This is a genomic window from Pseudocolwellia sp. G5-9 (genome assembly GCF_055808995.1).
Genome location: NZ_CM147893.1, coordinates 1,384,114 through 1,441,784 on the forward strand (window position 1 = coordinate 1,384,114; position 57,671 = coordinate 1,441,784).

Sequence of the window (57,671 nt, forward strand, 5' to 3'; positions counted from 1 at the left end):
TCAAAGCTACCTTTACGCTCTAACATGTCAGGTAAAGGATCATTAGGATAATAGGTATTAATCATAACTAAACCCGCGAGCGTATAAGAAGCATCTATTCCTGAATTAATTAAGGCTTGATTTGCATTAGCAAAATCAAGCTCAATCAAGTCTTCCAAGCTAGGTTTTATCTGTAATGCTAATGAGGAATAATAAACCAAAATCCGAATATCATTACTTTCAGTAAAACCTTTAGGAGCTTCACTCTGAAGTGTTTGTAAATAAGTTGTATTATAAGAAGAAGGAGAAACTAATGATTTTTGTAATTTGCTTGTAGATTGCTGCTGCTCTCTATCAATTACATCAGTACTACCTTTTGGGAAAGTGATCTCAAATTTTTCTAACTTTATGTCGTTATCAGCAAGTGTTTGTATTTTCCATGTACCTAGTTTAGCGATAATACTACCGCTTAAGCCATGCTTCGAGTAAATTAAACTAATTGTACTCTTATTTTCTGCCTCACCTAACCAAACCTGCTGATTTTTATGCGTTACATAAAAGTTTTTTCTCACAAATTGAACTAAACCAAGCTCAGGAATATCAATGCTAATGGTATCCTTTTTGATTAGTTTATCTCTACTATCAACTAAAGATATTTGATAACTCGATTCGCTTATTTTTTTAGATATAGAAAAAAGTAGGTCATTGTTTTTAGCAGATACTGCAGTTGATATTAGAATAATAATAAATATTAAAATTGTTTTCACTTACATTCCTTATAACAGTTAAATAACCTTTATTTGTTACTTAACTTATCCAGATAATTTGTATTTTATTTTTAAAGTGTATCAAAAACGCCCAACCAAACAAAACAATTCTATTCTTACCTTCTCAAATATTTATAGCTTGGCACATATACTTTTATATAAGTTACTCAGAAATTAAACTAAACATATTTAACATCGAAACCCCTTATATCATAATGATTTTATTATTTATTATAATTTTTTTAACATTATTCAAAGCAAAAATTAATTCATCTTCTGATTTTGCCGCCATTAAAGATATTCTTACCGCTTCAATTTTGTTTCCTTTCTGGACTGTAGCTTTATTACTTTGAATATTAGCATTTGAATGGCTTACTCTAAAATAATCAGCACTTGAAACCAGTACACCACGCTCTTCTAATGCTTGACTAAATTTATCACTCGTCCACGGTGAAGGTAACGTTAACCATAAATGGAAGCTATTTATTTGGGACGATAGCTGTTCTCCTTTTAAAATACGTTTAGCAATAATTTGACGTTTAATCGCTATGTCTCTTTGCTGTTTTTGAATGGCTAACGCTTGCCCTGAAAAAATAAGTTTAGACGCTAAAGCTAGCGTTAACGGAACCGGCATCCATATTGTATTTCTTATTGTCGCTTCTATACGTTGTTTAAACGTCTCAGGATAAACAATAAACCCGACTCGTAGACCCGGAAAAATAGATTTAGATAAACTACTTAAATAAAAACCATATTCAGGTGCGAAATTAGAGAGTGCAGGAAGTTCAGGACTCAAAAAGCCGTAAACGTCATCATCTATCATCCAAACTTTATGTTTAGTAACTATTCGAGCAATTTCTTTTCTTCGCTTAACAGACATAATAGAAGCTGTTGGATTTTGATGAGAAGCAACTACAATCAATAGTTTTATATCATGTTGCTGACAAGCTTGTTCTAACGATTCTGGCGTAATGCCCTCTTCATCTATTTCAAGCGGAATAAGTTTTCGTCCGAACTGATTAGCAAGTGAAATAATGCCCGGATAACATAAGCTTTCTACAGCAATACAATCACCATAATCAGTTAAAGTACTTATTAGCACCATTAAACCATGCTGCGCACCACTGCATAGCGATACTTGTTTTTTGTTTATTAGTACCCCTTGCGATAACAACCAATGTGTCGCCGCTTGATGATCCGTTAGGCTACCCCCTGCAACATTATAATCCATTAATTCTGATAATTTATTTTGCTCGCTCAAGCTTTTAAGTTGCTGCGTAATTTGTTGATTTGCAATATTAACTTGCGGTTTGATAATAGATAAATTGATAGATTGAAGATCATTCGCTTTGATCGCTTGTGGTAATACAGGACACGCAGAAACAAAACTCCCTTTACCTACTTTTGCATTAATAAAACCAGCACTTTCGGCTGCTTTATATACTTTAGTAACGGTAGCCACAGCAATACTTAACCTTGTTGCCAACTCTCTATGCGTAGGTAATTTATCACCCGCTTTCAATAAGCCTTGTTCAATAGCATATTGAAGTTGTTGATAAAGTGCCTGATGTAAGGTTAGTCGATTTTTCCTTTGATGAAAGCCATCAAGCCAATTCCATAATTGAGACATTATTTTTCCATAGCCAAAGCTAGTACAATTAACAACATTGTACTAGCTAACATTTTTTATACCATAAATTTTCACGCTATTTAAAAGAAAAACAACCAAATATATGGAAAGTGCATCGCTTATTATTTTTAATACTGGTTAAATAATTCTATTGTTTTTTTATGGAGAGTTTTTAAATGAAAGTAGCATTTATTGGTTTAGGCACTATGGGATATTCAATGGCGGGACATTTACAACATAATGGCCTGCAAGTAACCGTTTTTAATAGAACAGAAACAAAAGCTTTAGCATGGAAAAACGAATATAACGGCTCTATCGCGCCAACACCTAAAGAAGCAGTAAAAGAAGCTGAATTGGTTATGTGTTGTGTGGGAAATGATAACGATTTAAGAGAGGTTTGCTTTGGAGAAAATGGAATATTAGCAGGATTAAAAGAAGGTGCTATTTTAATTGATCACACAACAACCTCTGCTGAAGTGGCTAAAGAAATATCTCAAGTATGCCTTAAACAAAACAACACCTTTTTTGATGCCCCCGTATCTGGCGGTGAAATAGGTGCTCAAAATGGCGCGCTAACAATTATGGTTGGTGGCGATGAAGAAAAATTTAAAGACATTGAAAACACGATTAATATCTATGCTAAACAAGTGACTCGTTTAGGCGATGTAGGCGCAGGACAAACCTGTAAAATGGTTAATCAACTCTGTATAGCCGGCATTTTACAAGGGTTGTCAGAAGGTTTAACACTCGCTAAAAAGTCAGGATTAGATTTAGTTACCGTAAGAGATGTACTTAAACATGGTGCAGCTCAGTCTTGGCAGCTTGAACAACGAACGCATACCATGGCAGAAGATCAATTTGATTTCGGGTTTGCTATAGACTGGATGAGAAAAGATTTGAATATTTGCTTAGAGCAAGCTGAACAGCTAGGCATAAATTTACCTGTAGCTAAAATGGTAGATGCTTCGTATCAGCGATTACAAGAAAAGGGGTTTAATCGTTGCGACACCTCGGTTTTAATTAAAGATATAGAATAAAGGCTCACCTTTTATCAAAAAAGCCCTTTGAAAGTATATTTAAAGGGCTTTTGAACACATATATCAGCTATAACAAATTCAATAAAGAGTTATCTATAACCGAGTAATTTATTTTCTTTAATTTCTTCAACAATAGCTTCCGGTACATTCTTTTCCCAGCCTGCCTTACCTGAAGATATTTGCTTAAGTACTTCTCTAGAGTATATTTTTAATAATTTTTTATCACTGCATTCAATACCTGATATAAAATTATTTTCTAGTAAATGTTGATATAAAAAGCGTAAATGGTCAGGCACTTTAACTTGAGTAAAATCAATAAGCTCGTCGCCATTTTCTAATTCTGGATATACAAATATACGCGTATTATCTGGAAATAATTTACCAAAAGCTTCCAGTATTCCACCTTCTACCCCACGATAAAACTGCTCATCAAAAATTTGTCGCATGTTCATCATACCCACAACAATCCCTATTTGTAGCTGCGTATATTGACGAAAATAAGCACGTAAAGAAAAGTAACGAGTGTAATCAGAAATCATTACGCTATAACCCAGCGAGTTTAGTAACTGAACCCTTGTAATAATATCAGCTTCAGGCACTTTCGCATCATTACCATACAGATCATTCAGCGATATTTCAGCAATAGCAATTGTACTATCACCATCTAAACTATTAAGCGTATTAAAAGAGTTTTTACCTTGCTCAATCATATCCACATTTAGTTTAGTGGCTGGCTTGAATGAACCACGAATCGTTAATACGTTCTTTTTATACAACATATCTGCTGGAACAGTTACTGAACCATCAGGCTTAAACATAATGGCACGGGTTTTCCAACTACGTATTAAGTGTAAGTTTATCGCACGGTTATCAATATCTTCAAAATAGGGCCCTTCAAATTCAATGGCATCTATTTCAATACGATCTTTACCTATGTTGTCACTTAAAGAATCAATAATATCTTTTGGATTTTCAAAATAATAATAAGCGGCGTAAATAAGGTTTACACCTAAATTGCCTAACGCTTCTTGTTGCGCTTCAGCGCTATCATCATGCATGCGAACATGAATAGTAATATTTGAAGGCTCTGCGCCTGGATACATTTGCACTCTAACACCACACCAAGCATGGCATTCGTTTTTACGATTAAAACTTTTAGCGGCAACCGTTGCTGCATAAGAAAAATAACGTGAAGACTTAGAACGAATATCACCTACCCGGTCTACCACAAGAGCAAATTCTTGTGTCATCATAGCTTTTACACGTGCTTTACTTACATAACGTCTATCTTCTTGCACACCGTATATTGCATCAGAAAACTTCATGTCATAAGCAGACATAGTTTTAGCAATAGTTCCTGCTGCAGCTCCCGCTAAAAAAAACTGCCTCGCCACTTCTTGGCCTGCACCTATCTCTACGATAGTTCCATACTTTTTCTCATCAAGATTCAAGCGTAAAGCTTTGTTACTTGTAGTGCGCGAGCTAACTTTTTTATCCATGATTTCTCCAAACATCATTAATATGTTCATAACCACTTACTTAATTTTAAATAAAAATAAGTGGTATGTAAGAATACAAACTTTTCAATTACTAATTTATTAGTATAACGGGTTCTTATTATATTCTTATTTAAATATTATTTCCCTTAAATTCAGATAAATCACCTCAATATAGCGATATAAAAATAAGCATTTAACTTATCCTGAAAAATATCTTGAAAAACCTTTAAAAATTCATGTTGTTTTAAGCTTTATTGTATTAAATCAATGTTTTTAAATTTTCATCTTCTATAGTTAGTTTAAGAATATTAATTTAAATAATATATAGGCGTTTTAGATGACAAAACAACTTATTCTGGTTATTAACTGCGGTAGTTCTTCACTTAAATTTTCTTTAATCAATCCCAAATCAACTAAGACTATTTTAACCGGTCTGGCTGAGCAGTTGTTTTCAGATAAAGCCACTATCAAAATAAAGTATAAAGAAGACGTTATTGTTAAAAATATTGTAGCTCCTTATGACCATAGTTTAGCCATAGCAATACTCGTTGATGAATTAAAAGCTTTTGACTTTAATGATAACATTATCGCTATTGGTCACCGAGTGGTTCATGGTGGAGAAAACTATAGTACGCCCACATTAATTACTGATGAAGTAAAACAAATAATCGGCTCTTTATCTCGATTAGCTCCTTTGCATAATCCAGCCAATTTAATGGGTATTACGGTTTGCGAAAAAGCATTTGAATCACTTCCGCAAGTTGCCATTTTTGACACCGCTTTTCATCAAACACTTCCCTCTAAAGCTTTTATCTACGGCTTACCTTATGAGTTATATGAAGAACATAGTATTAGGCGTTATGGTTTTCATGGAACTAGCCATTATTTTGTATCCGCTGAAGCAGCAAAATTAATTAACAAGCCTATTGAACAATGTAACTTTATTTCAGCCCATTTAGGTAACGGTTGTAGTATTACCGCAATAAAAAATGGCAAAAGTGTAGACACAAGTTTAGGTTTTACACCCAACGAAGGTGTCATGATGGGAACACGTTGCGGCGATATTGACTCAAACATTATTTTTTATTTAGTGAATAAGCTGGGTTATTCAACTGATGAAATCAATAAGCTCCTCAATAATAAAAGTGGTTTATTAGGCGTTTCAGGTACCAGTAACGATTGTAGAGCATTAGAAGAAGCAATGACTGATGATCCAAACTGCAGAGCAACATTAGCATTAACGATATTCAGCTACAGAATAGCTAAAGTTATCGCATCTTATACTGCAAGCTTAACAGAACTAGACGGTATTATTTTTACCGGCGGTATCGGTGAAAATTCAATGTTGGTTAGAAAAATGGTGGTATCTCACCTACAAATTCTTAATTTTTATCTTGATGATGAAAAAAATGAACAAGCTCGTTTTGGTCAAAGCGGTAATATCGCCGCTAACAACTCACGTTCATGCTGGGTTATTCCTACAAACGAAGAGTTTGTTATTGCTGAGCAAACACAACAATTACTTTCTTTAAAGAATACTGGGGAATAAAAATGCATCATAAAATAATGTTAATTCCAGCGGGATTTGGTGTAGGTCTTACCAGTATAGCTGTTGGTTTAGTACATGCGTGTCAACAACGTGGAATTAAAGTGGGACACTTCAAACCCATTAGCCAACCCTCTCGCAGTGTATTAAAAAATAAAAAAGATCATATTAGTTGGTCAACCGACGATCACTCAATTCCTCTTAGTTATGTTGAAGAACAAATGGCTGACGGACAACGTGAATTTATTCTTGAAAAAATAGTAGAAAACTACGACAACTTTAGCCAACACTACGACGTTGTAATTATAGAAGGTTTAATTCCTACCACGCGCCAACCTTATGCAGGCAGAATTAACCGAGATGTAGCGCAAACACTTTCTGCCAATATTGTTTTAGTAACCACTCTGGGTAACGATACCGCTGAAGAATTTGAAGATCGTATCGAAGTAACAGCTGAAACTTTTGGGGGAATTAAAAATAGCAAGCTACTCGGTTGTATTATTAATAAAGTTAATTCGCCTAATGAAGATGAATTTGGTTTATTACCCAGAGAAAATGAAATTGAGTCTAATGATGCAACCGATTTATTTCCTGCATTATCTATCTTTAAAAACAAACAATTTAAACTATTGGGTTCTGTTCCATGGGAAATGGATTTAGTTGCTCCCAGAGTTTGTGATATTAGTACTTATTTAAATGCAACACTGATTAATAAAGGAGATTTTGAACACAGAAGAATTAGAAGTATCAGTTTTTGTGCGCGTACCGTTGATAACTTAGTCAGCCATTTACAACCCAGCCGACTAATTGTTACACCAGGCGATCGTACCGATATAATTATTGCAACTTGTTTATCTGCACTTAACGGTACAAAAGTAGGCGCATTATTATTAACCAACGGTTACGTACCTAATGAATATGTACTCGACTTATGTAAACAGGCGCTTGAAGCTGGCTTACCTGTACTTTCTGTAAAGTCTGACACATGGCAAACCTCCCGTTACCTTATGAACTTCACACCAGAAATTCCTAAAGATGACATACAACGGCATGAAAAAGTAAAACAACATATTACCGATCATTTATCTGGTAGCTGGTTAGACACCTTATCGCAATCTATTCAACAGAATAGCTTACTATCTCCACCGGCTTTTAGGCATAAATTAACCGAACTTGCTCGCAAAGCGAATAAACTTATTATCTTGCCAGAAGGAGAAGATATAAGAACCATAAAAGCTGCCGCAATATGCGTTAAGCGTAATATAGCTCGATGCCAATTATTGGGTAACAAAGAAAATATTTTACGTATTGCCGAACAACAAGGTATTGAATTACCTGAAGGCTTACTTATTACAGATCCTGAAAACATTGTAGATAATTATATCGCTCCCCTTGTAGAATTAAGAAAGCACAAAGGTGTAACCGAAGCGATTGCCAAACAAGAACTTACCGACAATGTAGTACTGGCGACCATGATGCTGAAATTAGGTCAAGTAGACGGTTTAGTCTCTGGCGCAGTAAATACCACAGCCAATACCATTAGACCTGCCCTACAATTAATTAAAACCGCTGATAATTGTAACTTAGTATCATCTATCTTTTTTATGTTATTACCCGAACAAGTCCTTATATACGGTGATTGCGCCATTAACCCAGATCCTAATGCTGAACAACTTGCTGATATTGCTATTCAATCGGCAGACTCTGCAACCAAGTTTGGTATAGAACCTAGAGTTGCTATGATCAGCTACAGCACGGGTTCTTCGGGCACAGGGGCTGATGTAGAAAAAGTCACGCTAGCGACTAAAATAGCGAAAGAAAAGCGCCCTGATCTGATCATAGACGGACCACTACAATACGACGCAGCCATAATGAAAAGTGTTGCAAAGAAAAAAGCGCCTAATAGCCCCGTAGCAGGTAAAGCCACTGTATTTATATTTCCAGATTTAAATACAGGCAATACCACCTATAAAGCGGTGCAACGATCCGCGGATCTTGTTAGCATCGGCCCAATGCTACAAGGTATGAGAAAACCCGTGAATGATTTATCAAGAGGAGCGTTAGTCGATGACATTGTATACACAATTGCGTTAACCGCCATACAAGCTAATACGTAATTTGTACAGTAATTGTGTATAAATATATCAAAAAACTAAGCGTTCAAAAACAACACAGCACCATATAAACACTATAAAACAGCAACTTAATACACATATAAAGGGTTGTTAACAATGATATCCACAGGTTTTGTGGATATCATTAAATTATTGGGTATAAAAATAGGATCCTTAATAATAAAACCTTCAAAAAATGTAATATAAATACTTGTATTTCTCTCCTCCCTACCTTTTACCATTGCTTTAATGTTAAAATAATTTCATTCAAAATTTAGTTGCTACTTTTACTTATACCTTTCATTAATAGGTTCAGTATTAGCTAATACCATATTTATACCCGTTATCATTCAAGATGCAGGTTTCAGTAGTAACGGGTATATATTCACCACATTAAGTTTCGAACAATAACAAGGGTTAAAGATGACAACCATCTACGGCATAAAAAACTGTGATACCGTAAAAAAATCACTTAAATGGTTAGAAAAAAATAATATTGAGTTTTCATTTCACGATTTTAGAGTCGATGGTTTAACACCTGAGCTACTCACTTCTTTTGTTGATAGAAGCAGCTGGGATGTATTATTAAATAAACGCAGTACAACATTTCGTAACTTACCGTCAGAAATTAAAGATAACTTAACTGACGACGTAATCTTCAATGCCGTAATTGAACAACCCACTTTATTAAAGCGCCCTATTCTTATCAAAAACGACATCACGTGTGTTGGCTTTAAAGACGATTTATATCAGGAAAACTTACTATGAGTAACAACACACCCGTTATTGAATTAACAAAAGACCTTATTTCACGTAAATCTGTAACCCCAGAAGATGCTGGCTGCCAAGACCTTATATCAAACCGCTTAGGCGCTATAGGGTTTAATAACGAATCTATGGTGTTTGAAGACACAACCAACTTATGGTCAAGAAAAGGTACGCAAGATCCTGTGTTTTGTTTTGCTGGTCATACCGATGTTGTTCCAGCGGGTAATTTAGACTTATGGAATACACCGCCATACGAGCCAACAATTATAGATGGTATGTTATATGGTCGTGGTGCTGCAGACATGAAAGGCAGTTTAGCCGCCATGATCATAGCAACTGAGCGTTTTGTAGCTGACTACCCAGATCATAAAGGTTCAATTACTTACCTTATTACCAGTGACGAAGAAGGCCCTTTTATAAACGGCACTACACGCGTTATTGATACGTTAGAAGCTCGTAATGAAAAAATCACTTATTGTATTGTAGGTGAACCTTCTAGTACTAATGAAGTAGGCGATATCATTAAAAATGGTCGTCGTGGTTCAATTTCTGGTGAGTTAACTATTCATGGAAAACAAGGTCATGTTGCTTATCCTGAACATGTTAAAAACCCTATTCACTCAGCCATGCCAGCATTAGCCGAACTAAGCCAATGTCATTGGGATGAAGGTAACGATTTTTTCCCTGCGACAAGCTTTCAAATATCCAACTTAAACTCAGGTACAGGTGCAACCAATGTAGTACCAGGGCATATTACGGCTTTATTTAACTTAAGATACAGCACTGAGTTAACAGACCAAATAATTGTAGACAAAGTACACGCAATACTTGATAAGTATAACTTTGAATACGACATTAATTGGACCTTTAACGGCAAACCTTTTATTACTGAACCTGGCCCATGGTTAGATGCAGTAACCAATGCAATAGAAACTACTATGGGTAAACCTACCCTGTTGTCTACTGCCGGTGGTACATCAGACGGACGATTTATTGCCCCAACAGGTGCTAAAGTTATTGAATTAGGCCCGTGTAACGCAACGATTCATCAAGTAAACGAAAGTGTTTCATGTAGTGATTTAAACAACTTAGTTGATATTTATTATCAATCTCTTGTTAATGTTTTAGGTAAATAAACATGTTATTGAATACCTCACAGCTTAGCGGACAAAGTGATAACCATATTACTTGGCTTACAGAGCATGTTGGTATTCATAAAGACATGCTCTTAGCGTGGCAATCACTTTGTGATGCTGCACTAATCGCTGGCTTTAATCTTAAAATAGCCAGTGGTTATCGTAGCTTCGACAGACAACTCTCCATTTGGAATAGAAAATTCAGCGGTGAGCTTGCCACTAAAAACAAGCTTAACGAAACAGTAGATTTAACACATTTATCTGATAATGAAAAAGTTGACGCTATATTAGTATACTCAGCATTACCGAGTACCAGCAGACATCATTGGGGCACAGACATAGATGTTTATGCCGATAACCTACTGTTAGAAAATCAAAAATTGCAGCTAGAACCTTGGGAATATGAGCAAGGTGGCCCCTTTGAAAATCTCAGTTTATGGCTAACACAACACGCACCAACATTCGGTTTTTTCTTCCCTTACGATGAAGACCGAGGCGGAGTGGCTGTTGAACCTTGGCATTTATCATACGCACCATTAGCGCAACCGTGTTTATGTAATATGACCATTGAAACATTAACTCAAGCTATTGAGCAATCAAACATATTAGGAAAGCAGGCTATTTTAAATAAATTACCTCATATTCTTAGCCAATATGTTCATAATATAAATAAAGGATCAGAAATATGATTGATATGGGCGAATGGCTTATTCCTATTGTCATTATAGGCGTCGTTTTATTTTACATTGGTAATTTAAGTACCTTGCAAAAAAATGCGAAAACGCCTTTACGAAAAAAAGGATTAAACGATCTTGAAGAAACGTTACCTCGCAGCCACAAAACTGATCATAAAATGCCTACGGTAAGTAATAAAGCAGACTCGCCCTATAAAAAGTTATAACTATTTTTCATTCCCCCCATAAAAAACTCTACTAAGGTAAAGGTTTTTTATGGGGATACAAATTAAGGTATTATATTGAACGTTTTCTTAACTCAGTTACTTGTTCAAATCCAATCCCCCAGTTATCAGTATTAATCTCATCTATAACAACAAAAGTCATTTCTGGTTTTTTATTAAGAACATCAACCATTAACTGAGTAGCTCCCTTAATAAGCGCTTTCTTTTGCTCACGAGTAACGTTTTCATCTGTAATTTTAATATTAAGATATGGCATGGTAATTCCTCTAGTGTTTATCTGAGATATCTGTAAACATTTTATTAACAATCAACCAGTTACCGTTTTCTTTTAATAAACCAAGAAAATCAATGTAATGATAATCGAATAATGGACATTCAACTTTCACCGATGCTTGATCATGTATTACATCAATTGAAAGTAACTTAAAAGCAAACTCTGCTTTTAAGTCTGCTGGAATAGGTCTTGTAGCTACATTAGCTAACCATTCTTTTTTAGAAAGACGTAAGCCCGGTGATTTTAACCAAGCATCGTTATGAAATATTGAGGTTAATTTATCTACATCACCATAATATAAGCCATCAAAATAACATTGTATTAATGCCATAATATTCATGAAATCATTTTCAGCATTCTGTGTTACTTTCATGAGCTTTCCTGTGATAAATAAGAGTTCGACTTTATTTTCTCTGCGTTAGTAGCATTTATAAAACTTGGTAGCGATTGAATAGCAGCCAACATTTTTTCTGTTTGTGCGCCATAAACAATATCGACAGGAAAAAAATCTCCCCACGTTGAGTACACTGTCAGCATAATATCTGCCGCTGAATAACTATCTCCTCCTAAAAAAGGCTGATTACTTAATTTATTCTCAACAACTTTCCATAAAAGATTAATCTGTTTAGCCGCTATATTTAAAGCATTTATCTTTTCCTCTTTGTTAATAATACTTTTACCAAGAAAGAATAATTTACTGTACGCTGGGTGCATAGTTGCATTGGCAAACATAATATCTTGTATAGCATTGGTACGTGTATTACCTATATTGGGTAACATAGAACTTTGATGTTTATCTAAAAGATACAAGATGATTGCAGCGCCTTCTGAAAGTACCTCCGTGTTATCAATTAACACAGGTACAGTTCCTACGGGATTTATTTCATTAAAATTATCTATTTTATTTACATCAATAAGGATCGGTTTTTGATCTAATTCCAGTAACACAATTTGCGTTGCTAGTGAACACGCACCTTGAGAATAATAAAGTGTATACATAGTATTTCCTTACAAAATATACGAGTTAAAAACTTATATTAACCTCATGTATATATTTCATATATAGCAACAATATAGATATACTGTTTCCATTTTAAAAACAATAAGGAGGCTGTGTTGGATAAACTTAGAGCAATAGAGTTATTTGTACGCCTTGCAAGTTTAGGTAGCTTTACACGTGTTGCAGAGCAAACTAATACTTCAAAATCAATGGTCAGCAAGGAAATCTCTCGTTTAGAAACTAGTTTAGGTGTACGTTTATTACACCGTTCGACAAGAAATGTGCAATTAACTCATGTGGGTGAAAACTACTTATTACGAGCGAAAAGTATTTTGGAAAAATTAGATGATGCCGATAATTTTGTACAAGATTTACATAAAAATTTACGAGGAAAACTTAAAATAAATATTCCAATGGCTTTAGGAATAACCGATTTATCTAGCTTATTTGCTGACTTTATGATTGAAAACCCTGAGATTGAACTTGATATCCATCTATCTGATGAAAATATAGATTTAGTTGAACAAGGTTTCGATTTAGCATTTAGAGCTTCCAGTAAACCTATAGATTCAATCTATGTTGGCAAACCCATAACACAATTTACGTATAGAATATGTGCTACATCAGAATACCTTCAAAAATCACCGGCAATAACATGCTCTCAAGATCTTAATCAGCATAATTGTTTTATTTATAGTTACTTTCAAGATAAAAATGTATGGCCTATCGAAGGTGGGGTTACTATCAAAGGAAACTTAAAAGTAAACAATACATTATTTATGATGGAAACAATTAAACGAGGTTTAGGTATTGGTTATATACCTGACTTTATATGCCGAGAGGCAATAAATAAAAAACAAGTGGTGGAGGTGCTACCTAACATAGCTAAACCTAAAATTACGCTTTATGCTTTATACCCCGCTAGGCAATTTGTGCCAGCAAAACTCGTACAGTGCATAGCGTATACTCAGCAATGGTTTGAAAATAACAAAAAAGCCCTACCGAAGTAGAGCTTTAATAAACATCAATCTAAAAGTTAATAATCAGTATTATTAACTAACAGCTGATTATTGAAATAAGTTTTCAAAAGATAAACCTGATTTCATCACAGGTAAAATAGCCTCTAGCGTTTTAGCAGGTAATGCGTTTTCTGCTTCATCTAAAATAGTTACCGCTGTTTCTTTTTCTATATCAGTAAATATAAATTTATATTTACCATTGGCTAAATCAAGCACAGGTTTATCATCACCCCAAATGCTGTCCCAAAAACCTTGTTCGGGTTTAGCAAAATCAACATAGTAAATATGCTTACTTTCATTCAAATCAGTTACTTCAAAACCATTATCACTAAAGAATGTAGGCACACTAGTCCATAGTGAATCTAATTCCATATCCACAATAAATGCAGGTTCGTTTTGCTTGTTTTTCCCTACAGTAACAATCGTTTCATTTGCTTTCGACTGTAATAGCTCATGCTTATAAATACGGTATTGGTAATCAACCTCACCAATCAAATCATTTAACATAGCCATTTCAGCACGATGTTCGTCGATAGGGTTAATTTCAGTAATGGTTCCGTTTTCATCTTTTTTAGAGTAATCGATTAAATCAACTTTAATAGCAACACTTCTACCATGAGGTTTAGTATCTAAAGTATATTTAAAACGCTTACTTTCGGTTTCTACTACTTCTTTTAAAAACCAAAAACCCTCTTCTTTTTCAGTTATATACCAATCTGACTCAAATATAAGATTGTCTGAACCAACCGGAGTTAACGCAACATTATCAGTAGCTAATTGAGATTTAACAGCGCTTCGAATAAAGTCTAATAAGTCTTTATCGTCAATCACTTGATCAAACCAAACTTGAGGTTCACCTTCGTTACCTTCAATTCTAGATGCTGCAGCAATAGGTATAACTAAAGCAGGTGCTCTAATATCCATTTTATCACCAACAGGTGCATTTGAATTAGCAACGTCAGGTACATAAAAATCGGGGTGTTGTTTAGGTTTAATTAACCCTTCAGGAATCGTTAAAGGTTTGACCTCATCTCTATTAGCGTAATCAAAATTTCCATGAGCTTGCTTGTTGCTCACATTACTACACGCCGTTGTTATAGATAAACTTAATAGCGAAATACAAAATAATTTACGATTCATTAAAACTCCTGCGGATACCATCTGAATCTCATGTGTAACAATTAATATTACAATGGATGTTAACCGAATAAAATATACGTTGTTTAGATAAGTTTACTTAAAATTATCTATTAAAAACTATCAACTTGGATAACAAATATAGGATTAAGTTCAAACAAAACTGAATATTTAACTACAACATTGGTTTGAACTAATGCGTCATGGTACTTGCCTCATTTTACAAACACAAGAAACCACGGTAATAAATTTTAAATATTATCTGTAAGTCGCTCTATTAGTGTACTAATGAATGTTATATGAGATACAATGCAACCTCTGAACAAAATGAATAAATCACATAATTTAAAAGGTTATTTCACACAATGTCTCAATATTTAGTGCTAAATGCTATGGGCTCAGATCGTACGGGCAGCGTTAGCGAAATAATAAAGCTCGCGAGCAAATGTGGCTGCAACATTATTGACAGCAGAATGGCTATTTTTGGTGAAGAATTCACCCTGATCATGCTATTAGAAGGAAGCGCAAAAGCCATTAACTTAATTGAATCTAAGTTTCCAATTATCTCTCATAAACTCGAGTTAATTACCATGATGAAGCGTACTTCTGGTTATAAACCGCTTGATTTCACTCATCATTATGAAGTGCAATACGCAGGTATAGATCAACCAGGTATACTTAAATCGGTTACCGCATTCTTTACTGCACGCAAAATAGATATATCCTCTTTAAAATCTGTTATTGACCCTAAAGACAGCACCACAAGCGCAACCATTTTAATTGCTCTAACAGAAGATACTAGTATTGATGTTCTAGAAGGCGATTTTATTGAATTATGTGCACAAATAGGCGTTCAAGGCTGCATTAAACCCGCTAATTCAAATCTCTTATAATTTAATCATTTACTTTTAACCGCACATATTAAGGTTCTCTCATGAAAACAATTACCGTAGGTGAAAAAGCTCCCCTTTTTACATTACTTGATGAAAACGAAAAAGAAGTATCCCTCGCCTCTTACATAGGTAAAAAACAAGTATTAGTTTATTTTTATCCAAAAGCGATGACACCTGGCTGTACCGTGCAAGCTCAAGGTTTACGCGATAGCAAAGAACAACTTGATGCTTTAAATACCGTGGTATTTGGTATTAGCCCTGACGAACCTAAACGTTTAGCTAAATTTTGTGTGCGTGATGAATTAAATTTCACATTGTTATCAGATCCTAAACATAAAGTAGCTGACGACTTTGGCGTTTGGGGCTTGAAAAAATTCATGGGAAAAGAATACGACGGCATTCATCGTTTAAGCTTTTTAATTGGCTTAGACGGCAACATCAGCCATGTATTTAATAAGTTTAAAACTAAAGATCACCATGAAGTTGTGCTTGAGGTTATTAAGGCTTAAGTCTTCCTATTTAAAACTTAAGTAAAATAAAAAAACCAACTCATTCGAGTTGGTTTTTTAATGTTCAATTGTTCGCTTCCCTATTAACAATAAATAGGTTTAATACGTTCTATCAAGGCTAAGTCGGTTTGATTAATAGCCCCCTTTTGTAACCACGAAATAAAGCTGGCTTGTAAATCAACAGTGTTGCCTGAAACCATTTGTTCTTGCATAAGTTTTACTTGAACTTGCATACGCTCAGCTTTGTATGTTTCTGGTGATTCTTGCCCTGCAAAAATCTCAAGCATTAAGGTGTCTTCAAGTCGATCAACCTGTTCAGACTTTTGCATAACATCTGTTAAACGTTTTTTCCAAGCCAGCGACATTTGATTAAAAGTTTCTGTTGCTTGAATCTCTTCAGCATTTGCGTCTTCTTGGGCCATGTTTTCAAGCACAGCAAAAATAGCATGCCATGTTTGTTTTTCTTTATTATCATTAATTTGATTAATTTTATCGTTAATTGCTGATATAAACGCTTCAATTTTATGTACAAACTTTTTATTAACCGGTTTAATACTGAGTGCTTGCGATAATATAGCTTGAGCATCTGATTGAGCCGTAGTTAATTCATTGATATTTTCATAGCTTTTAGTCGCAATTTGTAAATCGTTTAATTGCGTATTAAGTTGATCAAGCAGTGTTTGATGCTCGGCTTTATTAATTTCTTGTACTTCATCACGCTTTTTAAACAAGGCGTCGTTTACTGCTCTAAACTCTTTCCACAGTTTATTTTCATGCTTAACACCACTGTAACCAATGTTTTTCCACTGGTTTTGCAGATCTTTAACTGTATTTATTGCAGCAAAAATATCGTCGTTTTCTGACGCTTTAATGGCGTTTTCAATTAACGATTTTTTTAATACGGCATTATCATCATGATAAGCACGTAAACGCTTTTTAATAGGTTGTACTAGTTCATTATATTGCGCTTGAATTTCTTTATATTTACCGCGTTCAACCTCTCCAGCAGCTTGCCATTGTTGTTGAAACTTATTGAGTTGTACATCAACCTCTTTCCAGTCAACAGGTTCTTGTTCGCATGTTTGTACAAATTCTGTGATTTCGTTTAATACGGCTAATCGAGCTGACAAGTGCAACTCTCTTATTTTTTCTTGTTCTTTATAATATAAACGACACGGTGCAAATGCTTGTTCGCAGTACTCATTAAAGTCAGTATTTAATTGTCGTTCAATATCATCATCAGCATGACCTAAAGAATTCCATTTAGTTCTATATTCTTTTACTTTAGCTGCTTGGTCGTTTGGATTATCAAGTGGTGTTTTAACAAGCGCTTGTATTTCTTCTAAAAGTTCTTGTTTACGTGGTGTAGCAATATAATGCTCCCAATCACTTAACTCAGCCATTTTTTCGCTAACAGCATCAAAATCTTTTTGAATTCTACTTTTTTGCTTATCAGATAATTGCTCAAACGATTTTTCAATGCGTTTAAAAATACCAAATGCAATATTATATTTACCACCTGAAATAAAACGTTTTAACTCGTTGATTTTCTTTTGAACTTGACTAAATTGTTTTTTCTGTTCTGCGACAAAAGGCGCTAATCCGGCATTCCATGCTAAAGCGATTTCTTTTTGGGCATTAGTAATAGATTCAGGTAAAACGCCAGACGCTTGCTTCTCAACAATTTTCCATTGGCTTAACCAATCATTATAAATAGGCTGACGTTCATTAAACTCTTCATTACTGCTAGGTAAAGCTAGTTGAGATATTTTGGCGATAAGTTGAGTCGCATCCGTTACTGATTTCGCAATATTAGGAATTTGTTTCAATTTATCTTGTTGCTGTTTTAACTCGTTTGAAAAGTGCTTTTTGTCAGCGCTACTTAAAACAGATTCATTTAACTGTTGAGTAATACGAGTAAACGTTAGCTCAAATAACATTTCGTCAACTTCAGCATCTTCAAAAATAGACGTGGTTAATGATTGGTTGATTTGAGCGATTTCTTTCTCAAAAAACACTTTAGCGGCTTGTTGTTCTTCAGCCAGTTTATCAGCAATCAGCTTTTGTTGATAAGCTTCAGCTTTTGGCGCAAATATTTTATCTAGCTGTGTTTCAATAGTGGCGTGCTTAGTTATAAACACGTCTTTTTCTTGCTCAGTTAAACAATCAAATTCACTTGATAGACTTTGCCATTCAGCCAGTAATTCTTCTTTTTTACTTAACATAACACCGTAATCAGCTACGTCAGTTAATGCTAAAAATTTAGATAAATTTAATTGTGTTTTTTTACTAAGGGCTTTCGGTAATTCTAATAGACGATCAATTTCAGCTATTTTATTATTAATTTCTGCGGTAATTTCTTCGTTACAGGCTTTTTTAGCGAGTTTTTCAAATTGCGATTTATCAGTGACTTTTTCTAATAAATAACGTTGAATAGCAAGTTGTGGCTTTTGAGTAAAAACAGACGTTAACAGTTGTGGCTTGTTAATTTTTTCATATAAAGCGATAACTAGTTTTTCATTTGTTTCTGTGGTTAACCATGCTTCCAATCCTGCTAAACTTTTTACGGTTTGAATATACTTTAACTTTCTTTCGTCTGATAACGTTATTTGATGATTACCCGAAAGTATTTTAGTGACTTGCTTTTGTGCGTATTCTTTTACTTTTTTATTGCTGTTGTTATCACTTTCATTTAGCCAAAGGTCGAAATCGGCTAACTTAATTAATGCGGTGCGCCTAACTAGCTCGTTTTCATCTTGCTGAGCTAAATTGATGAGAATGTTTTTATCTTCAGGGTTGGCTATATTTAAATCACTTATAGCGGTTATACGTACGTTACTGTCTTTGTGTTGCCATTTTGCTTTAAAAAACTTCGAAAAAATCATATATCAGAAAACCTAGCAATATTATTTTGGTCGGAAAACGCTTCTTTAAGTTCACGTTTAGTTTTTGTTACTATTTCACCATTAGCACCGATTGTTAGCATTTCATCAGAGTTTAAGTGTTTAGCTTGATAGGCCATTACTATTTGTAGTGACGAATCTCGTTGGGCTTGATCTACTTTGGTACCTTCTGGCCACTTACCTGTTTCTGCGGCATGTTTTAATCGTAAATACATGCTTTCATCCATATTTTCAACAAGCTGTATAATATTCATAATTTTACTCTGCTAGATGTTATTAATCGTTAACGCTATTTGCTACGTTTTAAAAGAAGAAGTCTTACGCGAGTTACAAGATAAAGAATAAAGCCAAGTACTGTACTTGCTATAGACCCTATATATTCGATGGTACCTGGTTGCGCATCTTTTAAATAAAAGAATAAAAAACCACCACAAAATAACAACATTGCAATAAAAGAATGTGTCATTAATTTTTGTTGCTGTTTAATAGCATTGGTTTGTTTTAGAAGGGCTAATTTAGATTGATCGATACCGGCTATTTCAATACTACAATGAGTACAGGTTTTTGCTTTATCTGATATCTTTTTTTTACAACTAGGACAATTAATAACGGCCATAATAATCTCACACAATAAATACCCGTGTATTCTACAAAAAAAAACGCCCTAGTGGGCGTTTAATTTAAAGATTTTGAGTTATTTCCTCGATTATTTTTTTAATCTATCTTCCCAAAATTTAGCATTTTTGATTCCTAGCTTTATTGGATCAAATGTGTAATTTTCGACACCCGCCTTTTTTTGTTTTTCATAATCTTTTAATGCTTTAATTGCAGGCTTAGCAATAAAAAACATAACAATAATACCAATAATATTTAACCAAGCCATGAGCCCTACACCTACATCGCCCATCCCCCATGCAACATCAGCAGCTTTTATGGTTCCGTAAAAGGTTGCTGACATAATAAGTACTTTTAACATAAAAGTTAAACCTGGGATTTTTAAGGTGCGTTCAATGTAAACTACATTGTTTTCAGCAATAAAATAATAAGCCAGTAAGGTCGTAAACGCGAAGAAGAATAAGGCTAAGGCAATAAATGGCTTACCTATTCCTTTAAACATACTTTCTACTGCAATTTGAGTAAATGCCGGACTATTCGCGGCAATGTCGCCAGCAATGTTTTGCACGATAAAACTTGTTTCACCTTCAAGTTTTACATTGTACGACTGTGTAATAAGGATCATAAAGGCAGTGGCTGAACAAACAAAAATAGTATCTACATAAACAGAAAATGATTGTACTAAACCTTGTTGTGCGGGATGCTGAACTTCAGCTGCTGCAGCGGCATGAGGACCTGTACCTTGCCCTGCTTCATTAGAATAAACACCACGTTTGACACCCCAACCAATTGCAGCACCAACGCCAGCCATAGGAGAAAAGGCATCGTTAATAATGAGCATAAAAATACTAGGTAATCTATCAATATGTAGTGCAATAATAATACAGGCGATAATAATGTAGGCAAAAGCCATAAAAGGAACAACAACTTGGGTAAAGTTAGCAATACGTTTAATACCACCAAATATAATAAAACCAAGCAATATAACGATAGCTGTTGCGGTGATTAATTTAGTCAATGCTATGTCACCAAAAAACGTGCTTAACATGTCTCCTTTACCAAAAACCATAACGGCAGCTTCGCCAAGACTATTTGACTGCACTGTAGGAAGTAACGCACCACAAGCTAAAATGGTTGATAAAGCAAATAACCAAGCGTACCACTTTTGTCCTGTAGCTTTTTCAATATAGTAAGCTGGGCCACCACGATAAACACCGTTAACTTCTTCTTTATAAATTTGAGCGTTGGCTGATTCTATATAGGCTGTAGAAGCACCAAAAAAGGCAACAACCCACATCCAAAAAACAGCACCAGGGCCACCAAAACCAATAGCGGCAGCAACCCCTGCAATATTACCCGTTCCTACTCGGCCAGATAACGAAACAGCTAATGCTTGAAACGATGAAATACCTTTTTTCGAACTTTTACCTGTAACGAGTAAACGCCACATTTCTTTAATTTGTCGAACTTGTACAAAACGTGTAACTATGGAGAAAAAAACACCTGCGCCTAAACATAAATAAATTAACGCGGGGCTCCAAATAAAACTATTAAGTGTATTCACTAATTCTTGCACTGAGTTCTCCTACTCTTTTATCATTATTATTTTTAAGTTAACCGCGTTATGTTTTTACAATTTATACATCGCTAATAACGTGATGAATAGCCGTTAAAAAATCACGACCAAATAAACTACTACGTTCATCAGACCAACCAACGCTGTAATCGGGCAGTAATTCATTGTCTTTAAAAGGCATTTCAACAGTATAGGCTAAACATTTAAATTGTTCTCCTACCCAATTTGAAGCAAGTGTTAAATTAGCTTCGCCAGGTGCATCTTTGGAATAACCTATATCGTCTTGAAATTCAGGTGTAATGGCCAACAATATTTGCTTAAATTTATCTTCTAGATTTTTCAAGCGTTCATCGTAAGACGGAATACCTTCAGAACCTGAAACAAAATTAAACGGTAGGGCTTCATCTCCATGTATATCTAAATGAAGATCTACGCCTGTTTCTAACATTCTTTCTCGAACTAAGTACACTTCAGGACTATTTTCTAAAGAAGGGTTTTGCCATTCTCTATTTAAGTTAACGCCTGCAGCATTGGTTCGTAAATGCCCTCTTACGCCTCCATCAGGATTCATATTAGGCACAAGATAAAATACCGCTTTATTTAACAAAGAGCGAGCAACTCCATCGTCTTCATCAAGCAATCTATCGATAAAACCTTCCATAAACCACTCAGCCATCGTTTCACCTGGGTGTTGTCTGGCAGTGATCCATACTTTTTTCTTCTCATCACTCGGTTCACCAACAACAAGTAGTGACATGTCGCGACCATCTAATGTTTGCCCTAATACGTCTAGTTGACAATCTATGTCTAATTGCGCGGTATGAATAAGATCTTGATGGCGCTCATAACTATAAGGACAAAAATAAGCAAAATACACGGAATCAAATTCAGGTGTTAACGTGATCGTTAATTGCTCTCCATCATAAGTGGTAGGTACTCGAAACCATTCTTGACGATCATAAGACGCAACCGCTTGATAACCTTCCCAACCTTTTACGTAGGCTGACTGGCTTGCATTTATAATATTAAGAATATGTTCACAACGGTTGGTGTTGTGTAACTTAAAATGAAACCACTGAAAAAACTCTGACTGATTATCTTTTTTGATTTCTAACTGAATATTTGACGGGTTTGATGCTTGAACAACGTGAATATTTCCACTATCGAAATTTGATGTGATTTGCATAACATATAAGCTTTTGAAATCTAGAAAGCATAAGTGTACACAATCACATCTCAGATCAAAAGATCTAAAGCGTACGTAAATACATTCCTATTTTTGAAGAGTAACCTAGTGACTTTTCTACCACGTTATTATTTTCATCTATAACATAGTAACTAGGATAAGCACTTATACTAAACTGCTGTTTAATTTCTTCATTTCCTAATACGATTGGGAATGTTAGCTCGTGTTGGCTGGCGAAGTCTCTTACTTCTTGTATATCCATAAAGTCCAAGGCTACCGCTACTACATTCATGTCTTGGTTTTCTAAATAAAACTCCTCAAGGTTTTCGATACTAAAATGACAAACCTGACACCAAGGAGCAAAAAAATAAATTATCGTTTTTTTGTCTTTAACCAATAGTTGAATTTTATCATTCATTAATGTGGTGAATATTTGAGGTTCTGGTGATAACTGTGTTTCAGTAGACAACATAGATGTTGCCCTAAACCACGAGATAACATTAAAAATAATAACAAAAATTGCAACTTGTATAGCAAGGCTACGGATCACTCTGACACTCCTTTAAAACGATATACAGGATAAGACCCTCAATTTAACAATATTATTCTTTAATTTTTTAAATATCTCTTAAAACACTCCCTAAAACAAAAAATCCGATGATAAACATCGGATTTTTAACGGTTAAAAATGTAGGTTAAATTACCCTATGCTTTTTAAACCTTTCATGTAAGGTTGAAGTACTTCTGGAATAGCAACACTGCCATCTGCTTGTTGGTAGTTTTCTAATACGGCCACTAACGTACGACCAACAGCTAAACCTGAACCATTTAAGGTATGAACAAGTTCTGGTTTCTTAGAGTCTGCACTTCTGTAACGTGCTTGCATACGACGTGCTTGGAAGTCACCCATGTTTGAACATGATGAAATTTCACGGTACGTATTTTGTGCTGGCAACCATACTTCAATATCAAAGGTTTTAGTTGCACTAAAACCAATATCGCCCGTACATAAAACAACAGTACGGTATGGTAAACCTAGTTTTTCAAGAATGGCTTCAGCATGACCTGTCAGTTTTTCTAATGCTTCAAAAGAATCTTCTGGCTTAACGATTTGAACCATTTCAACTTTGTCGAATTGATGCTGACGGATAAGTCCTCGAATGTCTCTTCCGTATGAACCTGCTTCACTTCTAAAACATGGTGTATGTGCGCACATTTTAATAGGTAAGTCAGCTTCTTCAACAATTTCGTCTCTAACTAAGTTAGTTAACGGAACTTCTGCGGTAGGAATAAGCGAAAACGTTTTATTATTTAACTCTGTATGGAATAAGTCTTCACCAAATTTAGGTAACTGACCTGTGCCAAAAAGTGAATCATGGTTAACTAAATAAGGTACGTACATTTCTTCGTAGCCATGCTCTTCACTGTGTGTGTCTAACATAAACTGGGCTAACGCACGGTGTAATTTAGCTATTTGTCCGCGCATTACCGCAAAACGTGTTCCTGCTAGTTTAGCACCACTTTCAAAATCTAAACCTTTATCCATTGCGCCAGCGACATCAACATGGTCTTTAACTTCAAAATCAAATTCACGCGGTGTACCCCAACGTTTAATTTCAACGTTATCGTCTTCAGATTTACCTTGTGGTACTGATTCATGAATTAGGTTGGGTACTGCTGCCACAATATCATTAATTTGTTGCAGGATTTTATTTTGTTCTTCTTTAGCGGCTTCAAGTTCATCACCTAATTGGCTTACTTCAGCTAATAAAGGCTGAATGTCTTCGCCACGCGCTTTCGCTTGTCCAATCGATTTTGAACGAGTATTACGTTGGTTTTGTAAATCTTGAGTTTTAACCTGTATTTCTTTACGTGTTGCTTCAAGGTTCGACAAAGTTACTGTATCTAACTGATAACCACGTAAAGCTAATAATTCAGCTGTTTTTTCAATATCTGTTCTAAATAATTTTGGATCTAGCATGAGGAGTCACGTTTTCTTTATTTGTTAAAAATGGAGACAAGGAACATGCCTAATGCTGCAGCTAATATACATAAGCCAACATTAAGAAAAATATTCATTATCGCTTTAAAATAATCACCTTGTTGCAATATTAATAAGGTGTCTAATGAGAATGTTGAAAAAGTGGTAAAAGCACCTAAAAACCCAATACCAATAAGGGTTCTATAAACAGTTACTTCAATTACACCTTGTTCGATTAACCCGTATAACACTCCCATAACAAGAGAACCCGAAATATTAACCGCCAGCGTTGCAAAAGGGAATCCTTTTCCGCCCAAATTCAAAATTAATTGATAAACAAAAAACCGTAAACTGGCGCCACAAGCTCCACCTAATGCTACAAAAATATAAAGGCTTAAATTACTAATACCGCTGGTCATTACTATTCCTGTTAAGTGTATTTAAATAGTTAAGTTTTTCTTTGAGTTGTTTTTCTAAACCGCGATCTGTTGGTTCATATAGTTTTGTATCTGCAATTTCAGGAGGTAAATAACATTCGCCAGCAGCAAAAGCATTCTCCTCGTTATGAGCATATCGGTATTCCGCGCCATGTCCCAACTCTTTGGTTATTGAGCTAGTGGCATTTTTTAGATGAAAAGGTACATCAAGGTCTGAGGTCGCTTTTGCTAGTTCTTTCGCCTTACTAAAAGCCATATATACCGCATTACTCTTGGGAGCTAACGCCATGTAAACGGCAGCTTGTGCAATCGCCCGTTCACCTTCACTTGGACCAACGCGATGAAAAGTATCCCATGCATTAATGGCCAATTGCATAGCACGTGGATCCGCATTACCAATATCTTCACTCGCAATAGCAAGCAAGCGTCTTGCTACATATAACGGATCGCCGCCACCCGTTAAAATTCTTGCATACCAATATAAAGCGGCATCAGGATCTGAGCCTCGAACGGATTTATGAAAGGCACTAATTAAGTCATAAAAAGCATCGCCACCTTTGTCGTACATGGCAATTTTATCGCCAGCGACTTTAATAACCGTTTCTATATTAATACGTTTTTCTTGGTTAACAGTTTCAATAACTTCTAAACAATTTTCAAATAGATTAAGTAAACGTCTTGCATCGCCACTTGCACTAGCAAAAAGTTGTTTTTTTGCACCTTCGTCAATATTAATTTTTAAACTACCAGCAGCACTATTTTCTTCAAACTGTATAGCTTTAGTTAATACTACCGCTAAGTTTTCTAAAGAGAGTTTTTTAAGGGTATAAACCCTCGCTCGAGATAAAACCGCTTGGTTTAATTCAAACGCAGGATTTTCAGTTGTCGCACCAATAAAAATTATAGTACCGTCTTCAATGTGTGGTAGAAAAGCATCTTGCTGACTTTTATTAAAACGATGAACTTCATCAACAAACAACACGGTTCTTTTTTGTTGATGAATAGCACGCTGTTTAGCACTATCAATAGCTTGACGAATTTCTTTAATACCAGAAGTTACCGCAGACACGCGTTCAATTTCAGCATTTGAATGGCTTGCTATAATTTCAGCGAGTGTCGTTTTACCTGTGCCAGGTGGGCCCCAAAATATTAGGGAATGACAACGACCTTGCTCAATAGCAAGTCGTAAAGGCATTCCCATACCTAATATATGTTCTTGACCAACATAATCGGCTAGGGTTTTAGGTCGTAATTTAGCAGCAAGAGGAAGAAATTGAGGATCTTCATCAAAACTTAAATCAAGCGTACCATTAGCGCTGGTCATCTAAATGAGCGCCCTCAGGAATAGTAAAAGTAAAAAGTGAAGGAGCTAAATCAGGTGATAAATTTACGTTTTTAAGTAAAACTTTACTTAACTGCCCCGTTACATCCAGAAAGGTAAAACCAGTTAATTCACTTTGATCATTAAAATTAATTTCTAATGTTGTAATACGGCTATTCACGTCATTTGCATGTATAACGTAGTTGTTTTTAGATGTACGGCTAACAGAGTATTGTTCCCATAAAGATTCATTATTGGTTGTGATCAATAAAATTGGTGTATTAGCTATTGCGCCATCGAGTTTATAGGCGGTTACTTGCTCGATAAATGGGTCAAATAAGAATATAGATTTACCGTCAGATACAATAAGAGACTCGTCTGGCGAGGTGGTATTCCAATGTACAAGGTTAGGACGTTTAACAGCTAAATCGCCTCCTCCACGCTGTAATACATTACCAGCATTATCAATAACCTCTTGTTCAAACAAGGCGCTGAATTGATTAATTCGACTTAACTTATTTATTAATTCACTTTTATATTCTTGTGAAGTATTCGCAATAATATGACTTATATTATTGTTTTCTGTAATGGGTGTGTTCATATCAGCAGCTAAGCTTGGCAGTGCTGAAAAGCTACCTAAGGAAAAAGTTAACAGCGCAGTTGATATTACTTGATGTTTTTTAGTCATTATCGAAATCCTTAATAGGAGGTGGAGCTAATACTTCTCGAGCGCCATTGTTACCAGGAGTAGTAACAATGCCTTGAGTTTCCATTTGTTCAACTATACGAGCAGCTCGGTTATAACCAATTCTAAACTTGCGTTGTACGCTTGAAATAGACACTCGACGTGTTTCAGTTACAAAATTAACTGCTTCATCAAATATGGTATCAAGCTCTTCTTCTTCACTACCTTCTGAAACTTCACCGGGCAATAAAATTTCTTGCTCGCTACCGCCTGACAGAATATCTTCAATATAATTAGGCTCTGCTCTTGATTTCCAATCACTAACCACTGCATGTACTTCATGGTCATCAACAAAAGCGCCATGTACTCGAATGGGTACAGCTTCACCTGGCGGTAAATAAAACATATCACCCATTCCCAAGAGTTGATCTGCGCCTTGTTGATCTAAAATGATGCGCGACTCTATTCTAGATTGAACTCTTAGCGCCATACGCGTTGGAATATTGGCTTTAATTAACCCTGTAATAACATCAGCAGATGGACGTTGTGTCGCTAGAATTAAATGAATACCTGCAGCACGTGCCTTTTGTGCAATACGGGCAATAAGTTCTTCAACTTTTTTACCTACTATCATCATCATGTCAGCAAACTCATCAACAATAATTACAATTGACGGCAGTCTTGTTAATAAGGGGGGGGTTTGGCTAAAGGCATCCTTAGGTTCCCATAAAGGATCAATTAACGGTTCACCAGCCTCTATCGCCTTAACAACTTTAGCGTTATAACCTTTAAGATTTCTGACACCAAGCTTTGACATTAACTGATAACGTCGCTCCATTTCTCCTACACACCAACGCAGCGCATTTGCTGCTTCTTTCATGTCAGTAACTACCTCAGATAATAAATGAGGTATACCGTCGTATACTGATAATTCTACTTGCTTGGGATCTATCATGATCATACGTACATCTTCAGGCGAAGCTTTATATAAAATACTGACAATCATGGTGTTAACTGCAACAGATTTACCTGAGCCTGTGGTACCCGCAACGAGTAGATGTGGCATTTTAGCTAGATCAGCAATAACCGGCTCTCCTGATATATCACTACCAATAGCCATCGCCAATTTTGAGCTTGACTCAGAGAATTTTTCACAAGAAATAACGTCGGCAAAGAATACGGTTTCACGGTGTTTGTTCGGTAATTCGATACCGATCACAGACTTACCTTCGATCACTTCAACAACGCGAACACTTTTTGCTGATAGCGACCGAGCTAAATCTTTCGATAAGTTGGTAATTTTGCTGGCTTTAACGCCTGGGGCTAAATTCAATTCAAACCGGGTAATCACCGGTCCAGGGAAAACACCAACCACTTCGGCTATAATGCCAAACTCAAGTAACTTTTCTTCGACTAAGCGAGAAACTCGATCGAGTTGTTCTTGATCAATGGGGTGTTTGGCACGGTCTGGGCGATCTAATAAGTCAAGTCCAGGCATTCCTTTGTACTTGTCTTCTATTTCTGTAGATGGCGATTGAACTGCTGGCTTAGTGGAAACAGGTATTACTATCTTTTCAACATCTTCAAACGCTGCTGTTATTTCTTCTTCATTAACATGTTCTTGTACGTTAATGGCTAACGGCTCACCCATAATGTCGTTAATATCAACAAAAGGTTCTAATTCATCATCCAATTGAAAAGGAATATCGTTTTCGCTTGGGTTAATTAAATTTTGATCGTTTTGAGTAGAAAGCGAGGAAAATGCATGTTCAACATCATTTTGGTTAGATGTCGTTGTTACAGGTTCTTTCTTAGCGGTAATTTTAGCAGCAACATCGGTAAACTTTTGTTTTATGCTTGAGGTTTTACTGACACTTTCTTCTTCAGGTTTAGACTGTTCAGGTTCTACTTTTGGTTGTTCTTCAGTATTAGAGGTACCAAAATTTTCTTTCAATAAATGAGGAAGGTTAACAAGATATTGCATACCTCGTATGGTGTACGAGCCAATCATATCAACAAAGGCTAATAGTGAAAATCCCGTTAATAGAACAAACCCCGTCCCACAAAGTAACAAGAAAATTAATGTACTACCCACAAATGAAAAATAAGGTAAAAAGGTATTACTCAGTACATCACCAATAATTCCGCCTGCTGAAAAATAAAATATATCATCAAAATTCATACTCGCTATTGAGGTAATACCTACATAAAGCAGAATAAAACCGACAAACTTTAGACCCAAAGTTAAGTAATCAAGCTGCATTAATTTATGATATTTTTGAAAGATCAACCAGCCCGTAATAGCAATAACAAAAGGTAAACTATAAGCGACAACACCAAATAGGTTTAATAATAAATCAGATAAGTAGGCACCTACAGCGCCCCCCATATTACGAATAGCTGTTTGATAACCTGTTTGTGCCCAGCCAGGATCAGCCGAATCAAATGTAAACAAGATAAGCATCATGTACATAGCGAAAACACATGAAACTAATAATCCAGCTTCAAGTAGGCGTTGAACACCGTTTAATTTAGAAGATTCTTGAGACAATATATCTACCATGAAAAATTGAAGAATTTAATACCTTATAAAATAACAAAATATTGCACGCAATAACATTATTTTAGCGTTTAATTGGTAACACATTGTTAGCTTTTACTTCTTCCATAACAACATATGTACGACTTTCGCTCACAGACGGTAACCTAAGTAATGTTTCACCGAGTAATTCTCTGTAGGCTGACATGTCTTTTACGCGCGTTTTAAGTAAAAAGTCAAAGTCGCCTGAAACAAGATGACATTCTTGAATAACCTCTAAACTCTGGACAGATTTAGAAAAATCACTAAACACATCAGGACTCGTTTTTGTTAATGTTATTTCAACAAATACCAGTAAAGCCGAATCTAAAAGTTCGTGATTTAATGTTGCTCTATATCCAGTTATAAATTTATCAGCTTCTAATCGCTTTACTCTTTCAAGACATGGCGTTGGACTTAACCCTACTTTTTTTGATAAATCTATATTAGATAAACGGCCATTTTTTTGTAATTCAAATAAGATATTTTTGTCAATACGATCTAGCTTTTTCATCCACTTCTCTTAAACGATATTTTCATCTAAAAATAACAATAAAAATAGCATAATACACTAGAAAAAATAAAACAACGAAATAATATCTCCTTAAAATAGAATTATACTAGCGTTAAATAAAACCCTATAAAAATACAATTAGAGAAAGCAATTATGATTATCGGTGTACCTAAAGAAATTAAAAACCACGAGTACCGTATTGGCCTTACGCCTGCTGGTGTAAAAGAGCTGACAGTAAATGGACATAGTGTTCTCGTTGAAAGTAACGGTGGTGCTGCCATCGGTTTTGAAAACGAGCAATATATTATTGCTGGCGCAAAAATCATTGATACTGCAGAAGAAATTTTTGCTACTGCAGATATGATCATTAAAGTAAAAGAACCTCAACCTAATGAATGTAAAATGCTTCGTCCTGGCCAAGTATTATTTACTTATTTACATTTAGCTCCTGATCCAAAACAAACAGAATTACTCATAGCTTCTGGCGCTACCTGTATAGCTTACGAAACAGTAACAGCAGCTACAGGTGGTTTACCTTTATTAGCACCTATGTCTGAAGTAGCAGGTCGTATGTCTATTCAAGCAGGTGCTCATGCCCTTGAAAAAGCACAAGGTGGTTTAGGTGCTTTATTAGGTGGTGTTCCGGGTGTTGCTCCTGCAAAAGTTTTAATTGTTGGTGGTGGTGTAGTAGGAACTCAAGCTGCTCGTATGGCTATAGGTATGGGTGCTGATGTTACTATTCTAGATCGTTCACTTCCACGTTTACGTCAACTAGATGTTGAATTTGATGGTCGATTAAAAACAGTTTACTCAACAGCTGATGCAATGGACCAGCTAATTGTAGAAGCTGACTTGGTGATTGGTGCAGTATTAATACCAGGCGCAGCAGCTCCAAAATTAGTTACCGCGCAACACATCAAAATGATGAAAAAAGGCGCTGTTGTTGTAGATGTTGCAATTGACCAAGGTGGTTGTTTCGAAACATCAAAAGCAACCACTCATCAAGATCCAACCTATGTAGTTGACGATGTTGTACATTATTGTGTAGCAAACATGCCTGGTGGCGTAGCACGCACGTCAACAATGGCATTAACAAATGCAACTATGCCGTTTGCTGTTACTTTAGCAAATAAAGGTGCAAAACAAGCGATGCTTGATGATGTTCATCTTATGAATGGTTTAAATGTTTTAGGTGGTAAAATCACTTACAAGCCAGTAGCTGATGTATTAGGTTATGACTACGTAGCACCTGAAGACGCAATTGCTACTTTATAAAATATTGTCGCTTGATTTATAAAAGGTCGAGCAAATAAATATAATTTAAAGCGCTATTAGCATTGAGTTAATAGCGCTTTTTTAATATATGATAAAGAGGTAACAACGCCTATCACTCATTCTTTTGTAAAAAGATACCTACACTTTATAACTTTTGATGCATTTTTTTAAATAAAAGTTAGTTGCCCTATTGATATAATCCCTTAAAATCCCAATTACTAACTAAAGTAAGTTATTCATTTCATCTATTGGAGTACACCATGAGCGAAACCAGACATTGTCCATTACTTATCCTAGGCTCAGGACCTGCTGGCTACACGGCTGCAGTTTATGCCGCACGAGCAAATTTAAAACCTGTAATGATCACTGGTATGCAACAAGGTGGACAGTTAACAACAACAACAGAAGTTGAAAACTGGCCTGGAGATGCAGACGATCTTACCGGCCCTGCACTTATGGAACGTATGCAAAAACATGCAGAAAAATTTGATACTGAAATTGTTTTTGATCATATCAACGAAGTAGATTTCAGTGAACGTCCTTTTAAATTAAAAGGTGACACGGCTTCTTACACTTGTGATGCTTTAATTATTTGTACAGGTGCTTCAGCTCAATATCTAGGTTTACCTTCTGAAGAAGCTTTTATGGGTAAAGGTGTTTCAGCTTGTGCTACATGTGACGGATTTTTTTACCGTAACCAAAAAGTTGCTGTTGTTGGTGGTGGCAATACTGCTGTTGAAGAAGCTTTATATTTAGCGAACATCGCTTCAGAAGTACATTTAGTGCATAGACGTGATACTTTCCGTTCTGAAAAAATTCTTGCTGACCGTTTATATAAAAAAGTGGAAGAAGGCAAAATTATTCTACATTTAGATCGTACCCTAGATGAAGTACTAGGTAATGATATGGGCGTAACAGGTATTAGATTAAAAGATACAAAATCTGATAAAACTGAAGATCTTGAAGTAATGGGCACATTCATTGCTATTGGACATAAACCTAATACTGATATATTTAAAGACCAGTTAGCAATGAAAGATGGCTACTTAACTATTCAAAGTGGTACTTCAGGCAACGCAACACAAACAAGTGTTGAAGGTGTTTTTGCTGCGGGTGATGTTGCAGATCATATTTATCGTCAAGCCATTACGTCTGCGGGTGCTGGCTGTATGGCTGCATTAGATGCTGAACGTTATTTAGATGCTAAAAATTCTTAATTCTTAGCATTTTTAAACGAATAACAATAAGTCTATTAAAATGAGCCAAACTCTTGAATTACTTAACAGTGAGAGTTTGGTCTTCCCTCCTCTACACCAAGCCCTTACAGAACCTAATGGATTACTTGCCTTTGGCGGAGATTTAAGTGTTGAGCGTTTATGCAGCGCTTACAAACACGGTGTATTTCCTTGGTATTCTGATCATGATCCAATCATGTGGTGGAGTCCCGATCCTAGAGCTATAATTACTACAACAACCATTAAAATAAATCGCACGTTAAGAAAAGTTTTAAAACAAAAAAATTATAGCGTTTCAATCAACAAAGCTTTTAACGAGGTTATTAACCTTTGTGCACACGCCCCTTTTAGAAAAGAAGATACGTGGATTGTTACCGACATGATTAATGCTTATAAACAATTACACAGACAAGGACATGCGCATAGTATTGAGGTATGGCAAAACAATGAATTAGTGGGTGGTTTATATGGCGTAGCGATTAATGGCTATTTTTCTGGCGAGTCAATGTTTTATAAAGTCAGTAATGCTTCAAAAATAGCCCTTGTAACACTTGCTAAGCATTTAGAGAGCATTAATATAAGCATGATAGACTGTCAGTTATTAAATCCGTTTTTAGCAGATATGGGCTGTATTGAAGTGTCTAGAGAGTATTTTATTAAACAACAACAAAAACACTTATCTATGAATATTCCTCACGATTTTTGGCTACCAAAAGAAATAGAGTAGTAATATGGCTAATGACTATCAATTCGGGATCACTCAATCTTTTCCCTGTAATTATTTACCTGATGAAGAAGAACGTCTGCTCGTTGCGGTAGATGAACGCTTACATAACACTGAACAATACTCTTGGTTAATGGCAAACGGCTTTAGACGAAGCAGCGACCAAATATATCGTCCTCATTGCATAAATTGTAATGCCTGTAAATCAATTCGATTAATTAGCCAAGATTTTAAACCATCAAAAAGTCAAAAACGTTTATTTAATAAAAACAAAGCTTATATATTGAAAGTATCTCATGAGCCTAAAGACATTTATTATGAGCTTTACGAAAACTACATAAATACCATACATCATGACGGTAGTATGTTTCCGGCAACAATCACTCAATACGAAACCTTCACAAAAAGTAGTGTGTCTGAGCAATTATTTATTGAGACATGGGATGACGACATACTTATTTCAGTTGCAGTTACCGATATTCTCACTGATGGCTTATCTGCCGTTTATACTTTTTATCATCCTGATTACCGTTCAAAAGGTTTGGGTGTATTTTCAATACTCAATCAAATCAAATTAAGTAACGAATACAACAAAAGATTTTTATATTTGGGTTATCAAATTGATAGCTGCCAAAAAATGAATTATAAAAATAAATACTTCCCATACCAAGAATTAATCAATAATACTTGGATTACAACAAATAAATAGCACATTTACTTTACTTTAGGCGCTCAATTCGGCATCATCTGCGCAGCTTTTTATTCATCATTAATTACACCGTTTAGAATTTTATACATTGCAATTAACGGTAGATCAACTTTAGAGGTTTTACGCCCAATGGCGAAAGAAGAAAATATTGAAATGCAAGGCACTGTTTTAGATACATTGCCAAATACGATGTTCAGAGTTGAACTAGAAAATGGCCATGTGGTTACTGCACACATTTCTGGTAAAATGCGCAAAAATTATATCCGTATACTTACGGGTGATAAAGTTACTGTTGAGTTAACTCCATACGATTTATCTAAAGGTCGTATTATCTTCCGCGCAAGATAATAACTTTATAAAACCAACAAAAAACCCAGCTGATTACAACTGGGTTTTTTTATGTCTTTAATATTACAAATACCAATGCGATCAATTAAACATAAAAAAACCATCTAAAAAGATGGTTTTTATCGTTATTTAACATCTACCAAAGATAAACTAAGCGTTAGTGCTCTACTAACTCTTTTTTCGATTCGCATTGAATCACTAACTTACCTTTTTTGACATCAACTTTAGCTACGCCGCCATGAGTTAGATCACCAAAGAGCAACTCGTTGGCTAAGTTTTTCTTCAAATGCTCTTGGATCAATCTAGCCATAGGTCTAGCGCCCATATTTTTATCATAACCTTTCTCAGCTAACCAATCTTTAGCTGCTTTTGAAAGCTCTAAAGAGACCCCTTTTACATCTAATTGTGCTTGAAGCTCAACAATAAACTTATCAACAACTTGATGAATAATTTCGGTACTTAAGTGGTTAAACCAAACAATATTATCTAATCGGTTACGGAACTCAGGAGAGAAAACTTTATTAATTTCTTCCATCGCATTCATATTCGCATCTTGTTGCTTGAAACCAATAGACTGTTTCGTTGTTTCAGTAACACCAGCATTGGTCGTTAATACAATAATAACGTTTCTAAAATCAGCCTTACGGCCATTATTATCCGTTAATGTACCGTGATCCATTACCTGTAAAAGAATATTAAATACATCAGGATGTGCTTTTTCAATTTCATCTAACAATACAACTGAATGAGGGTGTTTAAGTACAGCATCAGTTAATAGTCCACCTTGCTCATATCCAACATAACCTGGAGGAGCACCAATAAGTCGGCTAACCGCGTGCTTTTCCATGTATTCAGACATATCGTAACGCAAGAGCTCAACACCTAATGTTTTAGCCAGCTGTTGTGTAACTTCAGTTTTACCTACGCCTGTTGGACCAGCAAATAAGAATGACCCAATAGGTTTTTCTTCATTGCCTAAACCAGCACGTGATAAACGAATAACAGATGAAAGTTCATCTATCGCATGATCTTGACCAAACACAACCATCTTAAGGTTTCTATCTAATGTTTTAAGGCTATCAGTTTCTGTTGAAGACACTGACTTTTCTGGAATACGAGCCATTTTTGCAACAATCGTTTCAATATCGGTGTTGTTAATGATTTTTTTACGTTTCGATGGCGCAACTAATTGTTGTTTAGCGCCTGCTTCATCAATCACATCAATCGCTTTATCAGGTAAAAAGCGCTCATTAATATACTTAGCCGATAGTTGAGCTGCCGCTCTTAGCGCTTTATTGGTATAACGAATGCCATGATGGCTTTCGTATTTCTCTTTTAAACCTTGTAAGATTTTAGTTGTTTCATCAACACTAGGCTCTGCTACATCAATTTTTTGGAATCGTCTTGCAAGTGCGCGATCTTTCTCAAAAATACTATTGTATTCTTGATATGTGGTAGAGCCAATACAACGCAGCTTACCTGATGATAATAAAGGTTTAAGCAAGTTAGATGCATCCATCATACCGCCAGAAGCCGCACCTGCACCGATAATAGTATGAATTTCATCAATAAATAAAATGGCATTCGTATCCGTTTCTAACTCTTTTAAAACAGCTTTGAATCTCTTTTCGAAATCACCTCTGTATTTTGTTCCTGCTAATAAAGCCCCCATGTCTAATGAGTAAATCGTAGCGTCGGCTAAAAATTCAGGTGCTTTATCTGAAATAACTAAATTTGCTAAGCCTTCAGCAATCGCTGTTTTACCAACACCTGCTTCCCCAACATATAACGGGTTATTTTTACGACGACGACTTAACACTTGTAAGGTTCTTTCTAACTCATCGCTTCTACCGATAAGTGGATCTATATTACCTTTTAGCGCCTCTTCATTAAGATTTACTGCAAAGTTATCTATAGTACGTTCTTCTACTTTCTGTTCAATATCTTCAGTAACATGAGAAGGCTCATTACTTTCAATTTTTGAAATACCATGAGAAATAAAGTTCACAATATCTAAACGAGTCACATCTAGTTTTTTAAGAAAATAAGCAGCTTGTGATTCTTGTTCGCTAAAGATAGCCACTAAAACATTAGAGCCATTGACTTCGCTTTTACCTGATGATTGCACATGAAAAACAGCACGTTGCAATACACGTTGGAACCCTAACGTGGGTTGAGTTTCTCTTTCAATTTCACTTTCAGGAATTACTGGCGTTGTTTCACCAATAAAATTAAGTAATTCTTGACGTAATTTGGATAGATCTGCACCACAAGCATTTAATGCTTCTATAGAAGCGGGGTTATCTAATAGTGCGAGTAGTAGGTGCTCTACCGTCATAAATTCATGACGGGAATCTTTAGCTTGGCGAAAAGCTAAGTTTAATGAAATTTCTAGATCTTTATTTAGCATAGGTTACTCCACTGTCAAAACTTACGGGTTACACTTTTTCCATTTTGCACTTAAGAGGATGCTGGTTTTCAATAGCGTAACTACTTACTTGACTTACTTTAGTTTCTGCAATTTCCGCAGTAAATGTGCCACAAGATGCCTTACCTTTATAATGAATATCGAGCATAATATCTGTCGCTCGCTCAGCATTCATATTAAAGAACATGCGTAATACCTCTACTACAAAGTCCATCGGCGTATAATCGTCATTCAGTAATATAACGTTATACATCGGAGGTTTTACATTGTCTATTTCAATCTTTTCTTCAAGTAGCTCTTGGTTGTCTGTGAGCTCTTTCCATTTACTCATAATTATATATTAGCCTGTAGATGAGAATTTTGCTGTAACTTTTCTCATTATTTTAATGTTTAATAAGATGAAAAAATAGGTAAATTTAACTTGACTAATAATTATATTTATCTACGATTCATTAGTGATGTTTTTTTAATCGCTACTTGATTTAAAAAATGCTTAAGAAACACAAGTAATATACCAAGTTCATTTAATAAAGGATGTAGAAGTATGGCACAGGGTACAGTTAAATGGTTTAATAATGCTAAAGGTTTTGGTTTTATTCGTCCCGACGAAGGTGGTGAGGATATATTTGCTCACTACTCGACAATTCAAATGGAAGGTTATCGAACGTTGAAAGCAGGACAGGATGTAAATTACGAAATTGATGCTGGACCTAAAGGTCAACACGCAGCAAGCATTACACCATCAGAAGTAGAGTCTCAAGAAGATTAATCATTACCTATAAGTTACATAGGGAATAAAAAACACATTTTGTTTTTTATTCCCATTAACTTATTACAAGTTATCAATAATACAATCACCAAATTCAGAACAAGTTACCAAAGTAGCCCCATCCATTAAGCGTTCAAAGTCATAGGTTACCGTTTTAGCATTAATAGCACCCGACATACCTTTCAATAACAAGTCTGCGGCTTCAAGCCATCCCATATGCCTTAACATCATTTCAGCCGATAAGATTACAGAACCTGGATTGACTTTATTCTGACCTGCATATTTTGGTGCTGTACCATGGGTCGCTTCAAAAATAGCCACTTCGTCATTTAAGTTAGCACCAGGAGCAATTCCAATACCACCTACTTGTGCAGCTAAAGCATCAGAAATATAATCACCATTTAAATTTAGTGTGGCAATAACACTATATTCAGCAGGTCTTAGCAGTATTTGTTGCAACATAGCATCAGCTATTACATCTTTAATAATGATCTCTTTACCATTATTAGGATTAATGATTGAACACCATGGGCCACCGTCGATATAGTCAGCACCAAACTCTTCAATTGCTAACTGATATCCCCAATCTTTAAATGCCCCTTCAGTAAACTTCATAATATTACCTTTATGAACTAAAGTTACAGAGTCTTTATCATTATCAATGGCATATTGAATTGCTTGGCGAACTAAACGCTGTGTACCTTCTTTAGAAACAGGTTTAATACCAATACCACAATCCTCTTCAAAACGGATTTTAGTAACACCCATTTCTTTAGTTAAAAACTCAATAACCTTCTTTGCATCTGAGCTATTGGCTTGATACTCAATACCTGCATATATATCTTCAGAGTTTTCTCTAAAAATAATCATATTAACTTCCGCTGGATTTTTAACTGGGCTTGGTACTCCCGTAAACCACTGCACAGGACGTTGGCATACATAAAGATCAAGTATTTGACGTATTGCTACATTCAAGGATCTCATTCCACCACCAACAGGTGTGGTTAAAGGACCTTTTATACCTACTTTATATTGTTTAAATATTTCTAATGTTTCATCAGGCAACCAAGTTTCCGAGTCATATATTTCAGTAGCTTTTTCACCAGCGTAGACCTCCATCCAATGAATATTGCGTTCACCGGCATAAGCTTTCTTAACGGCAGCATCAACCACTTTAATCATAGTTGGAGTAATATCAATGCCAATACCATCACCTTCGATATAAGGAATAATAGGATTATTTGGAACGGTTAACTTTCCATCAATAACTGTGATTTTACTACCTGACTCTGGAATTATTACTTTATTTGACATATGAAGTTCCTCTGCTGCATCCGAATACGGTGAATTAAACATAAGGTATGTTTTATGAAACCAATAATGAAACCAAACACACTTACTTACAGACAAACTATCGTAGAAATGAATAAGAAACTAATCACTAAAAGGTAATAATGGGTATAAACAGAAGAAATATAGAAATTAAGCTATTGAAGTTACAGAACTTATTGACTATAAAATCAATCAATAAGCAAAAAAAAAGCTGAGTAAAAACTCAGCTTTTTCAAAAAACTAATATCTACAATAAAGTAGAAATAATAGTATTTAATGTTGCGCTTGGGCGCATTGCTTTAGACGCTAATTCAACATCAGCAAAGTAATAGCCATTAATATCTTGTGCTGGACCTTGAGCACTATTTAATTCATCAACAATTTTATTTTCTTGATTTGTTAATGCTTGTGCTACGGCTACGAAAGTCGCTTTAAGCTCAGCATCGTCTGACTGACTAGCTAGCTCTTGTGCCCAGTATAATGCTAAGTAAAAGTGACTACCACGGTTATCTAATTCACCTACTTTACGAGACGGTGATTTGTTTTCAGATAAAAATGTACCTGTTGCTCTGTCCAATGTGTCTGCAAGTACTTGAGCTTTATTGTTGCCCGTAGTAGTACTTGTGTGTTCTAAAGAAGCAGCAAGTGCTAAAAATTCACCTAAAGAATCCCAACGTAAATGGTTTTCTTTTTCAAATTGTTGAACATGCTTAGGAGCAGAACCACCAGCACCAGTTTCAAATAAACCACCACCATTCATTAATGGAACGATTGATAACATTTTAGCTGATGTACCTAACTCTAAGATTGGGAACAAATCTGTTAAATAATCACGTAATACGTTACCTGTTACTGAAATTGTATCTTCACCTTTAGCAAGACGTTCAACAGTAAATTGAGTTGCTTCAACAGGAGCCATAATACGGATATCTAAACCATCAGTATTATGTTCAGGTAAATATTTATTCACTTTTTTGATTACTTCAGCATCATGTGCACGATTTTCATCTAACCAGAAAATAGTAGGTACTTTAGTGGCTGTGGCACGATTAACGGCTAATTTAACCCAATCTTGAATTGGTAAGTCTTTCGCTTGACACATTCTCCAGATATCGCCCGCTTCAACAGCATGCTCTAATAAAACAGCACCGCTAGCATCAATTACACGAACCGTACCATTGCTTGCTATTTCGAATGTTTTATCATGAGAACCATACTCTTCAGCTTTTTGAGCCATAAGGCCAACATTAGGAACAGTTCCCATAGTTGTTGGATCAAATGCGCCATTTTCACGACAAAAATCAATAACAGCTTGGTATACACCGGCGTAACAACGATCAGGGATCATTGCTTTAGTGTCTTTTAATTGTCCATCAGGTCCCCACATACCACCAGAAGAACGGATCGCTGCTGGCATTGAAGCATCAACAATTACGTCACTTGGTACATGTAAGTTAGTAATACCTTTGTCAGAATCAACCATAGCTAATGCAGGGCGAGTTTCATAAACCGCTTGAAGGTCAGCTAAAATCTCAGCTTTTTTAGCTTCAGGTAAACGTTCAATTTTAGAATAAACGTCACCAATACCGTTATTAGCATCAACACCTAATTGCTCAAATACGTCTGCATATTTTGCAAATACATCTTTATAGTAAACTTTTACAGCATGACCAAAAATAATAGGGTCAGATACTTTCATCATGGTTGCTTTTAGGTGAAGTGATAATAAAACATCTTCTTCTTTCGCTTTATTAATTTCTTCTTCGAAAAATGCTACTAATGCATTCTTGCTTAAAACAGCTGAATCAATAATTTCACCTGATAATAAAGATAAGTGATCTTTTAATACCGTTACCGCACCTGAGTTATCAGTAAATTCAATTTTTACTTCAGTTGCATTTTCAACGGTAGTCGATTGCTCACTACCAAAAAAATCATTTGCAGACATACTTGCAACACTAGACTTTGAATCTTTGCTCCATGCACCCATTGAATGTGGGTTTTTACGAGCATACTGCTTAACTGAACCAGGCGCTCTACGATCTGAATTACCTTCACGTAATACAGGGTTTACTGCACTACCTTTAATTTTGTCGTATGTATATTTAATCGATTTTTCAGCGTCGTTTTGTGGTTCTTCTGGGTAATCAGGTAATGCATAACCTTTAGCTTGAAGTTCTTTAATAACGGCGTGTAATTGTGGTACTGATGCGCTAACATTAGGTAACTTAATAATATTAGCTTCTGGTGTAGTTGCTAATTGACCAAGTTCAGCTAAGGCATCACCTACACGTTGCTCTTCAGTTAAATATTTTGGAAAATTTGCAAGAACACGTGCTGCTAATGAAATATCACGAGTTTCAATGTCTATACCTGAAGTGGCTGTAAAAGCCTGAAGAATAGGTAATAACGAATGTGTCGCAAGCGCTGGTGCTTCGTCAGTAATAGTATATATAATCTTAGATTTTTCGGTTGTCATTGAGTTTCCTACTGTAAATATTGCCAATACCACGAGTAAATGCATAAACATTCAATACAGCTATATCGATATGCACTTTATTTAAAATTTATTTTCGCGCGCATATTACAGGATTTTAACGAAAATTAACATAGCCCTAGATAAGAGAATAAGACTTTCAAGGCCCAAAGTTTGATAAAAATAATGAATACAAAACAAAGAAGAACAAAATCAACTAGTTTTAAAGCCCCTAAAACAACAGATGAACAACGAAAAATTGTATTGTTTAACAAGCCGTTTGATGTGTTAAGCCAGTTTACTGATGACCAAAAACGAAAAACATTAGCTGATTATATCGATATAAAAGGCGTGTATGCTGCAGGTCGCCTAGATCGAGACAGCGAAGGGTTACTGCTATTAACAAATGATGGAAAATTACAACATAAATTAGCTAACCCTAAACAAAAGACAGAAAAAACCTACTGGGTACAAGTTGAAGGTTCTCCTACTAAAGATGATTTACTTCAATTAGAAAAAGGGGTAAACCTTAAAGATGGTTTAACCTTACCTGCTAAAGTATCGGTTATGAAGGAGCCAGATATCTGGCCAAGAACGCCTCCGATTAGAGAACGAAAAAACATTCCAACAACCTGGTTAAGTATTTCCATAAAAGAAGGTCGAAACCGACAAGTACGTCGTATGACCGCTCATATAGGTTTTCCTACTTTAAGGTTAATTCGATATTCTATCGGTCAATACAACATAAACAACATCAACAATGGTGAGTTTAATGTTATATAAGGCTGAAAATAAACAATGAATTCAATTCAAAATACTCATGGTGATGAGCAATTCAAACCTAATACAACGGTTGCAGCTGTAATATGTTGTAATGATAAGTTTTTATTAGTTGAAGAATTAGAAAACGGTAAAAATGTATTTAATCAACCCGCTGGTCACATAGAAGCAGGAGAAAATTTAATTGCCGCAGCAGAAAGAGAAATATTTGAAGAAACAGGTCTAGCCCTTTCTCCTCAGTATTTAAGTGGTATTTATTATTACCACCGACCTGAACTTAATCTATATTTTGTTCGTTTTTGCTTTGTTATTGAACTTAACACCTGTAAGCAAGGCACTCCACAAGACGATGAAATACTGGCTACACATTGGCTTACCTATAATGAAATAAATGCAAGATCATCTGAACTAAGAAGCCCCATGGTATTAGAGTGTATTGAAGACTACTTATTGCAAAAAGAACATGGTCAAAAAATACCTTTATCGGTATTAAAAAGTAATATTTAGTCTGTTTACTCCACCTCACACATGCTATAATTCCGCGCCTTATTTTCTATGATTTAATTTTTTGATGACTACACACTCTACAACACAAACGCCTCCATTGAATAACAATGACTTATCAACCAAGCCACCTTCTGAAACCAAGGTGATTGTTGGTATGTCGGGTGGTGTTGACTCTTCAGTTTCAGCTTATTTATTGCAACAAGAAGGCTATCAGGTTGAAGGTTTATTCATGAAAAACTGGGAAGAAGACGATACCGATGAGTATTGTGCTGCAGCCCAAGATTTAGAAGATGCTAAAGCAGTTTGCGATAAATTGGGGATAAAACTCCATACAATTAATTTCGCAACTGAATATTGGGATAATGTTTTTGAATATTTTCTTGCTGAATATAAAGCTGGCAGAACACCTAATCCTGATATTATGTGTAACAAAGAAATTAAATTTAAAGCCTTTTTAGAGTTTGCTTGCGAAGATTTAAATGCAGATTACATTGCCACTGGGCATTATGTACAACGTGCATATCAAGACGGTAAATGGGCAATGTTACGTGGTTTAGACAGTAACAAAGATCAAAGTTATTTCTTGTATACATTAAGTCACGAACAAGTGGGCCGAACTTTATTTCCGGTAGGAAACATTGAAAAGCCTAAAGTACGTGAAATAGCTGAACAAGCTGATTTAATTACTCACAATAAAAAAGATAGTACAGGCATCTGTTTTATTGGTGAACGTAAATTTAAAGACTTCCTCGCTCAATACTTACCTGCTCAACCCGGTAATATTGAATCAGCAGAAGGTGAAGTTATTGGAAAACACGATGGTTTGATGTATCACACATTAGGACAACGTAAAGGTTTACGCATTGGTGGTTTAGCCAATTCAGGCGAAGAGCCTTGGTACGTTGTTGAAAAAGATTTAATCCGTAACGTCTTAATTGTTGGCCAAGGGCATAACCACCCTCGCCTATTTTCTAAAGGTTTAATTGGTAACCAATTACATTTAGTTAATAGAAATGAACTGAATGAACCGATTAAATGCACAGTTAAAACACGCTACCGCCAAGACGATGTAGCCTGTAATTTATCTCCTATGGCCAATGGTGAATACCTTGTTATGTTTGACGAACAACAGAGTTCAGTAACTCCTGGGCAATCAGTTGTTTTTTATCAAAATGATATCTGCCTGGGTGGCGGTATTATCAATACTCTTATCCGTTAAAATGGCTCAGACTCACTAGAGAAAGTATAGAATTTATAATGAAAGAACAAACGCTCACATTAGCAGCCATCTGCCAAGTCGCCTACTGGGTTCAAAAACTATCTCGTTCAGGCCAAATAGACGATGCTGAATTAACCATATTGCTTAACAGCATTATGAACACATCTCCTACAAGCACGTTAGATGTCTACGGAAACGATATTGCAAACTTAAAAGTGGGTCTTGAAACATTAATTCAGCATTTAGGTAACCAGTCAAAAAACAAAGACCCTGAACTGACTCGCTACGTAGTGAGTTTATTAGGTTTAGAACGTCGTTTAAGTAAACGTAATAAGCAAATGGCTTTACTTGGCGAAAGAATAGAACAGTGTGAACGACAACTTGCTCACTATGACATAAATAGTGAAACTCTCATTTCTAGTATTGCCAGCATATATAGCGACTTAATTAGTCCATTAGGTTCCCCCATTCAAGTAGCGGGTGATCCAACTATTTTAAAACAACCAACTAATCAACATAAAATTAGAGCTTTATTATTAGCTGGTATACGTTCAGCAGTACTTTGGAGACAAGTTGGCGGTAAACGTCGAAATATTTTATTTGCTCGTTCAAAAATAGTGGAATGTGCAGAATCATTACTAAAACAAATAGCTTAATGCTCTTGTTTTTAAAACATATTATTTAATTTTAATTTGGGAAATATCATGGAACTTTCAGCATTAAGTGCTATATCACCAGTTGATGGCCGTTATGGCAGCAAAACTAAAGCCTTACGCCCTATATTCAGTGAGTTTGGTTTAATCAAATACCGCGTAACCGTTGAAGTACGTTGGTTACAAAAATTAGCAGAAACCCCTGAAATAGCTGAAGTTCCAGCTTTTAGCAGCGAAGCAAATGCCGTATTAAATGCTATTGTTGAAAACTTTAGTGAAGAAGATGCACTAAGCATCAAAAAAATTGAAGCCACAACAAACCACGACGTTAAAGCTGTTGAGTATTTCTTGAAAGATAAAATAGCTGATAACGCTGAATTAAATGCAGTTACAGAGTTTATTCATTTTGCTTGTACTTCTGAAGACATTAACAACTTATCTCATGGGTTAATGTTAACGGAATGTCGCACGACAGTATTACTACCTGTAATTGATGAAATTTTAGCAGAAATAAAAGCATTAGCTGTTGAATACCAAACAATGCCAATGATGTGTCGTACACACGGTCAACCTGCTTCACCTAGTACTATGGGTAAAGAAATGGCTAACGTTTATGTACGTTTAAAACGTCAACGCGACCAAATTGCTGCAGTTGAAATGTTAGGTAAAATTAACGGTGCTGTGGGTAACTACAATGCTCACATCTCTGCTTACCCAGAAGTTGATTGGCACCAGTTTTCAAACGAATTTGTTACCTCGTTAGGCCTAACTTGGAATGCGTTTACCACACAAATTGAACCGCATGATTATATTGCAGAATTATTTGACGCTGTAGCAAGATTTAACACTATATTAATCGATTTCGATCGTGACGTTTGGGGTTACATTGCACTTGGTCACTTCAAACAAAAAACAATTGCAGGCGAAATTGGCTCTTCAACCATGCCACATAAAGTTAACCCAATTGATTTTGAAAACTCTGAAGGTAACTTAGGTATTGCAAACGCTATCTTTGGTCATTTAGCACAAAAATTACCAGTTTCTCGCTGGCAACGTGACTTAACTGACTCTACAGTTTTACGTAACTTAGGTGTTGGTTTTGGTCATGCATTAATCGCTTACGGTGCTACCTTAAAAGGCATCAGTAAACTACAAGTTAATGAGCAAGCATTATTAGACGAGTTAGACAAAAACTGGGAAGTGTTAGCAGAACCTATTCAAACAGTTATGCGTCGTTACGGTATTGAAAAGCCATACGAAAAGCTTAAAGAGTTAACACGTGGTAAACGTGTTAATGCTGATTCTATGCGTGAGTTTATCGCTACACTTGATATGCCTCAATCTGCTAAAGATGAGTTAGCACTTATGACTCCTGCTTCTTACATTGGTCGCGCAATTAGTTTTATAGCTGAATTAGATTAATTAAAACGGTTTTATAACAAACATTAAAAAAGCTAAGTAATAATATTACTTAGCTTTTTTTTGTTTTTAACTTAGGGTTTTACAGTAAGCTCCTAAACTTAAACCTTTGAGACTTCGTTTTCCGTTGATAACTCAGTTTGAGTAGAAGACCAAGCGTTCAGTATGGCTTTAACCAAAGTGGCTAAAGGTATCGCAAAAAACACGCCCCAAAAGCCCCATAGACCACCAAAAAAGATAACCGAAATAATAATCGTTACAGGGTGTAAGTTAACTGCTTCAGAGAACAATAAAGGCACTAATAAATTACCATCTAATATTTGAATTATCCCATAAGCTAGCATGACATAACCAAACTCAGCAGTAACACCAAATTGAAATAAGGCGACTAATATTACAGGCAGTGTGACAATAGTTGCACCAACAAATGGAACCAGAACAGATAACCCCACTAATACGCCAAGTAAAACCGCATAATTAAGTCCTAGTGCGATAAAGGCAACCGTTGAAGCTATTCCAATGATTAAAATCTCAATCACTTTACCGCGAATATAGTTCATAATTTGTTGATTCATCTCATTACCTACTTGCAGCGCCATTCTTCTGTCTTTAGGTAAGAATCTCGTTAAGCTTAATAATAAGGTCTTTTTATCTTTCAAAAAGAAAAACACCATTAAAGGCACTAAAATAAGATAGATCATTAAAGCCACTAAATCAGAAATAGAATTTAACGAGGCTTTTAAAATAAGTTTGCCCCACTCTATTAATTTTTCATTCACCATTTTGATCATACTTTCAATTTGATCTGGTGTTACAATATCAGGATATTTATCAGGTAATGTTAATAAATAAGTTTGCCCTTCTGACAACATATGAGGCACTTCTTGCACCAAATTACTGGTTTGTTGCCACATTACAGGTACTAAACCTAACATTGTAACTAAAGTAAAACTGACAAAACCACATACAACTATTGTCACAGAACCTGTTCGCGAACCTCCAATTTTTTGAAGCTTATTCACAGGTAAATCTAATAAAAATGCAATAGCTATTGCCACAAAAACAGGCATAAGTAACTGACTAAAAAAATAAACGAATAAAAATATACATACTAATAGTATTAATAATGCTATCGCACTTGGATCTGAAAAATGGCGTTTATACCAATTTGTAAAAAGTTGAACCATAAATAATACTTACCTATTTTCTATCAGTAATTCGACAACACCATTATCAAGTGCTGTACTAGAGAATAAATACCCCATGTTTACTAAATATTTAGGGATATCATTTTTTGAACCTTTATCTAGAATACGAATCGAACATTTATCATTAGCTTGCATTTTTTTTAAAATCACACGCATTTTTACTAAAGGTAATGGACATTTATCATTTGTTGCATCGTATTCGTGTAGCATAAACGTTAACTAACACCTTTTAAAATTTCGTTAAATTCACCTTTAAATAAAGAGAGAATCATTAAAAAAAACATGTGCAAAAGTTAACATATATCCCGCTTAGCCGATATACAAATAATCATATTAATGCTCTTTTAAATGAAAAAAAATAACGACTAATGAAATGTAACAAAATGCCCATTTACAAGGTCTACTAAACATAACAATATGTATTGATTTAGATACTCATTACGCACAAACAAGCTATAAATAACATCAACAGGTTTACTATTATTTTGATATTATTAATGCCCTAAAAGCAGACATAGCTTATCATCCCCGTAAATTACTAGAGGTTATTGATTTTTAGCGTTTATTTTAATTTAAAAATGTTAAATCAAAAAATTTAATTATCACTATGTTAAAAACAAAAAAATTACTTATTTCAGTGGGAATATCATTAGCACTTATTTGCTCTTCGACCATTGCAAAAAACAACAAAAACAAGCTTCCTGAAATTGGTGCTGCTGGTTTTAGTACTTTGTCTATTGATAAAGAACAATTTATTGGTAATGCCATGATGAAACAAGTACGCGCATCTCAGCCTTTATTGCATGATCCGGTATTAAATGAATACATTAATAGCTTAGGTAATTTATTAGTTAAAAATGCTAACGATGTAAATTATGCTTTCGATTTTTTTATTGTTAATTCAAAAGAACTCAATGCCTTTGCTTTTTTTGGTGGACATATCGGTGTGCACAGCGGCCTAATTACTACCGCTGAAAACGAAAGTGAATTGGCCTCAGTTATTGCTCATGAAATATCTCACGTGACACAAAGACACTTAGCGAGAAGACTTGAAGCACAAAGCAGAAGCCAGCCTCTTTCAATGGCGGGTATTGCAAGCGGTATATTATTAGCACTTATTAACCCTAATTTAGGTATGGCAGCATTAAGTACTTCAATGGCCGCTAGCCAACAAGCAAGTATTAATTATACTCGTGGTAATGAAAAAGAAGCTGACCGAGTAGGTATTGCTTTATTAGCCAATAGTGGGTTTGATCCAACAGGAGCACCTAATTTTTTCGGTAAAATGGCTGAAAAGTTCAGGTATATTAGTAAACCACCAGCAATGTTATTAACACATCCATTACCTGACTCCCGTATTTCTGACGCTCGTATTAGAGCGCAAAACTATCCTGTTGTTCATATTAAGCCTAGTTTAGCTTTTGAGTTAACAAAAGCGCGTATATCAGCTCGTTATGAACGTAACGCCAAAAGCAATATTGGTATGTTTGAAGGTTTATTAAAGTATGAAAGATATGAAATTAAAGAAGCTGCATTATATGGCTTAGCCCTTTCATACTTTGAAAATGAAATGCCTAAAGAAGCAAAAGATATTTTAGAAAAACTTATTCAAAATGATCCAAATAATTTATTTTATGCGGATGCTATTTCTGATGTTTACATAAAAACAAAAGAATTTGATAAAGCAATAACACTTCTTAAACGACTTAACTTGCTAATGCCTAATAATCAAATAGTTGCTCTTAATTACGCCAACGTTTTACAAGAAGCCGACAAGTTAGAAGAAGCAAGTGTGATGTTGCAAGATTTTTTGATCACACAGCCTGATCACTTTATTGCTAATGATCTATTAACCACTATATACAGAAAACAAAAGAAAATAGGCCCAATGCATGCTTCTCAAGGCGAGGTTTATGCGCTTTTAGGTGTTTATCCTAAAGCTATAGACGAATTACAAACAGCGATTAAATTTTCAAACGATTCCCCCTTGTTTATTAAAAGACTAAAGGCCAGAATACTGCAACTTAGAGAGCACGAAGAAAAACTACAACGACTATAACGATTCAACTTTTAAGATAACTTTAAAGAGTAAACTATGCTAACAATTTACCATAACCCTAGATGTTCAAAAAGCAGACAAACGCTACAATTAATAGAAGAAAACAATCAAGATGTTACTGTAATTGAATATTTAAAAACACCGTTAAACGAAGTCCAAATTAACGAGCTATTAGGTTTATTAAAGATTTCGCCTATAGACATGATGAGAACAAAAGAAGCTGAATTTAAAGAACAAAACTTAAAAGGAGCAAGTAACGAAGTACTTATTGCTGCTATGGTAAATACACCTAAATTAATTGAAAGACCCATAGTAACCAATGGCAAGACTGCTGTTATAGGTAGGCCTCCTGAAAACGTATTAACTTTGTTTTAATTGAGTAAACATTAATGATAAATGCATCAACCTTTTCAACAAGCACATTAAAAAAGATAGCGCTTACAGGCTACTTTGGGCTACTCTTTTTTATGCCTTTATGGCTGCTTGTTCTTAACCCATCAAACGGATTAACTCCTGCGCTATCTTTAGCTTTTTTTACGCTTCCATTAATATTCCCATTTAAAGGCTTAATACAAGGTAATCCTTATACTTATGCGTGGTCTAATTTTGTTGTTATGATCTATTTTTTACATTCATTAACCACTTTATGGGTATCTTCCCAAGATACTGTATGGGCATTAATAGAACTAAGTTTTGCGACATTAATGTTTATGGGCGGTACCTATTACGCGAAATTTAAAGGCCAAGAGTTAGGTCTAAGTATCAGAGAAAAGAAAGTAAAATAAACAACGGCTATATAACAAAACAGGACGTGTTATGAAATTAGTATTACTGGGTATTTCAACTTTATTATTAACTGCATGTGGTGGTGGAAGTAGTACTTCAAATACAGAAACTCCTATCACTCCACCCTCAGAGCCTTTACCTATAAAACAAATCGTAAAAAATGCCATTAATGCTTTTGATGACAGCGTTGCGATTAACCAAGCCGTTGAGTTGTTTTTATATTATCCGCAAACACAATTAACTAATATTGAATGGACGCAAACGTCAGGCCCAGATGTAACTTTTCTTACCCCTAATGCCAAAGGCATAGCATTTACACCTAAAGCTTCTGGTAATTATGCATTTGAAGCCTCTTTTACAACAGCAAATGGTAACACTGAAACACTTACCCAAGAGATTGATGTAACAGATAGAATTGCAAATATTTCAGCGCGATTAGGTCATGTAGTATCAGAAGGTAATAAAGTTTCATTACGCACCAGCCTAGCTTCCAATTTATCAACTAATACCATCACTTGGAAACAAACCTCAGGACCTCAAGTTACTTTAACGGATAGTAATACATCAGGTAAAACGGCTATATTTTTTAATGCGCCTAATGTTGAACAAGATACCTTTATTACTTTCGAAGTAAGTGTATCAGCTGATAATACTATATACCGAGATACTGTCGCAGTCTTAGTTGAGAATAAAAACGAAATTAACAATAATGCAATTTTTGATGAAAGAGTCAGTGATGTTTTTGCATACAACCCCGAATCTCCTTATAAAGCTAGTTTAGTCGACTGTGTATATAACAACGATATAACTTTCAGTAATAATTGTACTCTTAATAAATTACCGTTAATTGCACACGATACAACAACACCAAGCATTGATGACATAATGGACAGAGTTGTGGTTTCTCACCAATGGATGGGCGATCGATTTAAAACATTTTTAGAACAATACGATGTACATAACGATCTTAAAAATATGCTTAGAGCAACAACAGCCATCGTTATTTCTTACGATATAAGACCTTCTTTTTATTGGGGAGAGACTGGCGCTATTTATCTAGATGCTGACAACTTTTGGCTTACTCCTGAAGAACGAGACACGCTAAATGAAGCGCCTGATTACCGTGCTGCCTTCGGTAACGATTTGCAATTTGATATACCTTGGCGATATGTTCGAAATAACGATTATTTAAGTACTTATATTTCTGAAGATACAAGAAGGTCTCGCGATATTGACGATGGTGTTTATCGTGTTCTCGGGCTTATGTACCATGAACTTGCTCACGCCAATGATTTTTTCCCTAAAAGTCGTTGGTTTACTTTAGATAAAACTAAACGCATCAGTGCCGCTATTACCAGCCCAATACAATCTGATTTGTTAAGCCAAGCTCATCCTTTAAATGGCGATGAAATGTTAGGTTTAGCCCAAGTAAGTTTTCATGGCGTTTCAGCTACGGCAACTCAAAAATCTTATACTCCACAAGATGTTACTCAATTCTTTTCTTCTGAAGTAGCTCCCCAATACTATAACTACTCAAGTATAAGAGAAGATTATGCTATGTTATTTGATGGTTTTATGATGAAAGCTCGATACAACATTGATAGAGACATTGCTATTACCAATCAAGTAGATTCTGGCGGTTTAGCCAGTGATTATATTGTTGAGTGGGGGCAGCGTGGGCGTATTAGCGATGAAGATATTAAGCCTAGAGTTGCCTTTGTTGTAGAGCGTATTTTACCTGAGTTTGATGACTTTCAACCTATATTAGACAATTTACCGGCTCCTATTGCTATGGAGTCTGGAAAGTCTTGGATTGATAACTTAGATATTAGCCCAAGTTCAGCACCTAAGTCTTTGGCCAAAGCACAGGTATCATCTCAAACAAGAGCAGCCAACCAAAATCGACCAATAAACGAGTTCCGTTTATTGTTTGAAGAAAAGGCAATGCCTACAAAATAGGATAAGCTTATATCCGTTACCGCTCAAGATGCGTATTTCAGAGTAAATATTGAATGGTAACGGGTATATGTAGTAATTAGTTAAAAATTAAGACGATATATGAGGAAATATTTCTTTAATAAAAGGAATGGTTATTTTTCGTTGTTCTCTAATCGACGCTTTATCTAACTCATCTAACGCATTAATCAAGTTACTCATTTCTCTCGATAAGCGAGTTAACAAAAACTTAGCTGAATCGTTAGCTAAAATTAAGCCTCGTTGTTCTGCCCTATATTGAAGCGCCAATATTTTTTCATTATCGTCAATGGGTTTAACTTGTTCAGTTAATCCCCAACTTAATCTTGAGAGTAAGTCGGGTAACTTTATATTTAAGTTACTCACATTTTGATCGCCTGAAATGATCAGACACTTTCCTTGCTCGGTTACTCGATTAAACAAATCAAATACCGCTCTTTCAAATTCGTCATTACCCGCAATTAAATGAATATCGTCTAAGCAAATCACATCAATTTGTTCTAAACCATCAAACATTTCAGTAGAAAGTTGTGCAAGTTCACTAAAAGATAAACTCAATGAAGATAAACCAAGCTCTTCCGCATATGCGCAACTAGCGTGCAATAAATGAGACTTGCCTACCCCTTCTATACCAAACAAATACAAAGCTGTTGGATGCGATTCCTGCTTTAAAATAAGATCAATAAATTGTTGCAGTTGAATAACAACAGCATGATTGTTCTGGCTTTGAAAACTTTGAAAAGTTTCATCGTCAGGCAATTGAACAGATAAACTCAATTGGGAGGGATATTTCACTCAGTTCCCCAAAAAAACACAGGTATGTCATCAGCACTTTGACCCGATAGAGGATCAACATATTGCTTCAACTTATTATTTAATTGTAAGGAAGCAAATAAAGTATCTGCAGACCCCATAAGTGTTAATTGAAAACGTCGATTATTACCTTCAGCCTTAATCAACTTAAAAGAGCTGATCACTGAAAGCTTATCGAGAAATTGAGTAACATCTACATACTTAGCCAATGAGTCGATATTAGCTACATCAATAATTAAATCGTGATCAGTTTCTGTTGTTAATGAATATCGTTGCGATATATGCGTGGTTATATCAGACATTACCGTTTTTATTAATACAAGTTCATCAACTCCCATGTATTGATTACCCGTTTCCACTTTGTCACTTTGAGTGGTTACAATATGCCAATCAATCGATATTGCTGACTGTTTACACAACAAATCACAATCAGCAGAAGGTACATCAATAGAAGTAAATTTAGCATTTTTAGAGACTCTGATAATCACAATACTTTCAGGTGTATAGCGTTGTGAAGCTAGCTTTATCGGATCGATAAAGCGGCCCCATAAATCAGGGATTTGAATATTTTGTGTATCTGTTAAGTCCATCAAAGGTAAAATAACAGGTAAACCTTTTTGTTTAGCCAAGGCTGATATTTCATCATGCAACGGTGATTCGTCTGTTTCAGAAATTATACGTCGCTCTAAATCATCTTCAGTGACGATCCAAAATAAAACTAAAGGACGAAGTTTGCCCCATAGAGGAAGATTTTCTTGAAAAAATAATTGATTAATTTTATTTTCATCAAATGAAGCAACTAAATTATTCACCCCATTATCAGTAATATAATTAAATTGTGTTAAATATTTAGAGTAATGTTGAACTTCATTTTTTATAAAAGTATTAGATAATACTTGTTCATCACCTGCTATTTTTACTAAAACAGCCTTGAGTGCAGCCTTTAAAGCACTACTTTGATCTTTCTGTGTTTGGGAATTAAGTTCAACTTTCGCGGTATAAAGATCACTGACTTCAACGGCAAAAGCGGGCTTCAATAAAAAAAGAAGAGAAAAAACAATCCAATATCTAAACATATAAAAATAAATTAAAAGAATAATTATGAAAATATTAACATATAGTTGATAAATTTAGTCACATATTAAAATAATTTATTATAAAGATTTTAACCAAGCGTTAGCGCTGGTAGAATATGCGCCATTAACATCCCATTAGTAATTTTATTGAGGTCCCCACTGTGAGTGAACAAAAACAATCCCTAAGCTATAAAGATGCTGGCGTTGATATTGATGCAGGTAACGCGCTTGTTGAAAATATCAAAGGTGCCGTTAAACGCACTACCCGTCCAGAAGTTATGGGTGGCTTAGGCGGATTTGGCTCTGTATGTCAAATTCCTACAGGTTACAAAGAGCCTGTAATGGTTGCTGGCACAGACGGTGTTGGTACTAAATTACGTTTAGCGATTGATTTAAAGAAACACGATACTGTGGGTGTTGACCTTGTTGCTATGTGTGTAAATGACCTGATTGTTCAAGGTGCTGAACCGCTATTTTTCTTAGATTATTATGCAACCGACAAACTTGATGTTGAAGTAGCTTCAGCTGTAGTTTCAGGTATTGCAGACGGCTGTGTATTATCTGGATGTGCTCTAGTTGGCGGCGAAACAGCTGAAATGCCGGGTATGTATCACGCTGGTGATTACGATATTGCGGGTTTTTGTGTAGGTATAGCTGAAAAATCTCGTTTATTAGATGGTAGTGCTGTTGCTGCAGGCGACCAACTTATTGCTTTAGGTTCTTCGGGAGCTCATTCAAACGGTTATTCACTTATTCGTAAAGTGTTAGAAGTTAACAACACAGATACAAACGAGTTATTAAATGGTAAATCAATTGGCGATCATTTAATTGAACCCACTAAAATTTATGTAAAATCAGTTTTAGCTTTACTTAAAGAAGTTAACGTTCATGCGTTATCGCATATTACTGGTGGCGGTTTCTGGGAGAATATTCCACGAGTATTGCCTGAAAGTGCTCAAGCAAAAATCAATGAAAGTACTTGGGAATGGCCTGAAATTTTTAACTGGTTACAAGAAAACGGTAATATTACTACCCACGAAATGTACCGTACATTTAACTGTGGCGTAGGTATGATTATTGTAGTTCCAGCACAACAGCTAGACAAAAGTATTGAAATACTTAGCAATAACGGTGAAAAAGCTTGGCACATTGGTGAAATCACTGATTTACCAGCAGGTGAAGAACAAGTTATTATCAACAAAGGTTAATCATTAATGACTAGCCGAATTGTTGTTTTAATTTCTGGCAGCGGTACAAATTTGCAGGCAATTATAGACGCCTGCAAAACTAAAGGTTATCCAGGTAAAGTTGTGGGTGTTGTATCAAATATACCTACAGCTTACGGCCTAACCCGCGCTAAAGAAGCCAATATAGAAACCTCTACCTTATCGCATAAAGCATTTGATTCTAGAGAAGCCTACGATCAGTCATTAATTAAAGTGATTGATGGATATAATGCTGATGTTATTGTTCTCGCTGGTTTTATGAGAATTTTAACGCCTGCTTTTGTTCAACATTTTCGAGGAAAATTATTGAACATTCATCCATCTTTGTTGCCTAAGTACCAAGGCTTAAACACGCATCAGCGTGCTATTGATGCTGGCGACAATGAACATGGTGTTAGCGTACATTATGTTACAGAAGAGCTGGATGGTGGGCCTGTTATTTTACAAGCTAAAGTGCCTATTTTCGATGGTGACACAGCTGAAGATTTAGCAAGCCGAATACACGAACAAGAACATCGAATATATCCATTAGTAGTAAAATGGTGTTGTTTGAAACGCGTAGTTATGCAAGGCGAAAAAGCATTATTTGATGGTGATATCATTCCAACATCAGGTTATGCTAGCGAAGAATAGCTAATGCTTAATTTGATTGATGCAGTTTTACTTAAAAACACACAATAAAAAGTGAAACTGCATTAAAGGAATATATATGTTAAAACCGCTTTATCAATGTATTGTTTTATTTTCTGTATCTTCATTTACTTGGGCTCAATCTACGCCTGCTTTAAACTCTCCTGAGAATCTAACTCAAGCATCTCAAACTCTTATTGCCCCTTTCAGTGCTGAATACAATATTATTCACAAATCAAAAAAAGTGGGTACTGGTATCAGAAAATTAGAGAAACTCGCCGATAATACCTATCGTTATAGTTATAAAACCGATATTGAATGGTTAATTTTTGATGATAAACGAACTGAAGAATCTACTATAACATTAGTAAATAATCATGTTACTCCAACCCATTATCAATATTATCGTGAAGGAACAGGTCGAGATAAGTCTTATGAATGGAGTTATGATGTTGCAAATAATACAGCTAAAAATATAAAAGAAAATAAAACACTTTCTGTCGAGTTTACTGAAAATATTCAAGACAGCTTGAGCTATCATTTACAACACCGACTAAATTTAATTAAAAACCCTAAACAACAACACTTTGTTTATCCTGTTATAAAATCGTCAGGTAGCATTCATAATTATGTTTATGAATATGATGGTGAAGAAGATGTTATGTTGCCATACGGTTTAGTTAAAACTATTAAATTAAAAAGAGAAGTGGTTGAGAAAGAGCGAACAACTTACGCATGGTTTGCTCCAGAACTCAATTATTTACTGGTACGTCTTTATCAGGTTAAAGGTGGTACTGAACAATTTGAAGCACAATTAACATCAGTTACTATAACTAAATAATTAAACAACCTGAGCTCGGTTTAATAAATGTTATTCTAGCTAAATTTTTAATATTTATTTTTCAAGGGGTTAACTGTTTTTCAAACCAAGATCAGGTTAAATAAATAAAGTGTAGTGAATAACTTCACTACACTTAAATAATTGGTATTACTTCACGGTTTCACTACTCGCAATAGAACATCCTAGCTTAAATAACTGCCACTGCCCTTTTGACATTTTCTGCCACTCTTCATTATTAGTCAGTGGTTGTGTAGCAATAACCGTCACAATATCTTTATCAGTGGTTTCATGATTAAAATTTACCTCCATCTCAGCGTCTATTAAACTTGCTTTGCCAAAAGGTGCTTTGCGCGTTATCCAGTGTAAATTATTTGAACAATAGGCAAATAAGCATTCACCATTAGTAATTATAATATTAAAAACACCATATTCATTTAATTGCTCGCTTAACTCCGCAATATAACGAAATAATTCAACATCATCAGGTTGCTTATCTTTATACTTTATATGTATTTGATCCAACAACCAGCAAAAAGCAAATTCACTATCCGTTTCACCTACAGGTATATGATATTTAACATTAAGTTTGTTATGTACATCTTGTAGCTGACCATTATGGGCATAAGTCCAATGTCGCCCCCAGATTTGACGTGTATAAGGATGCGTATTTTCTAAACTTATCCCCCCTGAATTTGCCTGCCTGATATGACATACAACAGATTGACTTTTAATGGGGTATTCTGTCACCAACTTAGCAATGGGAGATGCTGCGCTTGGTAAAGGGTCTTTAAAGCTCCTACAGCCCTTACCTTCATAAAATGTAATACCCCATCCATCTTTATGTGGACCGGTATTTCCCCCCCTTTGCATTAGCCCGCTAAAGCTAAAACAAATATCAGTAGGTACATTAGCCGACATGGCTAAAAGTTCGCACAAAATAAACACTCCTTACAGCATAAAAATGAACTAAAATAATAAATATAAGATTAAGTTTTCGAAAATTGCTTTGTAAAAGCAAGAGATTATGTTTACCTAGCATATATAACATTAAAAATTTAGGAAGATTATATGGAATTTTTCACTTGGATAATAATTGCCATCTCGCTTTGTATATTTATGGCCTATAACAGAGCTTCACTATCAACGTTTACGCTATCATTT

57 protein-coding genes (2 of these 57 only partly in view) are annotated in these 57,671 nt (G+C 35.3%); 29 read left to right on the forward strand and 28 right to left on the reverse strand.

What is annotated here, in order from left to right; translation table 11 throughout:
* Positions 1-746: the 5' portion of a zinc-dependent metalloprotease family protein gene (locus AC0L5Q_RS05970; protein ID WP_473615622.1), read on the reverse strand. It extends 3,238 nt beyond the left edge of the window; the window shows 746 of its 3,984 coding nt (coding positions 1-746); the start codon lies at positions 744-746; the stop codon falls past the left edge of the window.
* Between the two features lie 205 nt (positions 747-951).
* Positions 952-2,376, reverse strand: coding sequence for an aminotransferase-like domain-containing protein (locus AC0L5Q_RS05975; RefSeq protein ID WP_473615626.1), 1,425 nt, complete (start codon positions 2,374-2,376; stop codon positions 952-954).
* Between the two features lie 176 nt (positions 2,377-2,552).
* On the opposite strand from AC0L5Q_RS05975, the gene AC0L5Q_RS05980 reads away from it, so the two are divergent.
* Positions 2,553-3,413: an NAD(P)-dependent oxidoreductase gene (locus AC0L5Q_RS05980; protein ID WP_473615629.1), complete on the forward strand. Its 861-nt coding sequence runs from the start codon at positions 2,553-2,555 to the stop codon at positions 3,411-3,413.
* 89 nt (positions 3,414-3,502) lie between these two features.
* On the opposite strand, the gene AC0L5Q_RS05985 is transcribed toward AC0L5Q_RS05980, so the two are convergent.
* Positions 3,503-4,912 carry a TonB-dependent receptor gene (locus AC0L5Q_RS05985; RefSeq protein ID WP_473615633.1) on the reverse strand — a complete coding sequence of 470 codons (1,410 nt, stop codon included), beginning with the start codon at positions 4,910-4,912 and terminating at the stop codon, positions 3,503-3,505.
* A 337-nt stretch (positions 4,913-5,249) separates the two neighbouring features.
* Here AC0L5Q_RS05985 and AC0L5Q_RS05990 point away from each other — a divergent pair, with 337 nt between their 5' ends.
* The 6 genes from AC0L5Q_RS05990 (at position 5,250) to AC0L5Q_RS06015 (ending at position 11,377) form a co-directional block, all read left to right on the forward strand.
* Positions 5,250-6,461 carry an acetate kinase gene (locus AC0L5Q_RS05990; RefSeq protein WP_473615636.1) on the forward strand — a complete coding sequence of 404 codons (1,212 nt, stop codon included), beginning with the start codon at positions 5,250-5,252 and terminating at the stop codon, positions 6,459-6,461.
* 2 nt (positions 6,462-6,463) lie between these two features.
* Positions 6,464-8,575 (forward strand): phosphate acetyltransferase, encoded by a 2,112-nt coding sequence (pta, locus tag AC0L5Q_RS05995; RefSeq protein WP_473615640.1) that lies wholly within the window; start codon positions 6,464-6,466, stop codon positions 8,573-8,575.
* 420 nt (positions 8,576-8,995) lie between these two features.
* Positions 8,996-9,340, forward strand: coding sequence for an ArsC family reductase (locus AC0L5Q_RS06000; RefSeq protein WP_473615643.1), 345 nt, complete (start codon positions 8,996-8,998; stop codon positions 9,338-9,340).
* Positions 9,337-10,476: a succinyl-diaminopimelate desuccinylase gene (gene dapE / locus AC0L5Q_RS06005; protein ID WP_473615647.1), complete on the forward strand. Its 1,140-nt coding sequence runs from the start codon at positions 9,337-9,339 to the stop codon at positions 10,474-10,476. The genes AC0L5Q_RS06000 and dapE overlap by 4 nt, the downstream gene beginning before the upstream one ends.
* A gap of 2 nt (positions 10,477-10,478) precedes the next feature.
* Entirely contained in the window at positions 10,479-11,165 is a 687-nt protein-coding gene (locus tag AC0L5Q_RS06010; RefSeq protein ID WP_473615651.1) for a M15 family metallopeptidase, read from the forward strand.
* Entirely contained in the window at positions 11,162-11,377 is a 216-nt protein-coding gene (locus AC0L5Q_RS06015; RefSeq protein ID WP_473615655.1) for a hypothetical protein, read from the forward strand. Before AC0L5Q_RS06010 ends, AC0L5Q_RS06015 begins: the two co-directional genes overlap by 4 nt.
* A gap of 70 nt (positions 11,378-11,447) precedes the next feature.
* Here the strand turns inward: AC0L5Q_RS06015 and AC0L5Q_RS06020 are convergent, their stop codons facing one another.
* The 3 genes from AC0L5Q_RS06020 to AC0L5Q_RS06030 are packed head-to-tail and all read right to left on the reverse strand — an operon-like array spanning position 11,448 to position 12,668.
* Positions 11,448-11,651 carry a tautomerase family protein gene (locus AC0L5Q_RS06020; RefSeq protein WP_473615659.1) on the reverse strand — a complete coding sequence of 68 codons (204 nt, stop codon included), beginning with the start codon at positions 11,649-11,651 and terminating at the stop codon, positions 11,448-11,450.
* Positions 11,652-11,661: 10 nt separating this feature from the next.
* Positions 11,662-12,042 (reverse strand): nuclear transport factor 2 family protein, encoded by a 381-nt coding sequence (locus AC0L5Q_RS06025; RefSeq protein ID WP_473615664.1) that lies wholly within the window; start codon positions 12,040-12,042, stop codon positions 11,662-11,664.
* The gene (locus AC0L5Q_RS06030; protein WP_473615668.1) at positions 12,039-12,668 is read right to left on the reverse strand and encodes a glutathione S-transferase family protein; all 630 of its coding nucleotides are present in this window, start codon (positions 12,666-12,668) and stop codon (positions 12,039-12,041) included. Before AC0L5Q_RS06030 ends, AC0L5Q_RS06025 begins: the two co-directional genes overlap by 4 nt.
* 117 nt (positions 12,669-12,785) lie before the next feature.
* Here AC0L5Q_RS06030 and AC0L5Q_RS06035 point away from each other — a divergent pair, with 117 nt between their 5' ends.
* Positions 12,786-13,679 (forward strand): LysR family transcriptional regulator, encoded by an 894-nt coding sequence (locus AC0L5Q_RS06035; RefSeq protein WP_473615670.1) that lies wholly within the window; start codon positions 12,786-12,788, stop codon positions 13,677-13,679.
* 57 nt (positions 13,680-13,736) lie between these two features.
* Here AC0L5Q_RS06035 and bamC read toward each other — a convergent pair whose 3' ends face one another.
* A complete protein-coding gene (bamC, locus tag AC0L5Q_RS06040; protein ID WP_473615675.1) occupies positions 13,737-14,828 on the reverse strand; it encodes an outer membrane protein assembly factor BamC in 1,092 nt (363 codons plus the stop codon).
* Positions 14,829-15,190: 362 nt separating this feature from the next.
* Here bamC and AC0L5Q_RS06045 point away from each other — a divergent pair, with 362 nt between their 5' ends.
* Together AC0L5Q_RS06045 and bcp are read left to right on the forward strand one after the other, a co-directional pair.
* Positions 15,191-15,718 carry a glycine cleavage system transcriptional repressor gene (locus tag AC0L5Q_RS06045; RefSeq protein WP_076418754.1) on the forward strand — a complete coding sequence of 176 codons (528 nt, stop codon included), beginning with the start codon at positions 15,191-15,193 and terminating at the stop codon, positions 15,716-15,718.
* A 41-nt stretch (positions 15,719-15,759) separates the two neighbouring features.
* Positions 15,760-16,227 carry a thioredoxin-dependent thiol peroxidase gene (gene bcp / locus AC0L5Q_RS06050; RefSeq protein WP_473615681.1) on the forward strand — a complete coding sequence of 156 codons (468 nt, stop codon included), beginning with the start codon at positions 15,760-15,762 and terminating at the stop codon, positions 16,225-16,227.
* A gap of 83 nt (positions 16,228-16,310) precedes the next feature.
* Here the strand turns inward: bcp and AC0L5Q_RS06055 are convergent, their stop codons facing one another.
* The 12 genes from AC0L5Q_RS06055 to lrp form a co-directional block, all read right to left on the reverse strand.
* Positions 16,311-19,112, reverse strand: coding sequence for a DUF349 domain-containing protein (locus AC0L5Q_RS06055; RefSeq protein WP_473615686.1), 2,802 nt, complete (start codon positions 19,110-19,112; stop codon positions 16,311-16,313).
* A complete protein-coding gene (locus AC0L5Q_RS06060; protein WP_473615690.1) occupies positions 19,109-19,384 on the reverse strand; it encodes a YeaC family protein in 276 nt (91 codons plus the stop codon). Before AC0L5Q_RS06060 ends, AC0L5Q_RS06055 begins: the two co-directional genes overlap by 4 nt.
* Positions 19,385-19,419: 35 nt before the next feature.
* A complete protein-coding gene (locus AC0L5Q_RS06065) occupies positions 19,420-19,746 on the reverse strand; it encodes a hypothetical protein (RefSeq protein ID WP_473615693.1) in 327 nt (108 codons plus the stop codon).
* A 90-nt stretch (positions 19,747-19,836) separates the two neighbouring features.
* Complete coding sequence (locus tag AC0L5Q_RS06070) at positions 19,837-21,321, reverse strand: alanine/glycine:cation symporter family protein (RefSeq protein WP_473615697.1); 1,485 nt, start codon at positions 21,319-21,321, stop codon at positions 19,837-19,839.
* A gap of 61 nt (positions 21,322-21,382) precedes the next feature.
* A complete protein-coding gene (locus AC0L5Q_RS06075) occupies positions 21,383-22,507 on the reverse strand; it encodes a M14 family metallopeptidase (RefSeq protein WP_473615701.1) in 1,125 nt (374 codons plus the stop codon).
* 64 nt (positions 22,508-22,571) lie between these two features.
* A complete protein-coding gene (locus tag AC0L5Q_RS06080) occupies positions 22,572-23,057 on the reverse strand; it encodes a TlpA disulfide reductase family protein (protein WP_473615705.1) in 486 nt (161 codons plus the stop codon).
* Positions 23,058-23,207: 150 nt separating this feature from the next.
* Positions 23,208-24,488, reverse strand: a complete 1,281-nt coding sequence (serS, locus tag AC0L5Q_RS06085; RefSeq protein WP_473615709.1) for a serine--tRNA ligase — start codon at positions 24,486-24,488, stop codon at positions 23,208-23,210.
* A 17-nt stretch (positions 24,489-24,505) separates the two neighbouring features.
* Positions 24,506-24,907 carry a fluoride efflux transporter CrcB gene (crcB, locus tag AC0L5Q_RS06090; RefSeq protein ID WP_077337926.1) on the reverse strand — a complete coding sequence of 134 codons (402 nt, stop codon included), beginning with the start codon at positions 24,905-24,907 and terminating at the stop codon, positions 24,506-24,508.
* Complete coding sequence (locus AC0L5Q_RS06095) at positions 24,891-26,249, reverse strand: replication-associated recombination protein A (protein WP_473615714.1); 1,359 nt, start codon at positions 26,247-26,249, stop codon at positions 24,891-24,893. Before AC0L5Q_RS06095 ends, crcB begins: the two co-directional genes overlap by 17 nt.
* Entirely contained in the window at positions 26,236-26,934 is a 699-nt protein-coding gene (gene lolA / locus AC0L5Q_RS06100; RefSeq protein ID WP_473615717.1) for an outer membrane lipoprotein periplasmic chaperone LolA, read from the reverse strand. The genes AC0L5Q_RS06095 and lolA overlap by 14 nt, the downstream gene beginning before the upstream one ends.
* Complete coding sequence (locus AC0L5Q_RS06105) at positions 26,927-29,482, reverse strand: DNA translocase FtsK (protein WP_473615722.1); 2,556 nt, start codon at positions 29,480-29,482, stop codon at positions 26,927-26,929. The genes lolA and AC0L5Q_RS06105 overlap by 8 nt, the downstream gene beginning before the upstream one ends.
* Positions 29,483-29,555: 73 nt before the next feature.
* The gene (lrp, locus tag AC0L5Q_RS06110) at positions 29,556-30,023 is read right to left on the reverse strand and encodes a leucine-responsive transcriptional regulator Lrp (protein ID WP_473615726.1); all 468 of its coding nucleotides are present in this window, start codon (positions 30,021-30,023) and stop codon (positions 29,556-29,558) included.
* Positions 30,024-30,176: 153 nt separating this feature from the next.
* Between lrp and ald the strand changes: the two genes are divergently transcribed.
* The 5 genes from ald to infA all read left to right on the forward strand — a co-directional run bounded on the left by ald (position 30,177) and on the right by infA (position 34,314).
* The gene (gene ald / locus AC0L5Q_RS06115) at positions 30,177-31,298 is read left to right on the forward strand and encodes an alanine dehydrogenase (protein WP_473615729.1); all 1,122 of its coding nucleotides are present in this window, start codon (positions 30,177-30,179) and stop codon (positions 31,296-31,298) included.
* A 260-nt stretch (positions 31,299-31,558) separates the two neighbouring features.
* The gene (gene trxB / locus AC0L5Q_RS06120; RefSeq protein ID WP_473615730.1) at positions 31,559-32,515 is read left to right on the forward strand and encodes a thioredoxin-disulfide reductase; all 957 of its coding nucleotides are present in this window, start codon (positions 31,559-31,561) and stop codon (positions 32,513-32,515) included.
* 40 nt (positions 32,516-32,555) lie between these two features.
* Entirely contained in the window at positions 32,556-33,260 is a 705-nt protein-coding gene (gene aat, locus AC0L5Q_RS06125) for a leucyl/phenylalanyl-tRNA--protein transferase (protein WP_473615733.1), read from the forward strand.
* Between the two features lie 4 nt (positions 33,261-33,264).
* The gene (locus AC0L5Q_RS06130) at positions 33,265-33,966 is read left to right on the forward strand and encodes an arginyltransferase (RefSeq protein ID WP_473615736.1); all 702 of its coding nucleotides are present in this window, start codon (positions 33,265-33,267) and stop codon (positions 33,964-33,966) included.
* A 129-nt stretch (positions 33,967-34,095) separates the two neighbouring features.
* Positions 34,096-34,314 (forward strand): translation initiation factor IF-1, encoded by a 219-nt coding sequence (infA, locus tag AC0L5Q_RS06135; protein ID WP_011043571.1) that lies wholly within the window; start codon positions 34,096-34,098, stop codon positions 34,312-34,314.
* Between the two features lie 157 nt (positions 34,315-34,471).
* Here infA and clpA read toward each other — a convergent pair whose 3' ends face one another.
* Both clpA and clpS read right to left on the reverse strand, forming a co-directional pair.
* On the reverse strand, positions 34,472-36,724 hold the full coding sequence (gene clpA / locus AC0L5Q_RS06140) for an ATP-dependent Clp protease ATP-binding subunit ClpA (RefSeq protein ID WP_473615743.1): 2,253 nt from the start codon (positions 36,722-36,724) through the stop codon (positions 34,472-34,474).
* A 28-nt stretch (positions 36,725-36,752) separates the two neighbouring features.
* Complete coding sequence (clpS, locus tag AC0L5Q_RS06145; protein WP_473615746.1) at positions 36,753-37,073, reverse strand: ATP-dependent Clp protease adapter ClpS; 321 nt, start codon at positions 37,071-37,073, stop codon at positions 36,753-36,755.
* A gap of 213 nt (positions 37,074-37,286) precedes the next feature.
* Between clpS and cspD the strand changes: the two genes are divergently transcribed.
* Positions 37,287-37,511: a cold shock domain-containing protein CspD gene (gene cspD, locus AC0L5Q_RS06150; RefSeq protein WP_076418775.1), complete on the forward strand. Its 225-nt coding sequence runs from the start codon at positions 37,287-37,289 to the stop codon at positions 37,509-37,511.
* A gap of 63 nt (positions 37,512-37,574) precedes the next feature.
* On the opposite strand, the gene icd is transcribed toward cspD, so the two are convergent.
* A complete protein-coding gene (icd, locus tag AC0L5Q_RS06155) occupies positions 37,575-38,825 on the reverse strand; it encodes an NADP-dependent isocitrate dehydrogenase (RefSeq protein WP_473615752.1) in 1,251 nt (416 codons plus the stop codon).
* A gap of 265 nt (positions 38,826-39,090) precedes the next feature.
* Positions 39,091-41,322, reverse strand: coding sequence for an NADP-dependent isocitrate dehydrogenase (locus tag AC0L5Q_RS06160; protein ID WP_473615755.1), 2,232 nt, complete (start codon positions 41,320-41,322; stop codon positions 39,091-39,093).
* 183 nt (positions 41,323-41,505) lie between these two features.
* On the opposite strand from AC0L5Q_RS06160, the gene AC0L5Q_RS06165 reads away from it, so the two are divergent.
* From AC0L5Q_RS06165 to purB, 5 genes are all read left to right on the forward strand, one after another.
* Positions 41,506-42,102 (forward strand): pseudouridine synthase, encoded by a 597-nt coding sequence (locus AC0L5Q_RS06165; RefSeq protein WP_473615760.1) that lies wholly within the window; start codon positions 41,506-41,508, stop codon positions 42,100-42,102.
* Between the two features lie 15 nt (positions 42,103-42,117).
* Complete coding sequence (locus tag AC0L5Q_RS06170; protein ID WP_473615763.1) at positions 42,118-42,606, forward strand: NUDIX hydrolase; 489 nt, start codon at positions 42,118-42,120, stop codon at positions 42,604-42,606.
* A gap of 64 nt (positions 42,607-42,670) precedes the next feature.
* Entirely contained in the window at positions 42,671-43,825 is a 1,155-nt protein-coding gene (gene mnmA / locus AC0L5Q_RS06175; RefSeq protein WP_473615766.1) for a tRNA 2-thiouridine(34) synthase MnmA, read from the forward strand.
* Positions 43,826-43,863: 38 nt separating this feature from the next.
* Positions 43,864-44,481, forward strand: coding sequence for a high frequency lysogenization protein HflD (gene hflD, locus AC0L5Q_RS06180; protein WP_473615769.1), 618 nt, complete (start codon positions 43,864-43,866; stop codon positions 44,479-44,481).
* A 48-nt stretch (positions 44,482-44,529) separates the two neighbouring features.
* The gene (gene purB / locus AC0L5Q_RS06185) at positions 44,530-45,900 is read left to right on the forward strand and encodes an adenylosuccinate lyase (RefSeq protein ID WP_473615773.1); all 1,371 of its coding nucleotides are present in this window, start codon (positions 44,530-44,532) and stop codon (positions 45,898-45,900) included.
* A gap of 98 nt (positions 45,901-45,998) precedes the next feature.
* On the opposite strand, the gene AC0L5Q_RS06190 is transcribed toward purB, so the two are convergent.
* Complete coding sequence (locus AC0L5Q_RS06190) at positions 45,999-47,084, reverse strand: AI-2E family transporter (RefSeq protein ID WP_473615777.1); 1,086 nt, start codon at positions 47,082-47,084, stop codon at positions 45,999-46,001.
* Between the two features lie 9 nt (positions 47,085-47,093).
* Positions 47,094-47,315, reverse strand: a complete 222-nt coding sequence (locus AC0L5Q_RS06195) for a sulfurtransferase TusA family protein (protein WP_473615780.1) — start codon at positions 47,313-47,315, stop codon at positions 47,094-47,096.
* Between the two features lie 397 nt (positions 47,316-47,712).
* Here AC0L5Q_RS06195 and bepA point away from each other — a divergent pair, with 397 nt between their 5' ends.
* The 4 genes from bepA to AC0L5Q_RS06215 are packed head-to-tail and all read left to right on the forward strand — an operon-like array spanning position 47,713 to position 51,909.
* Complete coding sequence (bepA, locus tag AC0L5Q_RS06200) at positions 47,713-49,164, forward strand: beta-barrel assembly-enhancing protease (protein WP_473615784.1); 1,452 nt, start codon at positions 47,713-47,715, stop codon at positions 49,162-49,164.
* A gap of 36 nt (positions 49,165-49,200) precedes the next feature.
* The gene (arsC, locus tag AC0L5Q_RS06205; RefSeq protein ID WP_473615788.1) at positions 49,201-49,539 is read left to right on the forward strand and encodes an arsenate reductase (glutaredoxin); all 339 of its coding nucleotides are present in this window, start codon (positions 49,201-49,203) and stop codon (positions 49,537-49,539) included.
* Between the two features lie 14 nt (positions 49,540-49,553).
* The gene (locus tag AC0L5Q_RS06210; RefSeq protein WP_473615792.1) at positions 49,554-49,949 is read left to right on the forward strand and encodes a DUF2069 domain-containing protein; all 396 of its coding nucleotides are present in this window, start codon (positions 49,554-49,556) and stop codon (positions 49,947-49,949) included.
* Positions 49,950-49,980: 31 nt separating this feature from the next.
* Entirely contained in the window at positions 49,981-51,909 is a 1,929-nt protein-coding gene (locus tag AC0L5Q_RS06215; protein WP_473615796.1) for a hypothetical protein, read from the forward strand.
* A gap of 87 nt (positions 51,910-51,996) precedes the next feature.
* Here AC0L5Q_RS06215 and hda read toward each other — a convergent pair whose 3' ends face one another.
* On the reverse strand, positions 51,997-52,719 hold the full coding sequence (gene hda / locus AC0L5Q_RS06220) for a DnaA regulatory inactivator Hda (RefSeq protein ID WP_473615800.1): 723 nt from the start codon (positions 52,717-52,719) through the stop codon (positions 51,997-51,999).
* On the reverse strand, positions 52,716-53,813 hold the full coding sequence (locus AC0L5Q_RS06225; RefSeq protein ID WP_473615804.1) for a DUF2066 domain-containing protein: 1,098 nt from the start codon (positions 53,811-53,813) through the stop codon (positions 52,716-52,718). Before AC0L5Q_RS06225 ends, hda begins: the two co-directional genes overlap by 4 nt.
* Before the next feature lie 161 nt (positions 53,814-53,974).
* On the opposite strand from AC0L5Q_RS06225, the gene purM reads away from it, so the two are divergent.
* From purM to AC0L5Q_RS06240, 3 genes are all read left to right on the forward strand, one after another.
* Positions 53,975-55,021, forward strand: a complete 1,047-nt coding sequence (purM, locus tag AC0L5Q_RS06230) for a phosphoribosylformylglycinamidine cyclo-ligase (RefSeq protein ID WP_473615808.1) — start codon at positions 53,975-53,977, stop codon at positions 55,019-55,021.
* 6 nt (positions 55,022-55,027) lie between these two features.
* Positions 55,028-55,672: a phosphoribosylglycinamide formyltransferase gene (purN, locus tag AC0L5Q_RS06235; RefSeq protein WP_473615813.1), complete on the forward strand. Its 645-nt coding sequence runs from the start codon at positions 55,028-55,030 to the stop codon at positions 55,670-55,672.
* Between the two features lie 76 nt (positions 55,673-55,748).
* Positions 55,749-56,510 carry a DUF3108 domain-containing protein gene (locus tag AC0L5Q_RS06240; RefSeq protein WP_473615816.1) on the forward strand — a complete coding sequence of 254 codons (762 nt, stop codon included), beginning with the start codon at positions 55,749-55,751 and terminating at the stop codon, positions 56,508-56,510.
* 147 nt (positions 56,511-56,657) lie between these two features.
* On the opposite strand, the gene AC0L5Q_RS06245 is transcribed toward AC0L5Q_RS06240, so the two are convergent.
* Positions 56,658-57,446, reverse strand: coding sequence for a class II glutamine amidotransferase (locus AC0L5Q_RS06245; protein WP_473615820.1), 789 nt, complete (start codon positions 57,444-57,446; stop codon positions 56,658-56,660).
* 132 nt (positions 57,447-57,578) lie between these two features.
* Here AC0L5Q_RS06245 and fadE point away from each other — a divergent pair, with 132 nt between their 5' ends.
* A protein-coding gene (gene fadE / locus AC0L5Q_RS06250; RefSeq protein ID WP_473615823.1) for an acyl-CoA dehydrogenase FadE crosses the window boundary here: on the forward strand, positions 57,579-57,671 show its 5' end (the start). Its footprint extends 2,328 nt past the window's final position; 93 of the gene's 2,421 nt are visible here — the first part of the coding sequence; its start codon is at positions 57,579-57,581; the stop codon falls past the right edge of the window.

Excerpts from the sequence above, each read along its gene's own strand:
- AC0L5Q_RS05985 (WP_473615633.1), bottom strand. The coding sequence starts at position 4,912 with ATGGATAAAAAAGTTAGCTCGCGCACTACAAGTAACAAAGCTTTACGC.
- purB (WP_473615773.1), top strand. The coding sequence starts at position 44,530 with ATGGAACTTTCAGCATTAAGTGCTATATCACCAGTTGATGGCCGTTAT.
- AC0L5Q_RS06000 (WP_473615643.1), top strand. The coding sequence starts at position 8,996 with ATGACAACCATCTACGGCATAAAAAACTGTGATACCGTAAAAAAATCA.
- AC0L5Q_RS06075 (WP_473615701.1), bottom strand. The coding sequence starts at position 22,507 with ATGCAAATCACATCAAATTTCGATAGTGGAAATATTCACGTTGTTCAA.
- mnmA (WP_473615766.1), top strand. The coding sequence starts at position 42,671 with ATGACTACACACTCTACAACACAAACGCCTCCATTGAATAACAATGAC.
- icd (WP_473615752.1), bottom strand. The coding sequence starts at position 38,825 with ATGTCAAATAAAGTAATAATTCCAGAGTCAGGTAGTAAAATCACAGTT.
- AC0L5Q_RS05975 (WP_473615626.1), bottom strand. The coding sequence starts at position 2,376 with ATGTCTCAATTATGGAATTGGCTTGATGGCTTTCATCAAAGGAAAAAT.
- pta (WP_473615640.1), top strand. The coding sequence starts at position 6,464 with ATGCATCATAAAATAATGTTAATTCCAGCGGGATTTGGTGTAGGTCTT.
- AC0L5Q_RS06065 (WP_473615693.1), bottom strand. The coding sequence starts at position 19,746 with ATGGCCGTTATTAATTGTCCTAGTTGTAAAAAAAAGATATCAGATAAA.
- clpS (WP_473615746.1), bottom strand. The coding sequence starts at position 37,073 with ATGAGTAAATGGAAAGAGCTCACAGACAACCAAGAGCTACTTGAAGAA.
- AC0L5Q_RS06225 (WP_473615804.1), bottom strand. The coding sequence starts at position 53,813 with ATGTTTAGATATTGGATTGTTTTTTCTCTTCTTTTTTTATTGAAGCCC.
- trxB (WP_473615730.1), top strand. The coding sequence starts at position 31,559 with ATGAGCGAAACCAGACATTGTCCATTACTTATCCTAGGCTCAGGACCT.
- purN (WP_473615813.1), top strand. The coding sequence starts at position 55,028 with ATGACTAGCCGAATTGTTGTTTTAATTTCTGGCAGCGGTACAAATTTG.
- AC0L5Q_RS06010 (WP_473615651.1), top strand. The coding sequence starts at position 10,479 with ATGTTATTGAATACCTCACAGCTTAGCGGACAAAGTGATAACCATATT.
- dapE (WP_473615647.1), top strand. The coding sequence starts at position 9,337 with ATGAGTAACAACACACCCGTTATTGAATTAACAAAAGACCTTATTTCA.
- cspD (WP_076418775.1), top strand. The coding sequence starts at position 37,287 with ATGGCACAGGGTACAGTTAAATGGTTTAATAATGCTAAAGGTTTTGGT.
- AC0L5Q_RS06190 (WP_473615777.1), bottom strand. The coding sequence starts at position 47,084 with ATGGTTCAACTTTTTACAAATTGGTATAAACGCCATTTTTCAGATCCA.
- crcB (WP_077337926.1), bottom strand. The coding sequence starts at position 24,907 with ATGACCAGCGGTATTAGTAATTTAAGCCTTTATATTTTTGTAGCATTA.
- AC0L5Q_RS06165 (WP_473615760.1), top strand. The coding sequence starts at position 41,506 with ATGAATACAAAACAAAGAAGAACAAAATCAACTAGTTTTAAAGCCCCT.
- AC0L5Q_RS06030 (WP_473615668.1), bottom strand. The coding sequence starts at position 12,668 with ATGTATACACTTTATTATTCTCAAGGTGCGTGTTCACTAGCAACGCAA.
- ald (WP_473615729.1), top strand. The coding sequence starts at position 30,177 with ATGATTATCGGTGTACCTAAAGAAATTAAAAACCACGAGTACCGTATT.
- bepA (WP_473615784.1), top strand. The coding sequence starts at position 47,713 with ATGTTAAAAACAAAAAAATTACTTATTTCAGTGGGAATATCATTAGCA.
- AC0L5Q_RS06045 (WP_076418754.1), top strand. The coding sequence starts at position 15,191 with ATGTCTCAATATTTAGTGCTAAATGCTATGGGCTCAGATCGTACGGGC.
- AC0L5Q_RS06210 (WP_473615792.1), top strand. The coding sequence starts at position 49,554 with ATGATAAATGCATCAACCTTTTCAACAAGCACATTAAAAAAGATAGCG.
- AC0L5Q_RS06015 (WP_473615655.1), top strand. The coding sequence starts at position 11,162 with ATGATTGATATGGGCGAATGGCTTATTCCTATTGTCATTATAGGCGTC.
- AC0L5Q_RS06170 (WP_473615763.1), top strand. The coding sequence starts at position 42,118 with ATGAATTCAATTCAAAATACTCATGGTGATGAGCAATTCAAACCTAAT.
- AC0L5Q_RS06195 (WP_473615780.1), bottom strand. The coding sequence starts at position 47,315 with ATGCTACACGAATACGATGCAACAAATGATAAATGTCCATTACCTTTA.
- bcp (WP_473615681.1), top strand. The coding sequence starts at position 15,760 with ATGAAAACAATTACCGTAGGTGAAAAAGCTCCCCTTTTTACATTACTT.
- hflD (WP_473615769.1), top strand. The coding sequence starts at position 43,864 with ATGAAAGAACAAACGCTCACATTAGCAGCCATCTGCCAAGTCGCCTAC.
- AC0L5Q_RS05990 (WP_473615636.1), top strand. The coding sequence starts at position 5,250 with ATGACAAAACAACTTATTCTGGTTATTAACTGCGGTAGTTCTTCACTT.
- clpA (WP_473615743.1), bottom strand. The coding sequence starts at position 36,724 with ATGCTAAATAAAGATCTAGAAATTTCATTAAACTTAGCTTTTCGCCAA.
- infA (WP_011043571.1), top strand. The coding sequence starts at position 34,096 with ATGGCGAAAGAAGAAAATATTGAAATGCAAGGCACTGTTTTAGATACA.
- AC0L5Q_RS06025 (WP_473615664.1), bottom strand. The coding sequence starts at position 12,042 with ATGAAAGTAACACAGAATGCTGAAAATGATTTCATGAATATTATGGCA.
- bamC (WP_473615675.1), bottom strand. The coding sequence starts at position 14,828 with ATGAATCGTAAATTATTTTGTATTTCGCTATTAAGTTTATCTATAACA.
- AC0L5Q_RS06240 (WP_473615816.1), top strand. The coding sequence starts at position 55,749 with ATGTTAAAACCGCTTTATCAATGTATTGTTTTATTTTCTGTATCTTCA.
- AC0L5Q_RS06055 (WP_473615686.1), bottom strand. The coding sequence starts at position 19,112 with ATGATTTTTTCGAAGTTTTTTAAAGCAAAATGGCAACACAAAGACAGT.
- AC0L5Q_RS06160 (WP_473615755.1), bottom strand. The coding sequence starts at position 41,322 with ATGACAACCGAAAAATCTAAGATTATATATACTATTACTGACGAAGCA.
- AC0L5Q_RS05980 (WP_473615629.1), top strand. The coding sequence starts at position 2,553 with ATGAAAGTAGCATTTATTGGTTTAGGCACTATGGGATATTCAATGGCG.
- lrp (WP_473615726.1), bottom strand. The coding sequence starts at position 30,023 with ATGAAAAAGCTAGATCGTATTGACAAAAATATCTTATTTGAATTACAA.
- arsC (WP_473615788.1), top strand. The coding sequence starts at position 49,201 with ATGCTAACAATTTACCATAACCCTAGATGTTCAAAAAGCAGACAAACG.
- lolA (WP_473615717.1), bottom strand. The coding sequence starts at position 26,934 with ATGACTAAAAAACATCAAGTAATATCAACTGCGCTGTTAACTTTTTCC.
- AC0L5Q_RS06095 (WP_473615714.1), bottom strand. The coding sequence starts at position 26,249 with ATGACCAGCGCTAATGGTACGCTTGATTTAAGTTTTGATGAAGATCCT.
- AC0L5Q_RS06215 (WP_473615796.1), top strand. The coding sequence starts at position 49,981 with ATGAAATTAGTATTACTGGGTATTTCAACTTTATTATTAACTGCATGT.
- AC0L5Q_RS06130 (WP_473615736.1), top strand. The coding sequence starts at position 33,265 with ATGGCTAATGACTATCAATTCGGGATCACTCAATCTTTTCCCTGTAAT.
- AC0L5Q_RS06060 (WP_473615690.1), bottom strand. The coding sequence starts at position 19,384 with ATGAATATTATACAGCTTGTTGAAAATATGGATGAAAGCATGTATTTA.
- aat (WP_473615733.1), top strand. The coding sequence starts at position 32,556 with ATGAGCCAAACTCTTGAATTACTTAACAGTGAGAGTTTGGTCTTCCCT.
- serS (WP_473615709.1), bottom strand. The coding sequence starts at position 24,488 with ATGCTAGATCCAAAATTATTTAGAACAGATATTGAAAAAACAGCTGAA.
- AC0L5Q_RS06020 (WP_473615659.1), bottom strand. The coding sequence starts at position 11,651 with ATGCCATATCTTAATATTAAAATTACAGATGAAAACGTTACTCGTGAG.